Annotated in this window: 52 protein-coding genes (2 of these 52 running past the window's edge); 28 read left to right on the top strand and 24 right to left on the bottom strand. The window is 37.8% G+C overall.

Annotated features, from left to right (window positions below; genetic code table 11):
- Positions 1-1,643: the 3' portion of a TonB-dependent receptor domain-containing protein gene (locus tag H1R81_RS14935; protein WP_181841541.1), read on the top strand. 910 nt of this gene lie to the left of the window's left edge; the window shows 1,643 of its 2,553 coding nt (coding positions 911-2,553); its start codon lies off the left edge, out of view; its stop codon occupies positions 1,641-1,643.
- 75 nt (positions 1,644-1,718) lie between these two features.
- Here H1R81_RS14935 and H1R81_RS14930 read toward each other — a convergent pair whose 3' ends face one another.
- From H1R81_RS14930 to H1R81_RS14920, 3 genes are all read right to left on the bottom strand, one after another.
- Positions 1,719-2,291 carry a hypothetical protein gene (locus tag H1R81_RS14930; RefSeq protein WP_181841540.1) on the bottom strand — a complete coding sequence of 191 codons (573 nt, stop codon included), beginning with the start codon at positions 2,289-2,291 and terminating at the stop codon, positions 1,719-1,721.
- 8 nt (positions 2,292-2,299) lie between these two features.
- Positions 2,300-3,367, bottom strand: a complete 1,068-nt coding sequence (locus H1R81_RS14925) for a mannose-1-phosphate guanylyltransferase (RefSeq protein ID WP_181841539.1) — start codon at positions 3,365-3,367, stop codon at positions 2,300-2,302.
- Positions 3,368-3,589: 222 nt separating this feature from the next.
- Positions 3,590-4,633, bottom strand: a complete 1,044-nt coding sequence (locus tag H1R81_RS14920) for a DUF3089 domain-containing protein (RefSeq protein WP_181841538.1) — start codon at positions 4,631-4,633, stop codon at positions 3,590-3,592.
- Positions 4,634-4,765: 132 nt separating this feature from the next.
- Here H1R81_RS14920 and H1R81_RS14915 point away from each other — a divergent pair, with 132 nt between their 5' ends.
- The 5 genes from H1R81_RS14915 to H1R81_RS14895 all read left to right on the top strand — a co-directional run bounded on the left by H1R81_RS14915 (position 4,766) and on the right by H1R81_RS14895 (position 12,976).
- Positions 4,766-7,978: a carboxypeptidase-like regulatory domain-containing protein gene (locus H1R81_RS14915; RefSeq protein ID WP_181841537.1), complete on the top strand. Its 3,213-nt coding sequence runs from the start codon at positions 4,766-4,768 to the stop codon at positions 7,976-7,978.
- A gap of 161 nt (positions 7,979-8,139) precedes the next feature.
- Positions 8,140-9,369, top strand: coding sequence for an NADP-dependent isocitrate dehydrogenase (locus H1R81_RS14910; RefSeq protein ID WP_181841536.1), 1,230 nt, complete (start codon positions 8,140-8,142; stop codon positions 9,367-9,369).
- Positions 9,370-9,492: 123 nt separating this feature from the next.
- On the top strand, positions 9,493-11,373 hold the full coding sequence (locus H1R81_RS14905) for a T9SS type A sorting domain-containing protein (protein ID WP_181841535.1): 1,881 nt from the start codon (positions 9,493-9,495) through the stop codon (positions 11,371-11,373).
- Positions 11,374-11,469: 96 nt separating this feature from the next.
- The gene (locus tag H1R81_RS14900; RefSeq protein ID WP_181841534.1) at positions 11,470-12,456 is read left to right on the top strand and encodes a Gfo/Idh/MocA family protein; all 987 of its coding nucleotides are present in this window, start codon (positions 11,470-11,472) and stop codon (positions 12,454-12,456) included.
- A gap of 76 nt (positions 12,457-12,532) precedes the next feature.
- A complete protein-coding gene (locus tag H1R81_RS14895) occupies positions 12,533-12,976 on the top strand; it encodes a YHS domain-containing (seleno)protein (RefSeq protein ID WP_229251136.1) in 444 nt (147 codons plus the stop codon).
- Between the two features lie 53 nt (positions 12,977-13,029).
- Here H1R81_RS14895 and H1R81_RS14890 read toward each other — a convergent pair whose 3' ends face one another.
- Both H1R81_RS14890 and H1R81_RS14885 read right to left on the bottom strand, forming a co-directional pair.
- Complete coding sequence (locus H1R81_RS14890) at positions 13,030-13,449, bottom strand: nucleoside-diphosphate kinase (protein WP_181841533.1); 420 nt, start codon at positions 13,447-13,449, stop codon at positions 13,030-13,032.
- A 168-nt stretch (positions 13,450-13,617) separates the two neighbouring features.
- Positions 13,618-14,895 (bottom strand): Glu/Leu/Phe/Val dehydrogenase, encoded by a 1,278-nt coding sequence (locus tag H1R81_RS14885; protein WP_181841532.1) that lies wholly within the window; start codon positions 14,893-14,895, stop codon positions 13,618-13,620.
- 275 nt (positions 14,896-15,170) lie between these two features.
- On the opposite strand from H1R81_RS14885, the gene H1R81_RS14880 reads away from it, so the two are divergent.
- From H1R81_RS14880 to H1R81_RS14870, 3 genes are all read left to right on the top strand, one after another.
- A complete protein-coding gene (locus H1R81_RS14880) occupies positions 15,171-15,596 on the top strand; it encodes a TraR/DksA family transcriptional regulator (RefSeq protein ID WP_409013557.1) in 426 nt (141 codons plus the stop codon).
- Positions 15,597-15,781: 185 nt separating this feature from the next.
- Positions 15,782-18,313 carry a M14 family zinc carboxypeptidase gene (locus H1R81_RS14875; protein ID WP_229251135.1) on the top strand — a complete coding sequence of 844 codons (2,532 nt, stop codon included), beginning with the start codon at positions 15,782-15,784 and terminating at the stop codon, positions 18,311-18,313.
- A gap of 185 nt (positions 18,314-18,498) precedes the next feature.
- Complete coding sequence (locus tag H1R81_RS14870; protein WP_181841530.1) at positions 18,499-19,008, top strand: heme-binding domain-containing protein; 510 nt, start codon at positions 18,499-18,501, stop codon at positions 19,006-19,008.
- 42 nt (positions 19,009-19,050) lie between these two features.
- Here the strand turns inward: H1R81_RS14870 and H1R81_RS14865 are convergent, their stop codons facing one another.
- Positions 19,051-20,094, bottom strand: coding sequence for an LD-carboxypeptidase (locus H1R81_RS14865; RefSeq protein WP_181841529.1), 1,044 nt, complete (start codon positions 20,092-20,094; stop codon positions 19,051-19,053).
- A 109-nt stretch (positions 20,095-20,203) separates the two neighbouring features.
- A complete protein-coding gene (locus H1R81_RS14860) occupies positions 20,204-21,355 on the bottom strand; it encodes a 2-isopropylmalate synthase (RefSeq protein ID WP_181841528.1) in 1,152 nt (383 codons plus the stop codon).
- A gap of 539 nt (positions 21,356-21,894) precedes the next feature.
- Here H1R81_RS14860 and pyk point away from each other — a divergent pair.
- The gene (gene pyk / locus H1R81_RS14855; protein ID WP_181841527.1) at positions 21,895-23,346 is read left to right on the top strand and encodes a pyruvate kinase; all 1,452 of its coding nucleotides are present in this window, start codon (positions 21,895-21,897) and stop codon (positions 23,344-23,346) included.
- A 63-nt stretch (positions 23,347-23,409) separates the two neighbouring features.
- Here the strand turns inward: pyk and dinB are convergent, their stop codons facing one another.
- The gene (dinB, locus tag H1R81_RS14850) at positions 23,410-24,450 is read right to left on the bottom strand and encodes a DNA polymerase IV (protein WP_229251134.1); all 1,041 of its coding nucleotides are present in this window, start codon (positions 24,448-24,450) and stop codon (positions 23,410-23,412) included.
- A 154-nt stretch (positions 24,451-24,604) separates the two neighbouring features.
- Between dinB and H1R81_RS14845 the strand changes: the two genes are divergently transcribed.
- The 4 genes from H1R81_RS14845 to H1R81_RS14830 all read left to right on the top strand — a co-directional run bounded on the left by H1R81_RS14845 (position 24,605) and on the right by H1R81_RS14830 (position 27,149).
- Positions 24,605-25,192: a hypothetical protein gene (locus H1R81_RS14845; RefSeq protein ID WP_181841525.1), complete on the top strand. Its 588-nt coding sequence runs from the start codon at positions 24,605-24,607 to the stop codon at positions 25,190-25,192.
- Positions 25,193-25,198: 6 nt separating this feature from the next.
- Positions 25,199-25,750, top strand: coding sequence for a hypothetical protein (locus H1R81_RS14840; RefSeq protein WP_181841524.1), 552 nt, complete (start codon positions 25,199-25,201; stop codon positions 25,748-25,750).
- 41 nt (positions 25,751-25,791) lie between these two features.
- Entirely contained in the window at positions 25,792-26,235 is a 444-nt protein-coding gene (locus tag H1R81_RS14835) for a hypothetical protein (RefSeq protein ID WP_181841523.1), read from the top strand.
- A 179-nt stretch (positions 26,236-26,414) separates the two neighbouring features.
- Positions 26,415-27,149 carry a glycosyltransferase family 2 protein gene (locus H1R81_RS14830; protein ID WP_181841522.1) on the top strand — a complete coding sequence of 245 codons (735 nt, stop codon included), beginning with the start codon at positions 26,415-26,417 and terminating at the stop codon, positions 27,147-27,149.
- Positions 27,150-27,190: 41 nt separating this feature from the next.
- Here the strand turns inward: H1R81_RS14830 and H1R81_RS14825 are convergent, their stop codons facing one another.
- Entirely contained in the window at positions 27,191-28,807 is a 1,617-nt protein-coding gene (locus H1R81_RS14825) for an amidohydrolase family protein (RefSeq protein WP_181841521.1), read from the bottom strand.
- Between the two features lie 197 nt (positions 28,808-29,004).
- Between H1R81_RS14825 and H1R81_RS14820 the strand changes: the two genes are divergently transcribed.
- Both H1R81_RS14820 and H1R81_RS14815 read left to right on the top strand, forming a co-directional pair.
- A complete protein-coding gene (locus H1R81_RS14820; protein WP_181841520.1) occupies positions 29,005-29,799 on the top strand; it encodes a sulfite exporter TauE/SafE family protein in 795 nt (264 codons plus the stop codon).
- A 5-nt stretch (positions 29,800-29,804) separates the two neighbouring features.
- Positions 29,805-30,185, top strand: coding sequence for a DUF983 domain-containing protein (locus H1R81_RS14815; protein WP_181841519.1), 381 nt, complete (start codon positions 29,805-29,807; stop codon positions 30,183-30,185).
- Positions 30,186-30,195: 10 nt separating this feature from the next.
- Here the strand turns inward: H1R81_RS14815 and H1R81_RS14810 are convergent, their stop codons facing one another.
- The gene (locus H1R81_RS14810; protein WP_181841518.1) at positions 30,196-31,335 is read right to left on the bottom strand and encodes a carbon-nitrogen hydrolase family protein; all 1,140 of its coding nucleotides are present in this window, start codon (positions 31,333-31,335) and stop codon (positions 30,196-30,198) included.
- 151 nt (positions 31,336-31,486) lie between these two features.
- On the opposite strand from H1R81_RS14810, the gene purQ reads away from it, so the two are divergent.
- The 7 genes from purQ (at position 31,487) to H1R81_RS14775 (ending at position 37,140) form a co-directional block, all read left to right on the top strand.
- Positions 31,487-32,173 carry a phosphoribosylformylglycinamidine synthase subunit PurQ gene (purQ, locus tag H1R81_RS14805; RefSeq protein ID WP_181841517.1) on the top strand — a complete coding sequence of 229 codons (687 nt, stop codon included), beginning with the start codon at positions 31,487-31,489 and terminating at the stop codon, positions 32,171-32,173.
- Positions 32,174-32,175: 2 nt separating this feature from the next.
- Entirely contained in the window at positions 32,176-32,787 is a 612-nt protein-coding gene (locus H1R81_RS14800) for a uridine kinase (protein WP_181841516.1), read from the top strand.
- Positions 32,788-32,899: 112 nt separating this feature from the next.
- Entirely contained in the window at positions 32,900-33,712 is an 813-nt protein-coding gene (locus H1R81_RS14795; RefSeq protein ID WP_181841515.1) for a hypothetical protein, read from the top strand.
- Positions 33,713-33,860: 148 nt separating this feature from the next.
- Entirely contained in the window at positions 33,861-35,168 is a 1,308-nt protein-coding gene (locus H1R81_RS14790) for a DASH family cryptochrome (protein ID WP_181841514.1), read from the top strand.
- 101 nt (positions 35,169-35,269) lie between these two features.
- Positions 35,270-35,851: a LemA family protein gene (locus H1R81_RS14785; RefSeq protein WP_181841513.1), complete on the top strand. Its 582-nt coding sequence runs from the start codon at positions 35,270-35,272 to the stop codon at positions 35,849-35,851.
- Positions 35,852-35,938: 87 nt separating this feature from the next.
- A complete protein-coding gene (locus H1R81_RS14780; RefSeq protein WP_181841512.1) occupies positions 35,939-36,373 on the top strand; it encodes a TPM domain-containing protein in 435 nt (144 codons plus the stop codon).
- A gap of 8 nt (positions 36,374-36,381) precedes the next feature.
- A complete protein-coding gene (locus tag H1R81_RS14775) occupies positions 36,382-37,140 on the top strand; it encodes a YgcG family protein (RefSeq protein WP_181841511.1) in 759 nt (252 codons plus the stop codon).
- Between the two features lie 93 nt (positions 37,141-37,233).
- Here the strand turns inward: H1R81_RS14775 and H1R81_RS14770 are convergent, their stop codons facing one another.
- The 3 genes from H1R81_RS14770 to pth all read right to left on the bottom strand — a co-directional run bounded on the left by H1R81_RS14770 (position 37,234) and on the right by pth (position 39,222).
- Positions 37,234-37,770 carry a hypothetical protein gene (locus H1R81_RS14770; protein WP_181841510.1) on the bottom strand — a complete coding sequence of 179 codons (537 nt, stop codon included), beginning with the start codon at positions 37,768-37,770 and terminating at the stop codon, positions 37,234-37,236.
- Between the two features lie 188 nt (positions 37,771-37,958).
- Positions 37,959-38,420, bottom strand: coding sequence for a hypothetical protein (locus tag H1R81_RS14765; protein WP_181841509.1), 462 nt, complete (start codon positions 38,418-38,420; stop codon positions 37,959-37,961).
- A gap of 241 nt (positions 38,421-38,661) precedes the next feature.
- Complete coding sequence (gene pth / locus H1R81_RS14760; RefSeq protein ID WP_181841508.1) at positions 38,662-39,222, bottom strand: aminoacyl-tRNA hydrolase; 561 nt, start codon at positions 39,220-39,222, stop codon at positions 38,662-38,664.
- A 134-nt stretch (positions 39,223-39,356) separates the two neighbouring features.
- On the opposite strand from pth, the gene pyrR reads away from it, so the two are divergent.
- The gene (gene pyrR, locus H1R81_RS14755; protein ID WP_181841507.1) at positions 39,357-39,890 is read left to right on the top strand and encodes a bifunctional pyr operon transcriptional regulator/uracil phosphoribosyltransferase PyrR; all 534 of its coding nucleotides are present in this window, start codon (positions 39,357-39,359) and stop codon (positions 39,888-39,890) included.
- On the opposite strand, the gene H1R81_RS14750 is transcribed toward pyrR, so the two are convergent.
- Together H1R81_RS14750 and H1R81_RS14745 are read right to left on the bottom strand one after the other, a co-directional pair.
- Positions 39,887-40,963, bottom strand: coding sequence for an aminotransferase class I/II-fold pyridoxal phosphate-dependent enzyme (locus H1R81_RS14750; RefSeq protein ID WP_181841506.1), 1,077 nt, complete (start codon positions 40,961-40,963; stop codon positions 39,887-39,889). The genes pyrR and H1R81_RS14750 overlap by 4 nt on opposite strands.
- A gap of 131 nt (positions 40,964-41,094) precedes the next feature.
- Positions 41,095-41,385: a hypothetical protein gene (locus H1R81_RS14745; RefSeq protein ID WP_181841505.1), complete on the bottom strand. Its 291-nt coding sequence runs from the start codon at positions 41,383-41,385 to the stop codon at positions 41,095-41,097.
- 302 nt (positions 41,386-41,687) lie between these two features.
- Here H1R81_RS14745 and H1R81_RS14740 point away from each other — a divergent pair, with 302 nt between their 5' ends.
- The gene (locus H1R81_RS14740; RefSeq protein ID WP_181841504.1) at positions 41,688-42,008 is read left to right on the top strand and encodes a hypothetical protein; all 321 of its coding nucleotides are present in this window, start codon (positions 41,688-41,690) and stop codon (positions 42,006-42,008) included.
- 93 nt (positions 42,009-42,101) lie between these two features.
- On the opposite strand, the gene H1R81_RS14735 is transcribed toward H1R81_RS14740, so the two are convergent.
- Both H1R81_RS14735 and H1R81_RS14730 read right to left on the bottom strand, forming a co-directional pair.
- Positions 42,102-43,397, bottom strand: coding sequence for an NAD(P)/FAD-dependent oxidoreductase (locus H1R81_RS14735; RefSeq protein ID WP_181841503.1), 1,296 nt, complete (start codon positions 43,395-43,397; stop codon positions 42,102-42,104).
- A gap of 28 nt (positions 43,398-43,425) precedes the next feature.
- Positions 43,426-44,271, bottom strand: coding sequence for a GDSL-type esterase/lipase family protein (locus tag H1R81_RS14730; protein WP_181841502.1), 846 nt, complete (start codon positions 44,269-44,271; stop codon positions 43,426-43,428).
- Between the two features lie 155 nt (positions 44,272-44,426).
- Between H1R81_RS14730 and H1R81_RS14725 the strand changes: the two genes are divergently transcribed.
- Together H1R81_RS14725 and H1R81_RS14720 are read left to right on the top strand one after the other, a co-directional pair.
- Positions 44,427-46,382 (top strand): sensor histidine kinase KdpD, encoded by a 1,956-nt coding sequence (locus H1R81_RS14725; RefSeq protein WP_181841501.1) that lies wholly within the window; start codon positions 44,427-44,429, stop codon positions 46,380-46,382.
- A gap of 46 nt (positions 46,383-46,428) precedes the next feature.
- Positions 46,429-47,109 carry a response regulator transcription factor gene (locus H1R81_RS14720; RefSeq protein ID WP_181841500.1) on the top strand — a complete coding sequence of 227 codons (681 nt, stop codon included), beginning with the start codon at positions 46,429-46,431 and terminating at the stop codon, positions 47,107-47,109.
- A gap of 232 nt (positions 47,110-47,341) precedes the next feature.
- Here H1R81_RS14720 and H1R81_RS14715 read toward each other — a convergent pair whose 3' ends face one another.
- From H1R81_RS14715 to H1R81_RS14685, 7 genes are all read right to left on the bottom strand, one after another.
- Positions 47,342-47,827: a hypothetical protein gene (locus H1R81_RS14715; protein ID WP_181841499.1), complete on the bottom strand. Its 486-nt coding sequence runs from the start codon at positions 47,825-47,827 to the stop codon at positions 47,342-47,344.
- A gap of 35 nt (positions 47,828-47,862) precedes the next feature.
- A complete protein-coding gene (locus H1R81_RS14710; RefSeq protein WP_181841498.1) occupies positions 47,863-48,420 on the bottom strand; it encodes an RNA polymerase sigma factor in 558 nt (185 codons plus the stop codon).
- 151 nt (positions 48,421-48,571) lie between these two features.
- Positions 48,572-50,047 carry an RNA polymerase factor sigma-54 gene (gene rpoN / locus H1R81_RS14705; RefSeq protein ID WP_181841497.1) on the bottom strand — a complete coding sequence of 492 codons (1,476 nt, stop codon included), beginning with the start codon at positions 50,045-50,047 and terminating at the stop codon, positions 48,572-48,574.
- A gap of 306 nt (positions 50,048-50,353) precedes the next feature.
- Positions 50,354-53,746, bottom strand: coding sequence for an efflux RND transporter permease subunit (locus H1R81_RS14700; protein WP_229251146.1), 3,393 nt, complete (start codon positions 53,744-53,746; stop codon positions 50,354-50,356).
- Between the two features lie 174 nt (positions 53,747-53,920).
- Positions 53,921-55,093 (bottom strand): efflux RND transporter periplasmic adaptor subunit, encoded by a 1,173-nt coding sequence (locus tag H1R81_RS14695; RefSeq protein ID WP_181841495.1) that lies wholly within the window; start codon positions 55,091-55,093, stop codon positions 53,921-53,923.
- A 55-nt stretch (positions 55,094-55,148) separates the two neighbouring features.
- Complete coding sequence (locus H1R81_RS14690) at positions 55,149-56,477, bottom strand: TolC family protein (RefSeq protein WP_181841494.1); 1,329 nt, start codon at positions 56,475-56,477, stop codon at positions 55,149-55,151.
- A 16-nt stretch (positions 56,478-56,493) separates the two neighbouring features.
- Positions 56,494-57,120, bottom strand: a complete 627-nt coding sequence (locus H1R81_RS14685) for a TetR/AcrR family transcriptional regulator (protein ID WP_181841493.1) — start codon at positions 57,118-57,120, stop codon at positions 56,494-56,496.
- A gap of 426 nt (positions 57,121-57,546) precedes the next feature.
- On the opposite strand from H1R81_RS14685, the gene H1R81_RS14680 reads away from it, so the two are divergent.
- Positions 57,547-57,671 carry the start of a quinone-dependent dihydroorotate dehydrogenase gene (locus tag H1R81_RS14680; protein ID WP_181841492.1) on the top strand. The gene runs 919 nt beyond the window's last position, so only the first 125 of its 1,044 coding nucleotides appear in the window; the start codon lies at positions 57,547-57,549; the stop codon falls past the right edge of the window.

The raw sequence follows: 57,671 nt of genomic DNA, 5'->3' as shown, positions 1-57,671 counted from the left end.
GTGGCGGTGGCCGTGCTTTTTATAATAAAGCAGCTACTTCTTTAAATCAAAGCACATTAGTAAATGGCAATACTGTATTAACCAAACAAACAGCTGACGCTTTTGATAATGGTTTGTTTGGTCGTTACAACTTAGGGTTTGATTACGATATTTCTAAAAATCAGGCATTAACCGCAGGCATTAACTTTGGTACCCGTAATTTTATAAGAAGTCAGGACTATACCACAAATCTTTATACTAACAACGTATTTAATTCGACCTCGTTTAGGAATGTAGATAGCAAAGACTTGTCAAACTCTGTTGATATTAATTTAGATTATATACGTACTTTCAAACCTTCACAAGAATGGTCTGTTTCAACCCAATATAGTAAAAGTAACCTTAAAAATAATTTCCTGGCAGATTTGCTAAATGAATCAGGAATGTTAGCAAGCCGTCAGAAAAATATCAACGGAAATGTGAATCAGGAGGTTACATTACAAACTGATTTCCAGACACCAATTAAAACAAATCAGATGTTTGAAGTAGGTGTGAAGGGTATTTTCCGTCAGGTAAATAGTGATTTCAGTTATTTGGTTGCAGGTGCAACGGGTGATTTTGCCTCTGATGCCAGAAATCCGGCAGGTTTATTAGATTATTCACAAAATATTGCTTCTGGTTATATGTCATATACTTATTCTACAAAGAATAAATATACCATCAAAGCAGGAGCTCGTTATGAATATACCACAATTGATGCACAAGATCAGATAAAAGATATTAATATTCCGGCTTATGGTAACCTTGTACCAAGTGTAAACGTATCGAAGACTTTTGGAAATACAACTTTGAAAGCGGCCTATAACAAACGCATTCAACGCCCGGGTTTACAACAGTTGAATCCGAACTTCAATCTGGCGAATCCACAAAACATTACCATTGGTAATCCAAGTCTACGCCCTGAAATAACTGATAATTTTGAATTAAGTGCCAGTTCAAGCATCAAGAAAGTATATCTGAATGCATCGGTGTTTGGTCGTCAGACAAATAATTCAATTCTTCGTCTGAGTTCTCCTTCTGATACTTTGGTAGGTGCTATTATCACCACATTCCAGAATATCGGTACACAAAAAGTATTTGGTTCTAATGTATTTGGTAATTTCACTATCACACCAAAATGGTCAGTAAACGGAGGTATTGATGTATATTATAACTATCTGGAAGGACAAGTACGGGGTGCTGACGGGCAATCTTTCTTGACAAGCAATACAGGAGTAGTAATTGGTGGACGCCTTCAGTCACAGATACAACTTAAAAACGGTTGGGGTATCCAGGCTTTTAGTTTCTTCAGAGGCAGACAAGTGCAATTGCAAGGAACACAAGGTAGTTTCTATATGTACTCGGTTGGTTTCAGAAAAGATTTCAAAAATAAGAAAGGAAGTCTTGGGTTAGCTACAGAAAACTTCTTTGGTGGAATAGTAATGAAGTCGACATTGAACACCGCTCAGTTCAGTCAGACCAATATCAACAATATTTACAATCAAAATGTACGCCTTACTTTCAGCTACAAAATTGGCAATATGAGAATGGTTGAGCAGAAGAAAACAAAATCGGTGAAGAATGATGATGTGAAAGCGGGAGAAAGTAATAATATGAACAACTAAGGATTTTCAAAATTAGGTTTTTTATAGTTTTGTTTTAGTTAAAGGAGCTACCACTTACGATTGGTAGCTCTCTTTCTATTTTTCAGACCCGATACTTTTAATAACTTCTGCTTTCTTCAGAACAATACTCCAGATAGCAAAACCAGAATCATCACTAAAACACAATTTCCCAACGCCTTTGTCAACACCAATAGGGGCAGTATAAACAAAAAGTGAATCATCTATACTCTGTATATTGTTGCTTAAAGGCAATTTTTGCATGGCATTATCGGCATAAGCCTCTAATACTTCTTTCTCTTTAAGATATAAACTATTATTACTCCCGATATCTGGTTGACCTAACAAGCGAATCGTGAGTTTATATTTTTTTGATAGAGAATCTATCACCTGCATATTTTTCAAAGCGCAGATTTCCTCAGTACGATTCGGTGAAGCATCCTTCATCTGCTTTTCAAAATCCTTAGTAAGTATAATAGTTATTTTACTACCTAAAACCTCTACTTGTTCCATAATCCGGGCAGGAGAAATCCGCCTGATTTTATGTCCTTCCATTTCTTCTTTTACTTCGGTTGTATCCATACGTTGCACGTTTGAACACCCGAATTGTGTCAGAAACACCCCTATTATCCAGATACTATTTTTTTTCATAATCAAATCTATACAAAATCCTTCCCTTTATTTCCGGCGGCAGCTACAAATTCTTTAACCTTTTGCTCATCTTCTTTTTTACAGATCATCAATACGTTATCGTATTCGGCCACAATGTACCCGTTTAAACCATTAATAACCACGAGTCTTTCATCCGGGGTTTTTATAATACAGTTTTTTGTATCATATAATAGTGTCTGGCCATCAATTACATTCTGATTTTCATCCTTATCAGATACATCATACAATGACTTCCACGTACCTAAGTCAGACCAGCCAATATCAGAAAGCACCACGAACACATTTTCCGCTTTTTCCATCACACCATTATCAATCGAGATATTCTTACATTGCGGATATGCCTTTTTGAGTGCCTCTGCTTCGCGTTCTGAATAAAATTCCTTTTTGATTTCTTCGAAGGCCTCAGCCATTTCAGGCAAAAACATTTCAAAGGTTTTCTTTATGGTTTGTACATTCCAGATAAAAATACCTGCATTCCAGACAAACTCGCCACTCTCGATAAACTTGACAGCCCATTCTAAGTTGGGTTTTTCGGTAAAAGTCCGTACACGTTTAATATCACCCTCCGACTCCGTAAACTGAATGTAACCATAGCCTGTGTCAGGGCGGGTCGGTTTAATACCTAATGTGACTAATACATCATTTTTTTCAGAAAAATGAAGCGCAATGTTGATTCTCTTTCTGAATTCTTCTTCTTTCAGAATAATATGATCGGCAGGCGCCACTACTATATTTGCTTTGGGGTTTTTAGAAGCAATTTTATAGCAGGCATAGCCAATACAAGGCGCTGTATTTCTGCGGCTTGGCTCTAATAGTATCTGATCGTCTGACAGATACGGTAATTGCTGCTTACATAAATCGTAGTATTCTTCGCTTGTAACGATATAGATATTTTCCTGCGGACAAATTCCTTCAAAACGCTCAACAGTTTGCTGAATCATGGTCTTACCTACTCCTAAAACATCATGAAATTGTTTGGGATTGGTAGTACGGCTAAAAGGCCAGAATCTTGTTCCGACGCCTCCTGCCATTATAATCACGTAATTATCTTTCATTAATACTGCTTCAATGTTAAAATGCACTTATCACAGATTGTTAAGCATCTGCGGTTTAAGTACTGTGCGATGAGTCGAAAATTTTAATTAATGTTGAATTATCAGAATTCAGTAAGCAAATTTTAATCCAATGATTTAAAGCTATTTGGTATCCGGATAATTATTGAAAATGTTAATGAATAATAGATTGATATTTGTTATATGAAGTGAATAAATGTTTTTTTATTGTTGATTAAAGTATCTTTCTGTACGTAAAGCTACGTTTTCTCTGATATTCATCCAAAATAAGTTTATATCTGCTCTATGCCATATCTTCGTTCTTAAAAAAGCCCGACCTCTTACATAAGGTTTATTAATCCATAAAATCCCCTCATGTACCTGGGCATCTGCGGCTTCTTTCACAAAGGTAAATTTTAAGCCTACTCCTCCTCTGTTTTCTTTTTTTGAAACAAAATCCTCATTCAGTTTCCATGAAAGAGGGTTAGTGCAAATGGCTTTATCTAAACCATCATTGTAATAAGGCGGAATAAAGTCTCTGGCAAAAGTATTCCATGAAACAAAGCCACCTGTTTCTTCAGCCGACTGGCTGGGTTTAATTTTATCAAAGGTATCGGGCGCTGTAGCAATGCCTATCAGATATGCCTCTACTAATTGCTTTTGTAAAGGCTTGCCATCAAAAAACTCTTTCAACAGCCGTTTGGCTAAAACAGTTCCCTGGCTGTGCGAAGCGATAATGATTGGCCTGCCTTGATTCCAGTGTTGAAGATAATACTCAAATGCTGATTTTACATCAGTATAGGCCAGATCTAATGCCTGTTTCTTATCATCTGCATTTTTTGTCAGAAAACTATAGTAGTGTGCCTGTCGGTATCTTGGAGCATAAACCCTACCTGAGCCATTGAAAGCAGTCGCCTGATTCAGAATCGTCGAATTATCAACCATTGTGTTCAGTTCTTCATCATGTACATCAGCATTCCAGAGATACTGATTTTTGGGAGCGTAAGTATAAATAGTCGGATGCAAGAAAAAAACATCGACTCTGGCGTCTTTCTGGCCATCTTTCAGCTTAGAGTTCAAAGGTATTTTATCCGCGGCATCTTCCTTATCCGGAAGTGCCGCCCAAGTCTCTTTTAGGGCATAATCTGGCACTGGAGGCACATTTGTGGCATCAAAACCGGAGTTAAGAATTATGTACTTCTGGGCATGCACAGAGACCCCCGACAAAGTGAAAAACAAAAATAAATATGAAAAAAAAACTTTTCTCATCTTATATGATTATTTTTTGGTAAAATTGTAAAATTTCTATAAAATCTAACAATAGTATGCTTGCATATTATTGTTTTCTTTTCTATGTTTGACACAAAATTACGTTTTGTTAACCCACTAACCAATACCCTCATGTACAAACTTTCCGCAAAAAAATTGTTGGTCGGAATCTGTTGCTTTTTTATCACTCAAATGGTCTTAGCTCAGACCAAGGTTTCCGGTACAATAACAGACGCCGTTACCAAAGAACCATTGATTGGAGTAAGTGTACAAGTGAAAGGAAAAGTAATCGGAACTATTACCGATACTAAAGGAAATTTCTCTTTCAGCACTTCAACACCCCCTCCTTTCACGCTGTTAATTACGTCGGTGGGTTATGAAAGTCAGGAAGTAAATGTTTCGGGCAATAATGCTGCAATAAACATTTCTCTGAAAGAACAAGCCATCTTAGGTCAGGAAGTAGTAGTAGCCGCCTCACGGGTGGAAGAGACCGTGATGAAATCGCCTGTTGCCGTTGAAAAAATGGATATTCGTGCCATTCGCGAATCAACTTCTCCTTCTTTCTATGATGCGCTTGCTAATATGAAAGGTGTAGACATGACAACCCAGGGCTTATTATTCAAATCAATCAATATGCGTGGATTCGGCGCAACCGGAAACCCCCGTACTGTACAGATGATTGATGGGATGGATAATCAGGCGCCAGGGCTAAATTTCCCTGTTGATAATATAGTAGGCATGCCTGAATTAGACGTTGAAAGCGTAGAGCTATTACCAGGCGCAGCATCTGCCCTATACGGCCCTAATGCCATCAACGGTTTGATATTAATGAACAGTAAAAGTCCATTCTTATATCAGGGCTTAAGTGCTACTGTAAAAACCGGAGTAATGAACGCTTCTAACAGAGAAACAGTTACTACTCCTTTCTACGATTTGTCTTTACGTTATGCTAAAGCATTTAATGATAAATTTGCCTTTAAAGTAAACCTGGCTTATATCGGTGCTAAAGACTGGGAAGCAACCAATTATACTAACCTGAACGTGGGTGGTTTAGAAAATGGTACTCGTGGTGCTGGTGTAGATACAGATTATGATGGGATGAACGTATATGGTGATGAAGTGCAGGCCAATATGACTACTGTTGCAACCGGCTTAATAGGTAAAGGCTTACTTCCTGCAGCAGCTGCCGGGTTGATTCCTGCTAATACGAATATCAGCCGTACTGGCTACCTCGAAAGAGATATGCTTGACTATAATACCAAGAGTTTTAAAACTAATGTAGCATTGCATTACAGAATTAACGAGAAAGTAGAGTTGGTAGGACAGGTAAACTATGGATATGGAACTACCGCCTATACAGGAACAGGCCGCTATTCTTTAAGAAATTTTAACCTGACTCAGGCTAAATTAGAGTTAAGAGGTGATAATTTTACCTTAAGAACCTATACAACTCAGGAGCGTTCGGGTCAATCCTATTTTTCCGGATTAACGGCTGTTAATATGCTTAATGAAATTAAGCCTCATGAAACATGGTTTGGTACGTATGTGGGCGCATTTGTGCAGGCAAGAAGTGCCGGACAAGCCGAGGCTCAGGCACATTTGGCTGCTCGTGCTGCCGCCGATCAGGGTATGCCTCAACCGGGAACTGCTGCTTATGATGCCCTATTGGATAAATATAGGGAAAAAGCCATTGTTGATGGAGGTGGCGCTTTCTTAGATAAAACCAATCTATACCATACTGAAGGCGTTTATAATTTCAAAAATCAGGTTAAATTTATTGACCTTTTGGCCGGAGCCAATTACAGAGTATATCAATTACGCTCGAATGGAACGCTGTTTGCTGATCAAAAAGATGGCAGAAACGGTACCATCAATATCAACGAATATGGTGCTTTTTTACAAGCTGCAAAAAGTTTATTTGGCGATCACTTCAAACTTACTGCCTCAATCAGGTATGATAAAAACCAGAACTTTGATGGTCAATTCACTCCTCGGGTATCTGGGGTAGCTTCTTTTGGTGACCATAACATCCGACTATCATATCAATCAGGCTTTAGAATTCCTACTACTCAAAACCAATATATCGACCTTAAAACCCCTGCAGGTACACTCATTGGTGGTTTACCTGAATTTAATGCAAGATATAACCTTAGCAACGGTATTTCTCTGGCTGTTTTAAATGACTTTCAGGCAAACCCATTAAAATATATTACTGCTGATGTAGTAGCTAAAGCACAGGCTTATGCAACACAGGCGGTTACTGCACAAGCAACACCCGCAATTACGGCAGGTGTAAACGCCGCTATTCTTCAACAAGTAACTGCGGGAGTTACAGCTGCCATTACGCAACAAGTAACTGCGGGAGTTACAGCACAGGTAAATGCGGCAGTTCAGGCAGGACAAATTCCGCCTGAAGCTGCAGCAGCAGCTATTCAGGCAGGCGTGGCACAAACCCTGCCTGGCGCATTGGCGCAAAACCTTCAACCGGGTATTGACGCGCAACTTCCGGGTGCTATTGCTGCAAATTTCCAGGCAGCATTTAATGCTGAGTTACAAAAAGTATTAGTTGCCAATGTGCCTGGTGTTACTCAACAAGTTACTCCAGCATTTGCTTTGGCAACATTACCTAAATATTCGGCAAAAACGCTTCAACCAGAGCGTATTCAATCTGTTGAGATTGGTTATAAAGGCTTAATTGGCAAAAAACTTTTTGTTGATGCTTATTACTACACCAGCACCTATAGAAACTTCATCGGTGGTGTTTCTGTAGTTGTACCTACCGCTGCGGCGGGTCCAGGTTTACCAATTGAGTCTGGCGTATCAAGTGCAACTACCCGTTTAGGCTATTCAAGACCTGCAAATACTTCCGAAAAAATTAAAGTGAATGGCTGGGCTCTTGGCTTGAACTATTCTTTAACTAAAGGCTTCTTTATCAATGCCAATATAGCTAATAATGAACTGAAAAGATTTGTACCAAGTGCCGAGCAACAATACGCAGGCTTCAACACTCCTGATTATCGTTACAATCTTGGTTTTGGTAAGAGAATTGGTAGTGGTGATAAATTCGGTTTTAACATCAATTTCAAACATCAGAATGCTTTCTTGTGGCAGGCCAGCTTTAATCAACCTACCACTACCGGAACAACTTTCTTCTCTAATACTACTGTACCGGCCATCAATAACCTTGATGCACAGGTTAGTATGAAGCTTCCGGCTATGAAGTCTATTATTAAATTAGGAGGAACAAACATTGGTGGTAAACCATATATTCAGGCTTATGGTAGTGCGCTTATAGGCTCAATGTACTATGTAGCATTATCTTTTGATGAGCTTCTGAATAAATAAGATTTTATTAATTTTCATAATTTTCTTTGGTTTAAGTTAAAAAGAGCTTCCGTTTGGGGGCTCTTTTTTTATGCTTTTCAATAGAAAATTCGACCTAATTAATAATTTTTTCACATTCTGTTTATAACTTTACACCGCATTTATTAATTAAACAAATAATCATGAATAAGATTAAAGTAGCAAACCCCGTTGTTGAGTTAGACGGTGATGAGATGACCCGAATCATCTGGCGTTTTATTAAAGATAAATTGATTCTACCTTATGTTGATGTAGATATTAAATATTATGACCTTGGCGTTGAATACCGTGATGAAACCAACGATCAGGTTACCGTCGATGCAGCAAATGCGATCAAAGAATATGGTGTGGGTATTAAATGTGCTACTATTACTCCTGACGAAGCACGTGTAACAGAGTTTAATCTGAAACAAATGTGGAAATCACCTAATGGTACTATCCGTAATATTCTTGACGGTACTGTTTTCCGTGAGCCAATCGTTTGTCAGAATGTGCCTCGTTTAGTTTCTAACTGGACATCCCCAATCATCGTAGGCCGTCATGCTTTCGGTGACCAATACCGTGCAACTGATTTCGTAGTAGATGGCCCGGGTAAATTAACTATGAAATTTGAAGGAGCCGATGGAACTGTAAAAGAATTTGATGTATATAATTTCAAAGGAGGTGGGGTAGCAATGGGTATGTATAACACAGATGAATCAATCCGTGGTTTTGCACACTCTTGCTTCAATGTTGCCCTGAACAAAAAATGGCCTTTATATTTATCTACTAAAAACACCATTCTGAAAAAATATGATGGTCGTTTCAAAGATATTTTTGAAGAAATCTACCAGGCAGATTACAAAGCCAAATTTGAAGAAGCGGGAATCGTTTACGAACACCGACTGATTGACGACATGGTAGCTTCTGCTTTGAAATGGAATGGTTCGTTTGTATGGGCTTGTAAAAACTACGATGGCGACGTACAGTCTGACTCAGTAGCACAAGGTTTCGGTTCATTAGGTTTAATGACTTCTGTATTGGTTACCCCAGATGGCGAAACAATGGAAGCAGAAGCAGCTCACGGAACAGTAACACGCCACTACCGTGACCACCAGGCAGGTAAACCAACGTCTACTAACCCGATTGCTTCTATCTTTGCATGGACTCGTGGCTTGGAATTCCGTGGTAAAAAAGATGGTAATCAGGAGTTAATCGACTTCTGTCAGGCTTTAGAGCAGGTATGCGTTGAAACGGTTGAGTCAGGCAAAATGACGAAAGATTTAGCAGTTTGTATTCATGGCAATAAAGTAAGCCATGGCGAACATTACCTATATACAGAAGAGTTTTTGGAAGCATTAGACCAAAACCTGAAAATCAAATTAGGTAAATAAGACTTTTCTTCTTACGGTGCCCCTTTTATACGCCTTGGCTCTTGTAGTCAGGGCGTTTTGTTTTTGGTGCCTGTATGGTATGATGTTTGCACAAATTAAACATTAACCCATCAGGATTATCAGATGAAACCGAGTTTTATAGGCTTACTCTACTTTTGCTTGTTTTATTCTCCACGAACCATTGCACAAACTGCTCTCCAATGGCAGAAGAGTATGGGAGGAAAAAACAATGAATATGCCTATGCTTCTACCCCTACCTCCGACGGTGGCTATATTATTGTAGGCTCAACTAATAGCAATAACGATGGAGATGTACCTGCGTCTAAAGCATTTAACGGATTAGGCGGTACTGATATCTGGGTAGTGAAAGTGAATACCTGGGGAGAAATACTCTGGTCTAAAACCTTTGGCGGCACAAAAGATGATATTGCTACCGATGTTATTGAGACTAAAGACAAAAATATTCTGGTTTTAGCCACCACCGCTTCTACAGACGGTGAGGCATTAGGAAATGGTTCTCGCGGAGGTTTACTCTTATTGAAATTAAAGACCGATGGCAGTACAATATGGCGGAAAGTATTTGCCGGAGGCTACAATATCGGCGAATTGGCTTTCACAAAAGCTGATGCTTATTCAAAGCCCACCATAAAACCTGCCGCAGATGGTAATTATATTATCGGAGCTAATATCCTCCCTCTTATTAAAACAGACGTATGGTTGGCAAAGATTACCGAAAACGGTGAAACCTTATGGTCAAAAACCTATGGGTCTAACCAGAACGATTGGGTAAATGAGGTAATTGTCTGTGCCGATGGAGGCTATCTGATGATAGGAGGAACAGATGCCGGTAATAATGAAATACCTGGAGCTGGTAAAGGCTTTATTGATATTTATATTGTAAAGGTCGGTGTTAATGGTTTGCTGCAATGGCAAAAAGGCTTAGGCGGCGCAAACTTAGATGAGGCTTTTTCAGGCTTGCAATTAACTGATGGGTCATTTCTGATAGTAGGAGAGAGTAATTCCACAAACGGCGATCTGGAAGAAAATTCAGGCGAAAAAGACGGCTTTATTCTAAAATTATCTGACACTGGAATGTTGCTATGGAAAAAACAGGTGGGTGGCTTATACTCAGACGGACTTTACACCATCCGTCAATCCGTTAACGGCAAAATCTATGCTTTCGGCCAAAGTAATTCTACCTTCGGTAATGTAAAGCCGAAAGGCTCTGTAGGAGACGTCTGGATTACACAAATTGATGAGAATAACGGTAGCCTGAAAGAGAATCTTTTATTAGGTGGAGCAGACATTGAGATTGCGCGCGGCGCTTACCCAACGGCTGACGGTGGCTTTATTGTAGCTGCCAATGCTAATTCTGTCGATGGAGATTTAACACAGAATAATGGCAATACCGATTTCTGGTTAGTTAAAACAGGTACTCCTTTACCTGCAACATTGGGTAGTTTTTCGGCCACACTCACCAATGAGCAATATGTAAAACTTTCCTGGACATCGCTCAATGAAGCAAAAGCCAAAAACTTTGTCATTGAAAGAAGTTTTGATTTGATACGCTTCTCTTCTATTGGACAGGTAACGGCCACCGGAACAACAACAACCGTAAAATCTTACTCATTAATTGATACCAAGCCGGTTTTTGGCAAAAATTATTATCGGTTAAAATTCTATGATGAAGCAAACAAGGAGTTTATCTATAAAACAGTATCTGCTACTGTTTCTTTGTTATCTGCTGAATCAGAATTATCAGATGCTGTAAATGTTTATCCTAATCCTATCATAGGATCTTCTTTTTATATAAAATCAGCCGGACAATTGAATACTACCCCTTATTTACTTGATGCCACAGGTAAACCAATAGCTATTGAATCAGAATATTTGGATATCTCACAAAGCATTGTCTCTATCAAGCAAAACCTTACTGCCGGCATATATTTCCTTATATTGAATAACGGGCAGAATAAAATCATTAAAAAATTGATTGTTCAATAAGACGTTTTATTCCTACATTTAAAGTTTCAACCAATAATCTTACTATTTCGTACATCAGTCAGATACCTGAGTATCTGATTATATATTTTTATAAAAATGGCTAAACCAATCAGATGGGGTATTATAGGGCTGGGTAAAATTGCAGAAAAATTTGCGACTGACTTAGTGAATGTGCCTCATACTCAATTACATGCAGTTGCATCTACTTCAATAGAGCGTGCGCAAGACTTTGCCCGGAAATTCAATGTGTCTAATTACTATGATTCGTATGAAGCCATTTTTAAAACCCCTGATTTAGACGTTGTTTATATTGCAACACCCCATACATCGCATGCCGAAAACGCGATTCTATGCCTGAAAAACAAAATACCTGTACTTTGTGAGAAGCCATTTGCCATGAACATAAAAGAAGTACAGAAAATGATTGATACCGCTCGGGAAAATGATACATTTCTGATGGAAGCCATGTGGACAAGGTTTATTCCGGTAATTCAGAAAACACAAGAACTGATTGCAGAAGACAGAATAGGCAAAATAAAGACAATCCACGCCGATTTTGGCTTTGTAGCACCTTTTACACCCGAAAGAAGAACACTTAACCCAGCTTTGGGAGGAGGAGCCTTATTAGATATTGGTATTTATCCGGCCTATCTGAGCCTTTTATTATTAGATTATCCGACCGACATTCATGCGGTTAGCACATTTGGTCAGACAGGTGTTGATGAAACCACCAGTTTTGTATTCAAATACCCGCAGGCAACTGCTTTAATGAATGCGACGTTTGCCTCCCGTACACGCACAGAAGCCCTGATTTATGGCGAAAAAGGTTACATACATCTACCTGAACGCTTTCATGAAAGCAGAACTCTCACACTATATGAAACAGATAAAGAACCCATAACTTTTACATTTGAGCGAGAAAGCAGAGGGTATAATTTTGAAATTGAAGAAGTAAATAACTGCCTGAGAAACAATAAAAAAGAAAGTGTAAAAATGCCTCTTTCAATGAGTGTTAAATTAATGAGTCTGTTAGACGAAATCCGCCAGAAAGCAGGTATTCACTATGAAGGTATTGATGGCTAATCGCTTTAAACTGTAAGCCAGCCGACAAAATAATTTTTCTGCATATCTCATCTTTGTCAAAAAAAACAAAATGATTATGACAAGGAGATTTTTTATTTCGTGGGCAATGATTCTTATATCTTTGCAGTTGTTTGCCCAAAAAGCCGAAGTATTTAGTAATGCAGAGGGTGCCATCAGGGGCTATGATGCAGTAGCCTATTTTACAGAGAGCAAACCTGTGAAAGGTAAAACAGATTTTTCGTATCAATGGAATAACGCAACCTGGTATTTTTCTTCTGCTGAGAACCTTAATAAGTTTAAGGCCACCCCTGAAAAATATGCACCACAATTTGGTGGTTATTGTGCGTATGGGTTATCTGAAGGGCACAAATCCCCAACACAGCCTGATGCCTGGACAATTGTAGACAACAAGCTTTATCTGAATTATAATGTAAAAGTGAAAGAAAAATGGAGCGAAAATAAAGAAGAACGAATAAAAAAGGCAAATGAAAACTGGGTAGACCTGAAAGACAAAGAATAATAAATAAGCCCGGCTCAATAATTGAGCCGGGCTTATTTATTATAAAAAACCAATTAATATTGCTCTGTTACACCAAAGAAAAACGAACCTTCAATAGCTGCATTTTCATCAGAGTCTGACCCATGAATCGCATTCTCTCCTACTGATTTAGCATATATCTTGCGTATAGTACCATCGGCTGCATTAGCCGGATTTGTTGCACCAATCAATGTACGGAAATCAGTTACAGCGTTTTCTTTTTCTAAAATCATTGGAACGATTGGTCCTGAAGACATCATCTCACACAATTCACCATAAAAACCCCTTTCTTTATGTACTTCATAAAACTTACCTGCCAATGCTGGCGTAAGTTGTGTTTTTTTCATTGCCACGATTCTAAAGCCAGCCGCTTCAATCATAGCTATAATTCCACCAATATGATTATCCGCCACTGCATGAGGTTTAATCATTGTGAAAGTTCTGTTACTTGCCATATCTTTAGTTTTTTTGAAATTTTGGCAAAAATACTCAATTTAGCTTAATCGTATATGCTTTATTAAGAATATGTAAAAAATAAGACCTCATATCAACAAAAAACCATTTGCCGATTATTTGACAAATGGTTTTGAAATATCAATTAAGAATTCTTGATTCAGCCTCTATCAACCATACCCTCCACGGAATTTGTATGTGCTGGCTACTTTATCGATTGCTACAATATACGCTGCCAGACGCATTGAAACTTTGTGTTTTTGCGATGTTTCGAACACCTTGTCAAAAGCATCTTTCATCATACGGTCGCATCGGCGGTTAATTCTGTCTAATGCCCATTTATATCCAATCCGGTTTTGTACCCATTCAAAATAAGAAACCGTTACCCCTCCTGCGTTAGCCAGAATATCGGGTACTACCATGATTCCTTTTTCATTGATAATATCATCCGCACTGGCAGAGGTCGGGCCATTCGCTCCTTCCACAATCAGTTTTGCCTGTATATGAGCTGCATTTTCATGTGTAATCACATCTTCTTTAGCAGCCGGAACCAACACATCAACATTCAAAGCTAATAAATCCTCATTACTTATCAGTTCAGCCTCTCTGAAACCCTCTAAAGTGCCTTTATTGGCATTTCTATAAGCTATGGCTTTTTCAATATCAATACCTTTTGAGTTATAGTAGGCCCCTGATATATCACTGATGCCGCAAATACTGACACCCTTCTCCTGTAATAGCTGTGCTGCATGAGACCCCACGTTTCCAAAGCCCTGTACAGCCGCCGTTGTTCTGTAAGGATTCAACCGCAATTTTTCCATACCCGAAAGGGCTGAAACCATTACGCCACGTCCTGTAGCCTCCGTACGCCCTAAAGAACCACCTAATACCAAAGGTTTTCCGGTTACAACTGCATTTACAGTCATCCCTTTTGCCTTTGAGTATTCGTCCATCAGCCATGCCATTTCCCTTGGGCCCGTACCCATATCCGGTGCCGGAATATCCTTATCAGGGCCAAATATATCCAACATAGCAAGCGTGTATGCACGCATCAAACGTTCCATTTCACCGGCTGACATTTCACGGGGATTACAGGCAATTCCGCCCTTTGCTCCGCCGTAAGGTATATCCACTACCGCACACTTCCAGGTCATCCATGCGGCCAAAGCACGTACTTCATCAATATTTACCGCAGGGTCGAAACGAATCCCTCCTTTGCTCGGCCCTAAAATAGTTGAGTGAATCACTCTATAGCCTTCAAAGACCTTCACTTGCCCGTTATCCATTGTGACGGGTAGCCCAACTGTTACCTGACGTGCCGGAACTTTCAGGATATAGTACATTTCTTCGCTGATGCCTAAAATCTTTACTGCAGCATCAAATCTCGACATCATTGACTCCAAAGGGTTTTCTGTATCCTTAATCGGAGCCGGTTCTATGTAATTCATAACAGAATTTTCTATTGTTGATGATTATTTTTAGGGTGCAAACTTAGAAAAAAGAAAGTATTTCTTAAAATTGTGAAATTTCATAAAAACTTAACATTATCTTCATTTTTTGTGATATACTTATTTCCTGAACTGGAATTTTTACTCTTCACCAAATAATTTACTGTTTTTAAATAGTTGCCTTTAAATAAATTTTTTTGCAAGATTCCCAATATTTTAATCAAGCGGTTGTTTAAGCGGGCTAAAAACCTTATATTTGCGGTGTTTTTTGAAACATGTACCCAATTTTAACAATTTACTGCATTACGATTATGGCCGTAGTTGAAGAAAAAACCCGCTATTCAGAAGAAGAATTAAGGGAATTTGAGGTAATTATTACCAACAAATTGGAAGCCACCAGAAATGAGCTGAACTTTATTAAGGAAACGCTAAGTCGTAAAAATGACAATGGTACTGATTACACATCGAGCAGCACGAAATTATTGGAAGACGGTGCTGATGTAAGTGAAAAAGAACAATTGAGTCAATCGGCGGGACGCTTACAGAAGTTTGCTCAACAATTGGAAGCTGCATTAATCCGGATTAAAAATGGCACTTACGGTGTTTGCAAAGATACAGGTAAGCTGATTCCCAAAGAACGTTTAAGAGCCGTGCCTCATACCCAGCAGACCATTGAAGCCAAATTAAGAGCATCAAATTGATTTTTCGATTATAGTATTACATAGTTTCCTTAAAATATTAATCAAAGAGTGTAAATAGCTCTCTTTGAATCAGATTTTTAAGGTTTGTAGATTCTTTGTCTATACAAAAAGCCTCTGTGTCAGAGGCTTTTTGTATTTTTAGGCAGAAAAGTCTTTTATTGCTAAACAAACTACCCATTGCTCCCATGAAAAAAATACTACTCTTATTCTTCATCTTTGCAAACTCTTATGTTTTCGGACAAGTAACTGATAGCTATTACTTACCCCAGAATGTAACTTATGATTCCAGAATCCCAACCCCTAAACAATTCTTAGGCTATCAGGTAGGCGAGCAACATGTAACCCCCTACGAACAATATGCCTACATGAGAGAATTAGCCCGTTTGTCAGACAGATTCAAAGTAGAGGTTTATGGAAAAACCTTTGAAAATAGAGAGCTTTTATTGCTGACTGTAACATCTCCAAAAAATCATGCACAAATTGAGCAGATAAAAGCAGATCATCAGAAATTAGTGAATCCTTCACAATCTGGCAGTTTAGATATAAAGAAAATGCCGATTGTAGTATGGATGGGCTATTCGGTGCATGGCAATGAGGCCAGTGGTACAAATTCTAACCTGATGTCGGCCTATTATCTGGCGGCGGCACAAGGAGCAAGCGTAGATTCTTTATTGAATGAGGCGATTATCCTGATTGATCCCTGTATTAATGCAGATGGGGGCAATCGTTTTGCAACCTGGGTAAACATAAACCGTAGTACAAATTTAGTAAGCGATATAAACAGCCGTGAATTCGGCGAAACCTGGCCAGGTGGACGTACCAACCATTACTGGTTTGACCTGAACCGTGACTGGCTCTACCAACAAATGCCAGAAAGCAAAGGCCGGCTGGTTAAGTTTTATGAGTGGAGACCCAATATTTTAACCGACCACCACGAAATGGGTAGCGCCTCTACTTTTTTCTTCCAACCCGGTATTCCTGCCCGTACACACCCCCTTACCCCAAAGCGTAATATTGAATTAACTGCTAAAATAGGTAAATTCCATGCAGCGGGTTTAGACAAAATTAATTCGGCTTATTATACACAGGAAAACTACGATGATTTTTATTATGGTAAAGGTTCTACTCTACCAGATGTCAACGGTTCAATTGGTATTCTATTTGAACAAGCCTCATCTCGTGGGCATTTACAGGAAACAGCAAATGGCTTATTGAGCTTCCCCTTCACTATCCGTAATCAAGTGTCGGCTACGATGTCTACGCTGAAAGCCGCCAGAGCCATGCGTGTAGAGTTACTGGAGCATATGCGTAGTTTTTACAAAGAGAGTTCTACTGATGCTGTAAAAGCCTACGTTTTTGGTGGAGGCAAAGATGCCATTAAAACATGGGAAATGGTGAATATGCTGAAAAGAAACCAGATTGATGTGTATAAATTAGGCAAAGATGAAACGATTGAAGGCCAATCATTCGATAAAAATACTTCTTATGCCGTGCCTATGAATCAGCCGCAACACCGCCTTATAAAATCTATGTTTGAGAAACGTACCAAGTTTGAAGATAGCCTTTTCTATGATATTTCGGCGTGGTCTTTACAATATTGTATGAATACCCCAACAGCAGAAGCCAAAGGTGCTGTTTCATTGGGCGAGAAAGTAAGTGTGAATGAATTTCCGAAAGGAAAAGTGATTGGGAATAGCACATATGCCTATTTCTTTGAGTGGAATAGCTACTATGCTCCCCGGGCAGCCTATGAATTACTTAAGAAAGGTTATACTTTAAAAGTTGCCGTTGAGCCTCTTACAGCCCTTATCGGTGGTAAAGAACAGAAGTTTGATTATGGCACCATACAGATAGTTTGCAATGGTAATGACCCAATCGAACTGTTAAAAACCCTTGCAGAGAGAGATGGTGTTGATTTTTATGCTACCCCAACAGGTTTAACACCCAATGGCATTGATTTAGGTAGTGAGAAGTTCCGTCGGTTAAAACAACCTAAAGTATTAATGTTAGCCGGGCCTGGTGTAAATGCCAACGATGCCGGAGAAATATGGCACTTGCTCGACCAGAGAATCAATATTCCGCTTACGGCCGCTGATATTGAAACCGCCAATCGCGTTAATTTAGATAAATATACCCATATTGTATTGGCAGGGGGTAATTATAATAACCTGTCAGACGAAAAAATCAAACGCTTTGTGCAGGGGGGGGGTGTTTTAGTTGCCATGACAGAAGGCGCAGAATGGACTGCTAATAAGAAAATAGTCTCTGTAACTATAAAAGCTAAACCCACCAATGACAGTAATGAAAAAAGGCCTTATTCGCTACAAGAGAAATATAACGGTGCTATGGAAACAGCAGGTACTATTTTTGAAGCAAAAATAGACCCGACTCATCCGATTTGCTTTGGTTATACACAAGATAAACTGGCTTTGTTCAAGGATAACAATATCTTCTTTGAAGATACGAAAAATCCATATAATACCCCGCTGATTTTCACAAATAATCCACTGATAGCCGGATATGTTCATCCTAAAAATGAAGCCTTAATCAAAAATTCTCCTGCGGTTATTACCCAGAATCTGGGTACAGGGAGAATAATATTAATGTCTGAAAATCCTAATTTCAGGGCATTCTGGTATGGTACAAATAAGCTCTTCCTGAATAGTCTTTTCTTTGGCCATATCATTGGCGGCGGAAGATTTGGTGGAGAAGAGTAATTGAAATTAAAAACACTTCATAAAACCTTTCAAGGTCTTCTTGAAAGGTTTTTTTATTTTATTACATAATGTTTTCAGAAAAAGATGTGATTTTGAAGCATACTCTTTTCCCATCTATTATATTTATCAGAATATTATTGGCTGTATTATTATCAAATTAATTTAACACTAATCTATATAATGCAATGCTAAAGAAAATTCTTTTAGGGCTTGGGGTCATTCTGATACTGATTCAGTTTATTCGACCTGAAAAAAATGAGTCTAACGACAAAACGCATGATATTTCTACTAAGTATATGATTCCTACTGAGGTGAATCATTTATTGGAAGTAGCTTGTAACGACTGCCATAGCAATAAGACTTTATACCCTTGGTATTCACAGATACAACCCATTGCCTGGTGGATGAATCATCATGTTGAAGATGGCAAACGTCATCTTAATTTTTCAACATTTACATCTCTCCCAGTTGCTGTTCAAAACCACAAGTTTGAAGAAACCATAGAAATGATTGATGAAAAAGAAATGCCTTTAGAATCCTATACATTTTTAGGATTACACAAAGAAGCCAATCTGAGTGATGCTGACAGAAAAGCTATCATTGACTGGGCTAAAGCGCAAATGGACACACTGAAAGCTAATTATCCGGCAGACAGTCTCAAACTTAAAAGGAGAACGCCACCACCTGCAAATTAATGCTGGGTTTAAAGTATTTTTTAAAACAGCTCAAGCGGCTGTTTATTTATTAACTGCCGCTTCACTAAGTGTTATACTACCCTTTTCCGCATCAATAGTTGCTTCCAGACCAACCGGAATGGTAAATTTATCTTTAATATGTCCTATCATCGCACCCGAAAAGGCTGGGATTTTTAGCGGTTTGATATGATCTTCAAAAATATCTTCCATGGTCAATGAGCCATAGCCACCTTTTGAAGGTGGGCAATCAGTACATTTACCAAATACAAAACCTGAAAGTTGATTCAGTATCCCTGCAATTTTCAATTGCGTAATCATCCGGTCAACACGGTATAGGTCTTCACCGACATCCTCCAAAAATAAAATACTATCTTTAAAGTCAGGCACATAAGGTGAGCCTAAGATATGACTTAGTACAGTCAGGTTACCGCCAATTAACGCACCCGTAGCTTTGCCTTTATTGATTGTATAAATTCTATCTTCAACCTGTACTAAATTATCTCCTTTCTTCACCGGATTGGCCATTTGCATGGCTTTACCCTCTATCAGCATATTCCTGAAGTTTTCGACAGAGAAATTATTCCATGATGATGAGCCTACTGGCCCATGAAAGGTAACGAGACCGGTTTTGGCATTAATTCCTAATAAAAGGGCGGTTATATCACTATAACCAATAAAAACTTTCGGGTTCCGCTGAATGGTTCTGTAATCAAGAAGCGGCAATATTCTGGCGCAGCCCCATCCACCATGCATAGCCATAATCCCACTCACGCTCTTATCCGCAAACATTTTGTTAATATCTGCCGCACGGTCTTCGTCAGAACCTGCCAGATACCCATAGCGGTCAAATATATGCTCTCCTTTTTTTACTTTAAACCCAAGTACTTCTAAGCTCTCAATGGCTATCTGTACATCTTCTTTAACAAAGGCCGAATAGGCAGGACAAACCAGTCCAATAGTATCGCCCGCTTTTAACGCAGGTGGTTTTATGGTTTTAGCTTTCGTGTCAGAAAAGGAGAAATTCATATTAGCCAGACCCAAACCTGCTAATAAAGTAGTATTCAAAAAATGTCGACGGTCAGACATAGGCTTCAATGAAGTGGGTTTGATTAAACGTTTATCTATGCAAAGTAAATAAAAAAGGCGTTGATGATTGATTCAAAAACGCCCTTTTCAAGATTTTGCCGTACTATCTTTATACAAAAACAGTTTCTTTCATTAATACTACTAAGTCTTTATCATTTACTTCTTTAATTCTGTCTGCTAATTCAAGGAAACGATTATAAATATAATCCAATTCAGGTTTCTCTAATTTATAGCCTAACATTTCAAGGCGGTGCTTTAAAGCATGGCGGCCACTTCTGGCTGTTAATACTATCAATGACTTATCGACCCCTACTTCCTGCGGATTAATAATTTCATAGTTTTCGGTATGTTTTAAGAATCCATCCTGATGAATACCAGAAGAGTGAGCAAAAGCATTCCGGCCTACTATCGCTTTATTGGCTTGTACAGGCATTCTCATGGTTTGAGAAACCAGATTACTCAAAGGAGACAAAAGCGTACTTTCAATATTGGTATGATACCCCAGTTTATGTACTTTCAGAATCATGGCCACTTCTTCTAAAGAGGTGTTCCCGGCGCGCTCACCAATTCCGTTAATGGTAACTTCTACCTGTCTTGCACCAGCCTGAATACCAGCAATAGTATTGGCAGTAGCCAATCCTAAATCATTATGATTGTGCATCGATATAATAGCTTTATCAATATTCGGTACATTATTCATAATGTATGAAATACGCTCAAACATCTCATTAGGCAATACATACCCGGTTGTATCAGGTAGGTTTACTACTGTTGCACCTGCTTTAATAACCTCATCAGTCAGCTTTGCCAGAAATTCTAAATTCGCACGACCTGAGTCTTCTGCATAAAATTCAACATCTTCTACAAACTTTTTGGCATGTTTTACAGCAGAAACAGCCTGTTCAATAATCTGTTCTCGGGTACTATTAAATTTATGTTTGATGTGGATATCTGACGCACCAATCCCGGTATGAATACGTGGACGTTTGGCAAATTTCAGCGCTTCTGCAGCGGCTTCAATATCGCCTTTTACAGCTCTTGACAGGGCACAAACGGTTGGCTCTGTTACGGCTTTTGATACTTCCACAACTGATTTGAAATCACCCGGGCTTGAAATAGGGAATCCTGCTTCAATAATATCGACACCCAGTTTTTCGAGTTGTTTGGCAATCATTACCTTTTCATCGGTTGTTAACTGGCAACCGGGAACTTGTTCTCCATCTCGCAAGGTGGTGTCGAAAACATAAATCTTTTGGCTCATTGCTCAATGAGGTGTTTAGTTATTTTTACTACTTCTTTTACTCGCAAAAAAGCCCTTTCTCACCAAGTGTAAGAAAGGGCTTTTGATTTATACAAAGTCTCCGTTTCTCACACTGTAAAGCTGAGCAGAAGGAGAAGTGAAATTGCGAATGCGGTTTGTTTCAATTGTTTTTGAATTTTCCAAGGACACAAATTTAGTAGAATATTTTTTTCTGGCAAAGAATCTCTACATTTTTTTGCAAACGCAGATTCTTACTAAAATCCTATTGCTGTTATGAAAATGCTCAGTCGTTTTTTTTCATTTATTAATACGAATCATGATGCACTAAAGACTATTTTTATGATTTAATAACCACTATAGCCTTTCTTTATTATAATTAAATAAAGCCATAACTTGCTGACTATTAGCCACTTATCTATTGTGTTTTTTATTTTTTCAAAAGCCTGATTATAGATTTCAAAATACTTTATTCGGTAATTCTCATAAATAGTTATTATTTTTGCGAGATTCTCAAGGCGAAGAAATATTTTATTTTAAATATGCACAGAAAAACCAAAATTGTAGCTACCGTAGGACCTGCTTCTGAAAGTGAAGAAATGTTATTAGCATTAGCTAAGACTGGTGTAAATGTTTTCCGTTTAAATTTTTCACATGGAACCCACGAAGACCATCAGATACGTATTGACCGCATTCGCAAAATCAATGCCGAACATGGTTTTAAATGTGCCATCTTACAGGATTTACAAGGACCGAAAATCAGAATTGGTTTAATGGAGAAAGGAAATGATGGAGTTGAAATTTTTGCAGGCGATAAATTAGTTTTTACAAACGAAGATATAGTAGGAAATGCACACCGTGTAAGCACACCTTATAAGGGTATGTATAGAGATGTGCAATTGGGAGAAAGAATTTTAATGGACGACGGTAAGCTGGAAGTAAAAGTAGTAGGTGTTGAAGGCATGGATGTAATTACTGAAGTAGTTTACGGAGGCCTGTTGAAACAAAAGAAAGGAGTAAACTTACCTAATACAAATATCTCTCAGCCATCGGTTACAGAAAAAGACTGGGAAGATTTAAAGTTTGGTTTGAAAAATGACGTAGACTGGATAGCGTTGTCATTTGTAAGAACTGCCGAAGAAATAAAAGAAATTCAGCAATATATTAAGGAACAGGGCAGAGAGGCAAAGGTAGTAGCTAAAATCGAAAAACCCGAAGCAGTCACTAATATGGATTCGATTATTGAAGCAACTGATGGAATTATGGTGGCACGTGGTGACCTCGGGGTTGAGGTTCCATCAGAAGACGTACCCATGATTCAGAAACATCTGGTAGAAAAATCGAATCTGGCAGCTAAACCTGTGATTGTAGCTACCCAAATGCTTGAAAGCATGATTGACAGCCCTCGCCCGACACGAGCAGAGGTGGGTGATGTAGCCAATGCCGTTTTAGATGGTGCCGATGCAGTAATGTTAAGTGCTGAAAGTGCTTCGGGTAAATATCCGCTATTAGCCGTGCAGACTATGGTTAATACAATTCTGAAAGTAGAAGCAGAGGCTGATGAGAAAAAATTGTATTATCGCCACCATACACGTGTAACTGAGCCCGATTATATTTCTGACGAAAAAGAAAATGATAACGTTGTAATGACCGGATGCAGATTGGCCCGTGATTTACATGTGAAAGCCATTATTGGTATTACTTCTTCAGGTTATACTGCAGTTCGTCTCTCACATCACAGACCTAAAGCCAATACCTTTATTTTTACAGGCAACGAAAAACTCTTAACACAACTGAGTCTTTATTCCTGTATCAATGCTTTTAGATACAATCATCTGAAAGACCGAACTGTAGAACAAGTAGTAGGTAATATTCGTGATTTTTTAGTCGAGAAAGGTGAGTTAGAAACAGGAGACTTATTTATAAATACCTTAAGTATGCCTTTGCAGGAGAACAACCGTACAAATACAATAAAGTTAAGCAAAGTAGAGTAATACTAATCTGAATCATAAATAAGAGGCTCATCTGTAAAGATGGGCTTTTTTATTACTCAAAGTTCAGAAACTCAAGGTCAATTGTCTGCCAAGCATCTCATCTTCAAATTCAAGATTAGATAAATAGATACCCAACAAACGCACACCTTTAGGCATGGGTAGCAAAGCATGAAGCATTTCATAAGAGATTTTTGCGAGTAGTTTCTCTTCAAGAATAGGCAATTGAGAAGTTCGGCTACGGGTAATGCTTTCAAAATCTGCAAATTTTATCTTTAATGTAATGGTTTTCCCATAGGCTTTTATCCTCGCCATTCGCCGCCAGATTTGTTCAAGAATATCGTCTATCTCCCTGTAGAGGTCGTCAGGTTCGGTAAAATCTCTGTCAAAAGTATTCTCTACCCCTATCGATTTCCTGATTCTATCCGGGCTTACCTGTCGGTTATCCAACCCTTGGGCTATTTCAAAATAATATCTTCCTACTTTACCAAACTGATTCGTCAGAAAATCTACACTTTTGGTTTTGAGGTCTTTACCTGTAAAAATGCCCATTTTGTGCATTTTCTCCGCCGTTACTCTGCCAATGCCATGAAATTTTTCGATTTCCAGCTCTTCCACAAATTTTTCAGCTTGTGCTGGTTTTATCACAAACAAACCATCAGGTTTCTTATAATCTGAGGCTATTTTGGCTAAAAACTTATTGACTGAAACGCCTGCCGATGCCGTTAAGCCTGTCTTTTCTTTGATACGCTCTTTTATTTCCTGCGCAATCTGGGTAGCGGTTTCAATGCCTTTCAGGTTTTCGGTTACATCTAAATAAGCCTCGTCTAAAGAAAGTGGCTCGACTAAAGGGGTATATTCCAGAAATATTTCTCTGATTTCGTTGGATACCTGTTTATATACTTCAAACCGTGGTCTCACAAAAATCAATTGCGGGCATTTCTGCTTGGCAATACGGGAAGACATGGCAGAACGAACACCAAATTTCCGGGCTTCATAACTGGCAGCAGCCACTACACCACGTTCACTGCTTCCCCCTACCGCAATAGGCTTCCCTCGCAAATCGGCAAAATCTCTTTGCTCTACCGAGGCGTAGAAAGCATCCATATCAATATGTATGATTTTGCGGAGCAATTGAGGAGATTGTGGGTCTAAGAATCAAAGTAAAATAATTTAAAGATATAATACATTGTATAACTAAATGATATTTATAAGTTTACAATTGACTGTGATTCAAATAATTCTTATTTATTTCTTTAACATGAAGTTTATCCTTTTTTGTCTATTTCTTCAATTATTTTTTGTGTCTTTTACATTTGCTCAAGACGTTATCGAATGGTCTCCTGATTACAAAGTATCCATTTCTGATTTTCAATCTAAATCAACACAAATTGGCCATGTAAATCAGTATAGCATTTTACTTGCCGCCCATATGGACTTTTCTTTTCATATGAGTACATATGAATTTATGTTGACTAAAAATTTTAATTCAAAGGTTGCTACTACATTTACAAGAAGTGCCTCTGTACTTATTGCTCCAGACAGTAATTTCGCTCAAAAGCTTGTAAAATATGCTCAATTGAGTTTTGATTTAACTGAACTATATGCAAGAAAATTCAGAAAAAATTTATACGAAAGCAAAGGTTTTTTATCAGAGGTAAACTTTTTTCAGGAAGCATATAAACCAATAGAAATAGAGTATAATGCAAGAATTGCTGAGATAGGGAAATTAACAGGCTTAGGGCAATCAGAAGTACGTATAGAAGAAGCACACCAACAAGTCTTAAAAGAGATAGAAGAATTGCCTGATTTCTGTAAAACTTGTAAACCTAAAAAGAAGAAAAAGTAGGATAAAATGGACAATATACTTTTCCAATCTAACGATTTTTTCGAGGTAATGGGTTTTTCTTTATCCCATAAAGTATTATTAATAAGGAGTACTACAGTAGTAGAAGAAAATGGAGAATATGTTTCACATGAGAATATTGACTTACTTTTTGGTGGTACTCATTTTATACAAATGCCAACCTGGTTTAAGGGAGAAATATTGATAAAAAAAGTGGACAAGGATAAAATTATTAATGCACAAATAGTATTAAAAGCTGGACAGTACTTCGAAATTATCAATAATCATAACACCTATTATATACAAGCAGGCTTATTTGAGATTTTAAAAAATAAACTTAATACTGCCTTTAGCAGTATATATGCGAAAAAATACAGACCGCCTAGTGAATTTGTTATGAAAGAAAATATTGAGCAATATCCTTATTTATTAGATGGTCTTAAAAGCTATATAGAGACCTTTAAACAATCGTCTACTTGGAAAACATGGGATATAGATCAAAAAAATACGCAATTCTGGCTTTTATCCCACCCGGTTTTCGTATCAATGAAGAATCCATAATGGAAATTATTGCTTGATTTAGTTTTAAACGTTTTTAAGATATGCCCATTCCTAAGAAAATACCTATAGCCAGAGAAGAAGATTATCATACTCATTACATTGGAAGATATGACAATGGTAACCAATTTTTTGGATACGAAACTTTTGTATTCAATGCACCTTACCCTCCTAATGAAGATTGGCAAAAGTATAGAAAAGAGTATGTAGTTTTATACATTTTTGACCCTAAAGGCAATTTCATTGATTTTAAATACTGGTATGCCGGCACAACATCTGAAAATAAAGATACAAATGCTGCTTTAGAGTTGATGATTGAAAGCGTAGGACAATATGAGTTTTGTGATATTATTGTTAAACCCTTCGAAGTAGAAATTGATGGTGAAATCTTTGGTTTAATACCAAATGAAGAAGATGAGTCTATTGAATTAATGCCCAGCAGTACTATTGCTTTTTTTTCTCCATGGGATGGTTCTTATGATACATAGTTAATAAAATCGCACTTAAATAAATTTATTGCCATTCTCTCTACCCCATTTCTCAACCTCATTTTGATTTTATCCTTAGTTTTCAGACCTTTGCGTTTTATTGTACTAATAATTGAACCATACTTCAAGGCATTTACCTGTTAGAGACCTTGTCCCATTTTATATCCGAAGAAAAAATAATGAAACTAAGCGTTGTTATTCCTGCTTATAACGAACAAGAAAGTATCCCTGAAACACTTCGCTCTTTATATGCTACGCTGAAAAAATACGATATTCCACACGAAATCTGGGTTACGAATGATAATTCAAAAGACCAGACGCTGAATGTATTGTACGAACTTTCAAGAGAGATTCCAACCTTAGTTTTTGAAACCAATAAAGGGCCAAATGGCTTTGGATACGCCGTTCGCTACGGCTTAGAACGTTTTTCGGGTGATTGCGTAGCAGTTTTCATGGCTGATATGTCAGACGACCCCGAAGACTTAGTGAAATACTATCAAACCATGCTGCGTGAGAATGTAGATGCCGTGTATGGTAGCCGTTGGATAAAAGGAGGCAAAGTGATTGATTACCCACCCTTAAAGAAATTCATTAACCGCATTGCCAATTTCATTATTAAAAACATGATGGGTATCAAGTATAACGATACTACTAATGCTTTTAAATTATATAAAAGAGAAACGATTGAGGGCATCAAGCCTTTTTTGTCTCCTCACTTCAATTTAACAGTTGAGCTTCCGCTAAAAGCGATTGTGAGAGGCTATACTTATGCTGTAGTACCCAACAGCTGGACAAACCGTAAATACGGAGAATCTAAATTAAAGATTAAAGAAATGGGTAGCAGGTACTTTTTTATCCTGATGTACTGCTGGATTGAGAAGCATTTCTCTCGTGGAGATTATATGAAGAAATAACAAAAAGGGCTTTCAGCGAAATCTGAAAGCCCTTTTTGATTTTATTGGTTTTTATCTGACCCCTGTATTTTAGAAGCTCCTTTTTGAGGAATACCGGGTTGAGTAATTTCAAAGTTTTCTTTAGCTTTGGCATCTGCTACAATTTTGCGTACATCGGCCAGTAGTTTTTTGGCATCATATACCACCCCATCTTTCACGGTATATTTTACGCCCCCTACTCTCACAACCTCATTTTTATCATTAACTCTTATAGCCCCAGTCCCATACAAGGTTTTCAGGTTAGCTAATGGGTTCTCTTCTGTAATGACAAAATCCGCAAATTTACCTACTTCTACCGAACCAATCTGATCGGCCATACCCAAAGCCTCTGCGCCTTTCAAAGTAGCCGCTCTGATTACCTCTAATGGATGAAACCCTGCTTCACGTAGCAATTCCAACTCTCTGATATACGCAAACCCATATAACTGATAAATAAAGCCTGAATCTGAACCTGTTGTTACACGACCACCTTTGTTTTTATATTCATTTACAAAGCGCATCCAGATGCGGTAATTTTCTTTCCAGGCTACTTCCTGCTCTGTTCCCCAGTTTAGCCAATACGAGCCATGAGAAAGGCGGCTTGGCCCATAAAAACGCCATACCGAAGGCAGAGTATATTCATCATGCCATTCCGCCCTACGTGCCAGCATTAATTCACGATTAGCCTCATATATATTAAAGGTTGGATCAAGGGTAAAATCTAATTTTATTAACTCATCCATTACCTGATACCATTTGGCTGAACCAGGTTCTGCTGCTTGCTTCCAGAGTTTTCCGGCTTCCTCAAAGCGGTTCTGCTCATTGTTGTAATTATAATCGGCCGGATAATTCTGTAAGGTTCTTTCATCAAACAGAGCTTCCGGTAAACCATACCAGTGCTCCATACTTGTTAAGCCCGCCTTGGCTGTAGCTAACACATTCATGCGGCCTACTTCTAATTGGGCATGATGACAAGCGGAACGCAAACCTATTTTTTTGTTTTCCTCCAACGCCGCTCTGAATACGTCAGGTGATGCTCCAAAAAACTTGATGCCGTCTGCTCCCTTCGCCGCATTATCCCTTACCCATTGGCGAGCCTCTTCGGGTGTATTAATAGGTTTATCACTTCCCATACCAAAAGCAGTATAGGCTTTAATGCGGGGGGCTGTTATTTCATTCTTTTCACTTTTCTTTTTCTGGTCAAGCGTCCATTCCAAACCATTCCCTGCCGATGGGTCACGGATAGTGGTAATTCCATGCGCTAACCACAGCTTAAAGACATATTCAGCTGGAGTGCCTTGCGATTTCCCCCCGATATGGCCATGCATATCTACAAAGCCGGGCATCAGATACATACCCGTACAATCTAATTCTTTATCGCCTGCATTCAGTTTCGGCCGACGGCCTTCTTCAATGGGTACTCCCGGATAACCTACCTGACGAATCTGGGCAATCTTGTTTTTTTCTACAACAATATCAACCGGGCCAACAGGCGGTGCACCAGTACTATTAATTAAAGTGACGCCTCTGATAATTAAACGATTGGCATACTCACCCTCGGCTCTTGGAGGAGCCTTTTCAATCTGGGCGACTACGATAGTAGTAACAAAGCTGAGAAGAAGTGTAATTTTTTTATACATTGCCTGTTTAGGTTTTTAACAAAAATAATCAGGTTTCAGGATTATTCTAAGTTAATCTGAAAAATAATACTCTTAAAACTGGTGTATATTCGAAAAATACAATCTTATTTCGGCAATTTCATTCCATTTCCTTAAATTGCACCATTTTTTCACAAGATGAATCTTCGAAAAAGACAAAGGTTCTCTCATTCAAATCTATGGAAATAATAGGCTTTGGCTTGGCTTTTTTGATTGGTATCACCCTTGGGTTGATTGGTGCAGGAGGCTCTATTCTTACAGTAACGGTGCTGGTTTATATCATTGGTATTAGCCCTACTTTAGCTACCACCTACTCGCTTTTTATTGTCGGAATCAGCTCGTTAGTCGGTTCTATTGATTACTTAAGGAAAGGATTAGTAGATATTCGCAAAGGGCTTTACTTTTCCTTTCCTGCTTTTATTATGGTTTTTGTGATGCGAAAGTTTGTGATGCATCGCATACCTGATACAATTTATCAATCGGAGAGTTTTATCTTTACCAAGAACCTGATGGTAATGTTACTTTTTGGTTTATTGATGATTGGCGCATCCTATTCTGTCATTAAAAGTCGCAAAGAAGCCAAAGAGTTAATTAAAACACATGTTAGTTATTGGATTATATTCCTGGAAGGTCTTATCGTAGGAACATTGACTGGATTTGTGGGTGCAGGAGGTGGTTTCATGATTATTCCTGCTTTAGTTATTTTTGCGCAATTGCCTATGAAAGAAGCGGTTGGAACCTCATTGCTGATTATTACTATTAATTCCTTGTTCGGAGCAATCGGTGATTTTTCTGCCGGAGTGGTATTAGACTGGAGTTTTCTTTTAAAATTTATCTTTTGTACAATCAGTGGCGTCTTAGTTGGAGGCTACTTATCAAAAAGAGTAGATGGGGAGAAACTAAAACCGGCTTTTGGTTGGTTTATCCTGGTAATGGGCTGTTGGATTATTATTAAAGAAACGTTTTTAAAATAAATAGAATGAACAAGTTTGAAGCTACCCTACGAATGAAATGCCCTCGGTGTCATGAGGGAGAGGTTTTTGAAACCAAAAATCCATATAACCTGAGCAAAATGACGGCCATGCACAAACATTGCCCAAACTGCGGCTTGAAATATGAAAGAGAAATAGGCTTTTTCTATGGTGCAATGTATGTAAGTTATATGTTCAACATTGCATTGTTTGTGATTGCCACGGTCGCCTACTATTTGTTTTTCGAGGGACGGGTGTATTGGTTGTGGTATATCATAGGGTATGTAGTCCTTACTTTTCTATTGTTTCCATTTCTCTACCGTTTATCACGTTCTATCTGGTTGCAGGCTTTTATTAAATATGAACCTAATAAAACAGGTGCAAAATGATTTTCGCACATTATAACCAAAGATTAATCAAAGCTGATTTACCGATATGGGGTGTAATACGTGCCGAATCGCTCAATACAATGGTTGAGCCATCGGCACCTAAGTCCCATAAGTTGCCTTGTAGAAAAACATTCATGCCTTTGTTGACACCAGCTTCGGTTTTGGCGCGTGTGCCCATGGCATATTTTATCCACGCCTCTCCTAAAGTGATTTTACCTATATCTGCCTTTGCTTCTTTGGGTGTTTCCGCGCCTGAATAGCCACTCCAGGGTTTGTTCCAGTAACCAACTCCATTAGAATAAGACGGTGTTATCACAAAATCAACATCTTTTGTTTTCAGGGTTTTGTAGGCATCCGAAAACCAGGCATCGGCACAAATCAACACACCCATCCGGCCAATAGATGTCTGGAATACAGGTATTGATTTAGCATCAACCGGACAAATAAAGCTTGATTCGTCTGCTGTTGGGAATGCTTTCTTTATCAACTTTGAATTAATCTGCCCATCAAATTCAAAAACAACTGACGTATTATATAATTGCCCTTTTCCGGTTTTTAATACTCCATACTCAACCCCTGGCTCCGGTAATAGAACAGAGCCTCCTACAATGGTTATTTGATATTCTTTGGCTAAAGCAGAGAAGACTTCCTGATAGACCTTTGCAATTGTAGGTGCTTTCATCGCAAAGACACTGTATTTCACCTTATCCTTTACTGAATCCGGGCTACTGATATAGGTTCGTAAGAATTTACCGATATTTCTCACTACTATTTTTTGTAATCCCTCTTCAATTTTTGGGGTATGATAGATACTTTCTTTTTCATCTAAAGCTACCAGCCATGTGCCAAAATATTCAGGAAATACAACAATCGTTTTAGCAGGAATCAACCAGTTCTTCTTTTTGGCTTCATCTAAGTAAAATTTTATTTTTTTACTGAAATTTTCTTCCGACGCATAGTCAATCGGCTCCATAAATGCCTGTATCCCAACTATATTCCCTCTATTGCTTGAATCTCCATAGGCTTCTGCCACATCTATTTTCAGGGTCTGTGGTGCTTTTGAACCAATACCCTTATTAGCCCATAAAACATAAGTAATAATTATTAAAAATATACCTGTTACTATTCTGAGAGTTATTTTTTTAACCATTTTCATTAAGTAGTATTGCTGAGGACTGAAACCGATAGCAATTTCTGAAAAATGTTAGGCTAAATCCTATAGATTTTTCGTAATTTTGCGTAAAATTTCTTTATCATTCAAATTCAAATTAATCCTGCAGCTTCTTCGGGATTCGTAGCTTATGAAATTCGGCGTAGTAGTATTTCCTGGTTCTAATTGTGAAGACGATACCGTTTTTGCATTCCGTCATAACCTCGGACAAGAAATAGTAAAACTTTGGCACAAAGACCATGACCTGCAAGGTTGTGATTTTATCATATTACCAGGTGGGTTCTCTTACGGAGACTACCTCCGTTCGGGTGCTATTGCCCGCTTTTCTCCCATTATGAATGAAGTGATTGCTCATGCTAATAAAGGGGGTTATGTAATGGGCATCTGCAATGGTTTTCAGATTTTAGCTGAAGCCGGATTAGTACCAGGTGCTTTGTTAAGAAATATTGAGCGAAAATATATATGTAGCAATATTTACCTGAAACCCCAAAGTCATTCAGCCATGCTTACAGCAGGACTGGAAGACAGGGCATACAAAATACCAATCGCTCATGGTGATGGCCGTTATTATGCCGATGAAGATACTTTGAAGCAAATTAATGATAATGATCAGGTATTGTTCCGTTATTGCGACCAATATGGCAATATTGTTCCTGAAGCCAATCATAATGGTAGTATTGAAAACATTGCCGGTGTGTGTAATGCCGGAAAAAATGTATTTGGTATGATGCCACACCCTGAACGTGCCTCTGACGAAGCCTTAGGCAATATCGACGGACGATTTATCCTCGAACAAGTTATACAAGTATTAGCGTAAGTATGAAACCATATATTGTTGGTATTACGGGCGGAAGTGCGTCAGGAAAAACATACTTTTTGAATCAGTTATTAAGTTCTTTTTCCCCTGACGAAACCTGCCTGATTTCTCAGGATAATTATTACCGTCCGAAGGTACTAGTACCTAAAGATGCCAATAATATTGAGAATTATGACTTGCCTGAGGCAATAGATTTTGAATTATATGCCCGGCATGTAGAAGAGCTGAAAAACGGAAAAGTAGTTCAGCAAAAAGAATATACGTTTAATAATCCGGCTATTGTTCCTAATATCCTTACATTTAAGCCTGCTCCTATTATTGTAGTAGAAGGCATCTTTGTTTTTCATTCACCAGAAGTATCCCGTCTGCTCGATTTAAAGGTATTTATTGATGCCCGTGAACACGTAAAAATCAAGCGCCGGATCATCAGAGATGGTGATGAGAGAGGATATGATCTCAGAGATGTGCTTTATAGATGGGAAAACCATGTTGCACCTACCTATGAGAAATTTATTGAGCCTACCAAATATGATGCCGACATTATCATAAACAACAACACTCACTTCGAAAAAGGTCTGGCTATCTTAACAGCCTTCTTAAAGACCAAATTATAAGCCATTTAGCCCTCTTTTCCGGGGGCTTTTTTTATGACATTCCACTTCAAAACAGGCACGTTTTTTGCTTGATTTTACAATGCTATTGAAAGAATCTTTATTATAACATTGTATGAAACGTTTTGCCATTATTCTGGCTGTAGCCCTTGTTGGGCTTATAGCCTCCTGTACCCGTGTCGAAGACGGCGATATTGATCCCGATGTTTTATCGAAATTAACAAAATGTCCGCTCCGAAGTGTTAATTCCGGAACAGGTGCACCTGTATATTCTTTTGAATATACTCTGGGGCGCATCAAACGAATTGTTACCCGCGAAAATGGTGAAGTATCTTCTGTTTTTACCTACAACGTCAAAAACAAAATAGAAAAAATGGTCATTGAAACCGATAAAACGTCGGATGAATATACCGTTGTTTTTGAATATGATGCCGCCGGAAAAATAAGCAGGTCTAAAACTTCTATCAAAGAATATCAGTTTATGACCAATGAGTTTACCTACGACGGCGACTTTATTGTAGGGGTCAATACTGAATTTGATATTTTTGGAAGCACTGTAAAAGGTAAAACAAGAGTCGAATATTCAGGAGACAACATCTCGAAAGTTTATACACAGATAGATGGTTATCCTGAATTGCTAACTTTTGAAGGTGTAAGTTATGACGACAAACCACAATATATGCCAAGCGGGTATCGTACTATGGCTATGGGCTTTATAGGCCTGGCAAACAATTTCTTTGCTTCGTTAGGAAAAAATAATCCTACGATGGTAAAGATTTACGACGATAACGGTAAACTGAACGAAACTACCCAAACCAGTTACCAATACGATAAAAGTGGTATCGTAACAAACGCAGACCAAACCATGATTAATGCTGATAATGTAAAAACTGCCCGTAAAATTGCGTTTGAGTTTGTTTGTCTGTAAGCCATCTTCTTTATTTCTGCTGATTAAGGTTTGAAAAGTGTCAGTACCGACGGATATTTGCACCGCAAATATTTGTCAGAAACTTTGTTGTGTGCTCAATAACAGACATACAGCATTCAACACACTATCATTTATCTTAATTACAGGTATGCAAAATATAATTTTCTGGTTTAGAAACGATTTAAGATTACGGGATAATGAGGCTTTTTTAGAAGCTTCAAAAGCAGGTAATGTGGTTCCGGTTTATGTATTTGATACACGTTACTTTGAAAAGAACTTCCTTGGATTTAAAAGAACCGGAATTTTCAGAACTAAATTTTTAATTGAGGCCGTTGAGGATTTAAGGAAAAATCTGAGAGAGAAAGGTTCTGATTTAATTGTAAGAGTAGGCCATGCCGAGGATATAATTGCTCAGATAGCTACCGATTTAGATGCTTCTGCGGTGTTTGCCAGTAAAGAAGTAACGCAAGACGAAACTACTATTGAGGCGCTTCTTTCCAAACAGCTAAAACCCCTTAATATTGATATTGACCTTATCTGGTCTGCTACACTATACCACGCCCGCGATTTGCCATTTCAGATTAATTTTCTTCCTAAGATTTTTACAGATTTTAAAAAGAAAATAGAACAGTCAACCAGAGTCAGAAAAACATTTGATGTTCCGGCACAGTTATCCGAAGTTCAAGGTATTGACCCGGGCAATATCCCCACTTATCAGGATTTAGGCTTTGAGTCGACACCTGTAACTGATACACGTGCTGTATTTGACTTTACGGGTGGTGAAACCGAAGGCTTAAAACGGCTTCATGAATATCTTTGGAAAAAAGATTTACTCAAAAACTATAAAGAGACCAGAAATGGATTGATTGGAGCCGACTATTCTTCTAAATTATCTCCCTGGCTGAGTTTGGGCTGCCTCTCGCCAAGAACAATATATGAAGAAGTAAAAAAATACGAAGCAGAGAGAATAGCGAATGAGTCGACTTATTGGTTGATTTTCGAATTGCTCTGGCGTGATTATTTCTATTTTGTAGCTTTAAAAAGTGGTACACGTATGTTCAAGGCCAGTGGTATCAAAAACGACCTGATGAAACAGTGGAGCCGCAATAAACCTGCTTTTGAGACCTGGGTAAAAGGCGAAACAGGCGTGCCGTTTATTGATGCCAATATGCGCGAAATTCAATTAACAGGCTATATGTCAAATCGGGGCCGACAAAATGTGGCCAGTTATTTAGCTAAAGATTTAGGCATTGACTGGACCTGGGGAGCTGCCTATTTTGAAAGTACCCTGATTGATTATGATGTTTGTATTAACTGGGGTAACTGGAACTACATAGCAGGTGTGGGTAACGACCCGCAAGAAGGTAGAAAATTTGATATAGAACAACAAGCAGGCTTCTATGACCCCAAACAGGAGTATGTGAAATTATGGCTGGGCGAAAATGTCCATTCATAGCGGTTTTCACCCACTTATACTTATGTATTTCTTGGATATTATTTCCAAATTATTACATTTGAGCAAAAATTATCAGTTAAAACACAAACCCCTTTTGAAAAATGAAAAGAAGCACCTTAATTATAATTGGCGTTGTATTGATTTTCTGTGTATATGGTTGTTCGTCTTATAACGGTCTGGTTGGTAAAGACCAGGACGTGAAAGGGAAATGGGCTAATGTACAAACGCAATATCAACGTCGTTCTGACTTGATTCCTAACTTAGTAAATACAGTAAAAGGTGCGGCTGACTTTGAAAAAAGTACCTTAACGCAGGTAATTGAAGCGCGTGCCAAAGCGACATCGATGCAAATCAGCCCGGATAACTTGACTCCTGAAAATATTCAGAAATTTCAGGCTGCACAAGACCAGTTAAGTGGAGCTTTGAGCCGCTTATTGGTTTCTGTAGAGCAATATCCTCAGCTAAAGGCTAATCAGAACTTTCTCGAGTTACAGTCGCAGTTAGAGGGCACAGAAAACCGGATTGGCGTAGCCCGGAACGATTTCAATGCTTCGGTTCAAACCTATAATGCCTCTGCGCTGAGTTTCCCGACGGTTATTTTTGCCAAGATATTCGGATTCAACGAGAAAGGCTTCTTCCAGGCATCTGATGCTGCCCAGTCGGCTCCAACGGTTAAGTTCTAATCTCTCAGGCATATTATATGCACTTACAGGGTATAAATATTCTGTAAGTGCTATTTATTTTTTCAGAAAATCTTATCTCATACAGCCATGTTTCTGACAGAGACCGCCAAAGAAAGGATTGTGAAAGCAATCAAAGATGCAGAGTTGAACACTTCAGGAGAAGTGAAGGTTCATATAGAAGAAACTTGCCCGACAGAAGACCCTATAGAGCGTGCTAAGCAGGTATTTCAATACCTTTTGCTTGATAGAACTGCTCAAAGAAACGGTGTTTTATTTTATCTGGCGTATGGTAGCCATAAGTTTGCGATATTAGGTGATGAAGGAATTGATAAAGTAGTTCCTGTTAATTTCTGGGAGGGTATCAGAGACAGTATGAGACAATATTTTTTGCAAGAAGACTTTGCAGGAGGCCTACAAACAGGTATTCGAGAGGCCGGTAATCAGTTAAAGAAATTTTTTCCATATCATCAGGACGACATCAACGAAATCTCTGATGATATTTCAACAGACCCTATACCTTAGCCAATATAATGTTCAAAAAACTTTTCATATTTTTATTGCTACTGCAAAGTATTGCTTTCGCACAGGATATTCCGCCAAAAACGAACCCTCCGCGATTTGTCAATGATTTTGTAGGAGGTCTGTTAAGCCAGAGTGAGATTAATCAGTTAGAATCAAAACTAAAGGCTTATTATGATACTACCTCAACTCAGATTGCTATTGTAATTGTTAAGACCGTTCAGCCCTACGACATAAGCGAATATGCCTTTAAATTAGGTAGAACCTGGGGAGTAGGCGAAAAAGGCAAAAACAATGGTATTATTATTCTTTGGGCCCCAGGCGACAGAAAGGTATTCATTGCTACAGGATACGGCATGGAAGGCTCAATTACAGACGCTTACAGTAAACGTATCATTCAGCAGGATATAATACCTAATTTCAAAGAATTGAAGTATTATGAAGGACTTGATGCGGCTGTAGATAAGATTATCAGCTATGCCAAAGGCGAATTTAAAGCCGACCCCGATGATGAAGACGGCGGAGGAGCTTTTATAGGCATCCTTATCTTTATTATTATTCTGATTATCGTTTTTTACATCATCGGTAAAAACAATAAAGGGGGTGGTAATAACAGAAACCGTGGAGGCGGTGGCTGGATTCCATATACAACTTATACTGGTTGGGGAAGTTCTTCAGGTGGCTGGTCTGGTGGAGGAAGCAGCGGCGGTGGTGGCTTCGACTTTGGGGGCGGAAGTTTTGGTGGCGGTGGCGCCGGGGGAGATTATTAGAATTAATACTTTTAAGTAAAATAAAGAGCATAAAAAATAATCCCGGCCAAGGTTCTGGCCGGGATTATTTTTATATCCATGATTCTTCAACCCTTACTCTTTTATTTTCCCTTCTACACTAAAGCCCTTCTTACTTCCAACAAATAACTCCTGATAACCCTCAATTTTATAGGTTTTCAATTGATTATTCACCAAATCTGCCGTCAGTTTCTTATCTGACTCATACAGATAGTTATTTGTATGCATCGTGCTTTCTATATGTTTCGGCAGGTTTTTCTCATCAAATTCTATTATGAGCGAAGTAACAGGCAATTTTTCACCTTCTTTTAATTGATAGCTTATTCTTTTATCCTTTATATCAACAATATAGCCAGATTGATACGATTGCTTATTCAAATCGGCTTGCAGAAACAACTCCAGTTCTTTGTTCCAGTCAATATCTTTAGTTTCTATGCGCTCCTGCTTATCGGCCAATAGAACTGTTTTTTCAATCAACGGCTTCTTAGCTGATAAATCGCTGATTTGTTGATTTATTAATCCGACAAGATCATAATAGGTTTTTGACTGGATTTTGTTTTCGCTTTGGGTGCAGGAAACCAGAAAAAGAAACAGGAGTAATACGATACGCATTGGGCAGAGAAAGATAAGTTTTTGATTATAACACAAATAAAGGGTTCAGATGTTCCAAGAGATCAACACAACCCCCATAAAAAAACTTAACCCCACCGCCAGAAGCAGTGGGGTAAGCGTCCATCTATTCAACCCTAACCTATTAAACTATGAAAAACTTAATATTTTATTCTTTGCTAAGTTGAGCTTTAGCGACCTAACATTTCAGTCACAACCGGACTTACTGCGTTTTCCTGATCAACTGGCTCAACGTTTGATTGGTAATTCCACAACACATTCAAAATTTTTGTTGTTGCTACTACTTTGTTTCTCCAGGCTTTAGCCTCATCACCTCTTAGTTTTGCAACTTTTGTTTCTATGTTGTTTGCCGCTTCGTTAAATTCTGCTTTTTGTGATGAACTCATTGCCATAAATCTGGCTGGTGAGTTATTATATAATTTCACAACATTTACAAATATAACCCAATCTTCGGTCTTTACAAATTTTTTCGCTTTTTTCGACATGAAGTTCGCGAAATTTACTTCAGCTCCTTTTACCAACATTACTTCACTCTTAGCTGAATCACGGTCATTTGCATTTACAATATTTGCAGAAATCAAGAATGACCCAAGTGTAACTGCAAATATAACGGATTTAAATGAATTTTTCATTGTTTTGTTCTATTTTTCTTTCGTGGATGATGATGCAAAACTACAACGAAAATTAATATAATCCAAATGCGTATCAGACCCAAACACCGAATATTGTTCTAATTTTATTTGTTATACGAAACAAAAAAAAGAATTTTACCACTATTTTTTACAAATAAATAGAATATTATTTGTCTTAGAAAAGTGCAACTTATATAATATTCCAAAGTTGGTCAACACAAAAATTCTTTAAAAAGTACAATCATTCGTTGAAAAAATTCATTGTTCGCTCTACCCCAATGCTACAAAAACTGGTAATTATGTCGTCTGCCCGGTCTAATCTTGCGACCAACTGGCTCATTTCATCTTCGCTGAATGGCTCCAAAACGTAATTTACCTGCCTTCCGGCATGGAAATTATTGCCTATCCCAAAGCGTAAGCGATTATAATTTTGTGTACCTAATTTTTCCTCAATATTTCTTAACCCGTTCTGCCCACCGTGCGAACCCTTGGTTTTCAGACGTAGTTTACCAAAAGGCAATGCAATGTCATCACAGATCACCAGAAGATTTTCAACAGGTATCTTTAACGCCTGCAACCAGTAGTTCACGGCATTGCCGCTCAGGTTCATATAAGTAGTGGGTTTAATGCAATGTATCTGCTTACCTTTGTATTTAAATTCGGCAGTATAAGCAAGTCTTTCCATTTTAAAAGAGAAGTCATTTTGTGCTGCAAGGCGGTCGAGTACCATAAAACCTACATTGTGGCGAGTAAAAGCATATTCAGGACCAATGTTTCCGAGCCCGGCAATGAGATATTTCATTTTTTTTAATCTATGAATTAGTGAATAAGAGAATGAGTCAATAAATTTGTCGGCAAAGTTCCGAAAATTTAACGAGAATCTTTAGCTACAACAGCCATCACACCAGTTGAGTTACATTATTTATCATTTTTTGTATGAAACGACTTATTTTAGCTAATCCGCTTCTTGACATTACACTTAACCGTTTATGTCAGCAACTGATTGAAAACCATAAAGATTTCTCAAACTCTGTTATTTTAGGCTTACAACCTCGTGGTATTTTTTTAGCAGATCGCATTGCTCAGAAATTACAACATGAAACAGGGTTTTCTATTAAATTAGGATACTTAGACGCCACATTCTACCGTGATGATTTTCGCAGAAGAGATACCCCATTGAAACCCAATGAAACCAAAGTTCCTTTTGTAATTGAAAACAAAAAGGTAATTCTGATAGATGATGTATTAGCCACAGGCCGTATGGTACGTGCAGCCATTGATGCCATGCAGGCTTTCGGACGACCCGAGAAGATAGAATTGCTTTGCCTGATTAATCGTCGTTATGTGCGAGACCTGCCTATTCAGCCTGACTATACCGGTATGAAAGTAAACACCCTTGATAGCCAGCGTGTTTTGGTAGAATGGAAAGAACAAGGCCACAACGAAGATAAAATCTGGTTGATTGGTTAAATATATTTCTCAGCAAACTCATTACACTTCGCTGCCAGTAAATCTATCTGCTCAATATCATGCCAGGCACTTATCACAATTCTTGTATTAGGCTTACCGGTTTTGATAGGATAAGCAAAGCTATAAATGAAAATCTCTTCCTTAAACAGATAATCATATAGCGAATCCTGTGGTGTATAAAAAACAGGATAGGCTGGTTGAGAATTAAATACGTCTTTTACAGATTGTAATTGTTTAGAAAACCGCTCAACATTAGATAACAGACGTTCGAAATTCCTTTGATATATCTCATCTCCTTTTACATAAGCATATAAATAAGCCGGAGCTATTGGTGAGCAAGAGGCAAAAAAAGCAGTATGTCTTAATGCTTCAATAATAATTTCATCGCCCAAAACCACCCCGCCCGGAATACCCATTGCTTTATGCAAAGAAGAAACTACTACAAATCGTATATTAGGCTTGACAAAAACAGACTGAAAAATCCCTGCACCATTTTGCCCTGTTATGCCTAAACCATGAGAATCATCTATAATTAAAGTAATAGCCCGGTCTTCGGGTAAATCATTTATCCAGTCAAATTCATAAGCAGTGGCTCGCAGTCCATCGGTTGAGTTACATACAATTACCGAATGTTGCGCATTGGCTTCTTTGATTTGCCCTGCTATCTGTTTTGCCCACTCCTGAAAACGCATGGCAGGCAATTGCACAATAGGTTCATGGAAGTTCGCCGAATGGCTCTGTGGAGCATAAAAAAATGTTGCTTGCTGTGTTTTAAAGTATTGAGCCACTAATTGCCCTGCTAGCATACCCGAAGACACCGTGAGAGCCTTTTCTGCCCCTACCCATGCTGCCATCTTATTTTCGGCAGTTTCATAAATAGCTAATTGCAGATTCCCGTTTCGGGAACTTCCGAACGACATCCCGTATTCATACAGGCCCTCTATTAATAGTTGTTTAAACTCTTGGTCCTGATTCATCCCAAGATAAGAGGTACCACTAAAAAAATGATACTCTTTCTCTTCTAACCTGATTTTATTGGATGGTTGTTGATGAATAATAAAATCTTTGTGCATAAACGCTGTGTAATTTCAATACGCTACTATCTGATGGTGGCTACTCAAAATTAGTAGTTTCATTTTCTATGTTAGCTATTTTGAGATAACTCAAAATGACGCATTTACAGAAAAACTATGCAATTGTTTATCTACTTCATTGTCATTAAATCATTTGTAATTGCTTGCTCATCATAAATAGTTAACTCCCCATTTCTCTTAAAGGAGTAATATTTACGCCCAGCTTCTAATGCTTTTGCTTTGTCTTCAGATTTAAGCGCAGCTTCATAAGATTCTTTTAAGGTTTTAAGTGCATTATCATAAGACTCTTGTAACGCTTTGAGTTTTTCATTCCTTTTTTTGGTTTGATAAATAAAATAATCACGAAAACCCCAAATCATAATAATTATAAGAATTAGAATAAGTAAAGATTTTGGAATCATTGTTTTAGTTTTTATAGTTTATCAATACAAAATAATTATATAATATAGGTTTAGCACATATATCTTAAATTCGTTTAGTAATTTTAATATTGATTTTTACTCTCTACGAATTATACTGTTAAATTTAAAGCCCAAAGTAATATTTTGCAAAAGAGATGACAAACTCTATTCGTATTAATAAATAGAATTTATTATTTAAATCTCAATTTTTAAATCATATAAAAGAAACTAATCGCAATTAATATTTGTCTAAAACAATAATTTTTAGGCGTACTGATTTTTAATTCAAATCCCCAGAAATTATGAACGAAACATACTTTATTAGTAAATGTGATAAAATTATATCAACAATATTAACAGATAATGGCAATTTAAGGCAACGCCTAAAAAAACATTATGGCGCAATTCATCGAATAATTTTAATTCCTAAATTAGAAAATACTCAAGAAGCGCAATATAGAATAATGAACATTTTAACTTCTGAAAATGCAATCTTTAGAGACGGTAAGCAGGTGAGAAGTGGTTTTGATATTCTATATGAAAAAATTGATTTTAAAACAGCTAAAAAGATGGTTGAGGATTTATATTTTGTTTTAAAAGAAATCATGGCGGTTAAAAACTAAACGAGAAAAACTCGTTAATTGATAAACTTTTCTCGTCCTATTCTCCTTACTTTACTTATTACGACAATTTCTTTCCTTACAATTTTTCACTATTTATTTTGCCCTCTTCATTTCTTTTTCTATACTACTCTTGTACCCAAAGAAATCTACCTCTAAAGTATGCCGGGGTGATTCATCAAATTGTTTGCGTAGCTTTTTAGCATCTTCTTCTATCGAACATATCATTGCTTCTTTTGTTGGCAATTTACAATCTCCATTTATTATTTTAGCTATCCATTTGGTTTGTAGTTCAGCAAGCGGCATAATTGCGCCTAAAGGCTGTAAAAGTCCGATAAAGAAAATGCCCGGAAAATCAGGATGAATGACCCTTTTATAAAGCTGGATATTGTTGTTTTTTTCTATATCAAATTCTATATAGTGTTTCAGGAAGGGGAATGATATTTTATATCCTGTGGCATAAATCACCATATCAAAATCCTGCTGGCTACCATCTTCGAAAAACACTGTCCTTTCCTGAAACTTCCTGATATTAGGTTTAAACTTGATTGCACCCCTACCCGACAAATGCAATAAATCTTGTGAGACAGTCGGGTGTTCGCTTAGTAAAGCCCGCTTGGGCTTAGGCACACCAAAGTCTTCCTGTTTACCTCGTGCCAGCCACAAGACCAGTTTCAGAGTAAGCCTTTGCACTGGTAAAGGTAATTTTGACGTGAACGGATTGGCCAGCATATCAAACGGCATGCTAAAAAGCCAGCTTGGCGTAATATGTGCTCCACTCCGGGTCGAAATCACTACTTTACCTGTGTGCAATCTTGCTGCTTCAGCGGCTATATCTACAGCAGAATTGCCGATACCTACAATCAGTACATCTTTATCCTTTACTTGCTCTGATTCTTTATAATAGTGAGAATGTATGATTTCTCCGGTAAAGGCACCTTCAAATCCAGGATCTGGCATACGGGGTTTCCAATGATGACCATTAGCAACGATTATATATTTATAATTCCTTGTTTCTCTGTTATCAAGTGTAACTACATAAGTACCATCAGGGCTTTGACTTACCTCAGTAACTGTGGTATTGAATGTAATAGATTCACGAATGCCAAAATGCTCAACGTAACTCTCAAAATATTTAATAATATGGCTATGGTGCGGATACATGGGATAATCATCAGGCATTGGAAAACCGGTGTAAGCCATTGCTATCCGGTTAGTGTTGATGTGCAAGGAACGATACGCAGATGAAACACCGTTATCGTTATTAAAACGCCAGTTTCCGCCAATATCCGAGCCTTTTTCAAAACAATCGAAACTAATACCATTCTCTTTCATGGTTTTAGCAGCAGCAATTCCGGAAGAACCTGCGCCAATAATACAAACCTGCTTCATAAATTATAGGGTGATAGACTTTTAAAAACTATTGGGTTACTGATATAAATTCTTTTACCAAATCCCGAATTATTCCTCCTGAAACCGAATTGAGATGAATATTATCCGGTGTAAGCTGATACCCATGTTTCCTGCTCGTATAATCCCAATCTTTGCCAAGTATATAATGATTAATAATTGAGAATATCAGCAGTTTGAGGGTTTCGTCAAATGTATGTTTCAATGGCTGAGGGTTGGCCTGCAGATAATCTTTCAGTTTTTCTCGCAAAGGCAGATAACTCAAATGTTGTGTCTGCGCCATTGCTTTAATATATTCGCTATAGATATCTGCTTTTATATTTGCCTCGTGGGTCAGGTCTTCGCTTATCAAGGGCAGAGACATCACCGCAATTTTTGCGTGAGTCTCTTTTTTTAGTCTATCAATAATTTCCTGATAATTACTTTTGAACGACCCATAATCAGGCATCATCTCTTGTGGGATACGGTTTATTTGTTTAAAACTATTTGCTAATTCCTGGCTTATAGTTGCACTCACATCATTTGTTCCGACAAGGATCGTAATAAAATCAGGCTGACAGGCTATTACATCGTCTATTCGTTGTAACAACGAATACGTCAGGTCTGAATTAACTCCTGCATTTAGCACCTGCAAATTCTGAAAAGCCGTTTCAATATCACTTACCCAATTATAACTAACATTGCCATGAGTATTACTATCTCCAAAACAAACCAATATCTTCTTTGAAGAGTTTAATTTTTGTCGGTTCTGTAGTGTGGGGTAGTTCCGGGGTTTATCTCTGGTAATTTTTTGCCACAGCCAGATATATAGAATTACCAGTATTATCAGGAAGCCAGTTACTAAAGGCCAGAACATTTAAGGTAGGAATATGAGTTAAAAATGTAAACCTAAATATAATATTTGATGTTAAAAAGTGTTAAATAAGACAAATTTTTGTTTGATTGGCGTTAATTTCGTGGAATAACTTTGTTTTAGAATAAAGTGATTGTTCAGGTAAAGAAAATCAGAAGATGAATTTCAGGAATATTATCATATTTATGCTTATTGCCATGATAGGTTTAATCACCTTTCAATGGTATTGGATTGAAAATGCTATTTCTGTCAGACAAGAGCAGTTTGACCGGAATGTGAATGATGCTTTACAGGAGACGGTTAAGAAGATCGAAAAACAGGAGATCATTTTTCTTGCCAACCAGAAAATGAAAATAGAAGAGCAGAAAAAGCTACTGGCTATTACACAAAAGAAACAGGAGAAGAAAAAACTACCCAAACCGCCGAAAGCTGAACAGCTGGAAGACTTTGGTGCGGCATTTACTCCTGAAGCTCCTTTAAGCCCAGTTTTCCCGCAAGAATTTAATAGCTATAAAGGCTATAATACCTATTATGCTCCGCAGGGTTCGGAGCCTCTGGCAAAAGTGAGACAAAGAGCCGGCAGAGGCAGCAACACAGTAGCTGTAACTGATGTATTTGGCACTACCCGCCTGCTTGAGATTCCTGTTCGCCAGATGGATTTAATCAAAGAAATGTTAGAAGAGCAAAACATGGCACTGGAAGATTTAAATCAACCTCTGCGAAATAACGTGATGCGCCAGAAGACTGCCGATGATTTGATTAAAGAATTTAACCGTCAGGTCTTGATTCTGAATAAAAATTCCAACGAAAATCACCAGATTTTAAGTATCGGGGGTATTGAAGACCAAAGTAGTGGATTCAGTTTTGGCTATACTATTTCTACTCCGGTAATTGATAGCTCACATACCGTTTATGTAAAACCTAAAAAACACAAGGTTGTAGAAAAGCCAAAAATAAAAACAGAAGAACCCACTGTTACTGTTGCTCAGGAGGATATTGAGCGTACTAAAAACAAAGCAGAATTAGTAAAAGATGTTTTAACAGATGTGATTCATGGTTCTCGTGATATACACGAACGCCTTGACCGCATTTCTTTAGATACTCTTTTGAAAAAAGAACTAAAAAGCCGGGGAATTACAATTCCTTATCAATATATTGTAAAGAACAGTTCAAATTTAATATTCGCATCTTTTGCTGAAAATACGATACCGAATTTTATCAGAGACTCGTATAGAGCACAGCTTTTCCCAAGCGATTTGCAACCACAGAATCATTTCTTATATGTACACTTCCCCGATACTCAGGGATTTATCTTGCGTAATATGTGGACAGTCTTCGCCAGTTCTGTCTTCTTGATTCTGATGATTGGTGGTATTTTCTATACATCGGTTAATACAATGTTGAAACAGAAAAAACTGGCTACTATCAAGAATGATTTCATCAATAATATGACTCACGAGTTTAAAACACCTATCTCTACAATCTCTTTGGCTGTGGAAGTAATGAAAGACAACGACGTGAAGAAAGATAATAACAAGATGAATCGCTATCTGAATATTATTCAGGACGAAAACCGCCGATTAGGTACACAAGTTGAAAAGGTATTGCAAATGGCTTTACTGGATAAGGGCGATGTAAAACTGAAATTAGAGCCGGTAAATATTCATGAAACTATTGAGCAGGTTTTGCATAACCTGAGTGTACAGATTGAACAAAAAAATGGTACAGTAAATTTAGAGTTGGATGCCGAAAACCCTGAAATTGAAGCAGACGATGTGCACGTAACCAATATTATCTATAACTTGCTCGACAATGCCAATAAATATTCGCCCGAAACTCCTGAAATTACCATTAAAACCGAGAACGAGGAGGGCTTCCTGAAAATTACGATTGCCGATAAAGGCATTGGTATGACCAAAGAGCAACTGAACAGGATATTTGAAAGGTTTTATAGAGTACCAACCGGAAACCTGCATGATGTAAAAGGCTTTGGCTTAGGCCTAAGCTACGTAAGAAAAATGGTAGAGTCGCATCAGGGTGTAATACAGGTTGAAAGTAAAATAGGAGAAGGTAGCAGATTTGAAGTATATCTGCCTTTGAATAGACGAGTGTAGTGTGTTGTACTTATAAACACTTTTAAACTCCCCTTAGGGCTACAATATGAAAGTTTTATTGACAGAAGATGACCCAAACTTAGGTATGCTTTTGCAGGAATACCTGAATGCCAAAGGATTTGAAACTGATTTAGCGAAGAACGGCGAAGAGGGCATCAGGATGTTTATTGAGAAAGGCAATTACGATATGTGTATCTGTGATGTGATGATGCCGAAAAAAGACGGGTTTTCGCTGGCGAAAGAAATTCGTATGAAAGATAAAGAAGTGCCTATTATTTTTCTGACAGCCAAATCAATGAAGGAAGATACCATTCAAGGCTTTAAAGTAGGGGCTGACGACTATATTACGAAGCCTTTCAGTATGGAAGAGCTATTAATGCGTATGAAAGCCATTTTTCGTCGTATTCATAAACAGGAAGCGGATACCCCGATCAATACCTATCAGATTGGTGAATATTCATTTGATGCGCAGACTAATACTTTAGCATACAATGGTAGCCAGAATAAGCTGACTACTAAAGAATCTGAACTATTAAAACTCCTTTGTCAGAATAAAAACCAGTCTGTTAGCAGAAGTTTTGCCTTGAAACTAATCTGGGGAGATGACAGCTACTTCAATGCCCGTAGTATGGATGTGTATATTACCAAACTCCGCAAACACCTGAAAGAAGACCCGGCAATTCAGATTATGAATATGCATGGAGAGGGTTTTAAGTTAATTGTTTAACTTTTTTTGGTAGGAGTACAATACCAGGCAATGGTGTATATTACCCCCTATCAATATGAGATAGATTAATCTGTTAATCAAGATATTGGTTATAGAAAGTGACTGCCTGTCAATCTCTATAAAAAGAATGATAGCTACTGTGATAGCCAAACTGAAAATTATCCCGTCCAATACAGATGCTGGTTTTAAAAAATGCCTCTTCTGATAACCCCCGGTCATCATATTTTTAAGTTTATTTTATCTTTTCCAGGTGTCTGAGATTTTCCATTATCAGATATAGCCCCAGAATAGCTACAATCTTAAAACCTATTATAACCAATACTATATTCCAGAACCGTAGTTTAATGCTAATAATTATTTCCTTCGTCTGTTTTTCATACGCTATATGTATGATTGACAATAAATTCATAGCACCTGCTATTATTGGGAACAATAAAAATACAATGGGATTAAGCCACCACGCATAAGAGGTATGGTCAATCTTCGCAATAGTTTCTAAAAAAGCATCTATTATATGAATATACTGCCCGCTTGTAAAGATACTCCTGACAAAAACTGACACTAAGAAAAAAAGCGGGATAGCCACCAGCCACCAGCCCAATGTTGCCGATTTGCGGGCATTCAATAGAGGCAACTTAATGTATTCTTGATGTGAGGTTTGTGAAATTTCAGGTTTTTTCAGGCGCTGAAGTTTATTTACAAAATCTTCATTTTCCATAGTTATATTCTTATTAAAAATCTATACTCTTACTTTTATACCAACTTATCTCTTAGCTTTTCAACGCCTCTCGAAAGTAGTGACTTAATAGTTCCCTCGGGTTTGCCCAAAATTTCACTTATTTCTTTTATGGCTTTATCCTCAAAAAATCTCAAAGCTATTACTTCCTGATATTTCAGCTCTAATTTTTTTAGCTGCTCCTGAATCTGGCGAAATTCATCATATTCTTGTTGCTGTCTCTCCAATTCGGCTTTTTCTTTCTCAAAAATGCTATGTAATACTTCATCATCTATCAAGTCTGTTGAAAACCGACTGAATAAATCTGGAGAATAGCGTAAACTACGAAAAAACAAATTCATCTCATTAGTAGCAATTTTATAGAGCCATGAAGCAATGTTATCTCCTTCGAAACCATATTTTCTGATATTCATAAATGCCTTCAGGAAAGTCTCAGCAGTAATATCTCTGGCTATATCATAATCACCTATCCGGCGATATACATAACCAAATATCTTTGAGTAGAAATAATCGTAAATTTCTCCAAACGCTTCAGGTTTATCCTTATTAAAATTTACAGATACTTCTTTTTTCATTAGAAATCCGATTATGCCCTTTTTATGATTATTTACTACTTATAGAATACAAGAAGGCTTTAAAGGTTGCAGAAATCAATAAAAAAAGTCAGCACTTTTCAAGTTGCTGACTTTTATCTTGTAAGGTTTTTTGAGAGACTCTGTAAGAAAATTATAATTGCTTACGCAAACGAGCAACCGGAATATTCAATTGCTCGCGATATTTAGCAACAGTACGGCGGGCAATATTATAGCCGCGCTTATTAAGCATTTTCTCTAATTTATCGTCAGAAAGTGGCGAGTTTTTAGGCTCGTTTTCTATTAGTTCTTTCAGAATATTTTTTACCTCGCGGCTTGAGGCATCTTCACCCGAATCAGTGGCAATGCCCTCAGAGAAGAAGTACTTCAGCGGATAAATACCAAAATCAGTTTGTACAGCCTTACTATTTGCTACACGTGAAACCGTTGAGATATCCATTTCGATACGATTAGCAATATCTTTCAGAATCATCGGTCTAAGTTTCGACTCATCACCATCAAGGAAAAAATCTCTTTGATATTCAACAATCGCTTTCATAGTTTTTAAAAGCGTTTGCTGACGTTGTTTGATGGCATCAATAAACCACTTAGCTGCATCTAATTTCTGTTTAACAAAGGTTACTGTTTCTTTAATGCTTTTATGCTGTGCCGAACCGTTTTTATCTGTTTTATCGTAGGTATCAAGCATTTCAGCAAACGAGCGGCTTACACGAAGTTCCGGTGCATTTTTAGAGTTCAGAATAACATCTAACTTGCCATTGTTATTCGTTACAATAAAATCTGCCATCAGATACGCCGCTGTACTATCTCCATTACCGGTATTACCTGGTTTCGGATTCAGACGTGTAATAATTTTGATAGCCTCTTTCATGGTATCATCATTAATATCAAGCCGTCTTTGAATCTTCTCGTAATGTTTTTTGGTAAATTCGTCAAAATAATCAGTAATAATCCTGATAGCTACTTCAACAGCTACCTCATCCTGATCTTTCCTGTCTAATTGTAATAAAAGACATTCTCTTAAATCTCTTGCACCAATACCTGCAGGTTCAAAAGATTGTATTTTTTTTAGTGTAGTAGTAAGTTCGTCTTCTGTAGTATAAATATTTTGTGTAAATGCCAGATCATTGCAGATAGAACGTAACGGGCGACGGATATAACCATCTTCCTCAATACTCCCTATCAATTGCATACCTATAGATTCTTGTCTTGCATCAAGGCGCAGGTAGCCTAATTGCTGTACTAACGACTCCGCCAATGTACTGGTGGCAACTACCGGCATTACGTCTCTGTCATCATCTCCCCAACCATCTCCGTACATTTTATATCCTGCGTAATCATCCTGATCTAAGTATTGTTTTACATCAAGCCCCTCGTAGCGTTCATACTCGCCATATTCATCGTAATCATCGCCATAGTCGTCTTCCTCATACTCATCTTTCACTCGCTCGTCCATGTCCATGCCTTCTTCCAGGGCAGGATTGACTTCAAGCTCTTCTTCTATTCGTTGTTCGAGTTCAGCCGTGGGGATTTGCAACAGCTTAATAAACTGAATCTGTTGAGGAGACAGCCGCTGTTGAAGAGATTGGTTGAGACTTAGTTTCTGCATGTGAGACGTAGAGTTTTTTCATTTATAATAGGGCCTTTTACAGACCCTCTCCACATTTTTCGTGCCAAAAGAATGTGAGACAATGATTAAAGGAATAGATTTTTTTATTAACGAACAAATTTTTTGCCGAAAAAATTGTATTTTCAAACAAAAAAATATTTAACACATTCATTATCAATCAATTACACGGACAGCATATTTCCTAAAAAAAACACTTCTGTTTTATAAAAAAGTCTCATTAAAAAAAAATAAACCCCACAGGATAAGTATATCTTGTGGGGTTTAATAGCCTGTGGAAAAGCTATTTTAAGCAACAACTTCTTTGGTTTCAGTTAGTGTTGTTTTCTTGTTTTTTCTAAAATATTTATCCCTTACTCTTTCATTAATATAATACATACAAGGTACAATAACCAGAGTAAGCACTGTTGAGAACGACAAACCGAAAATAATCGTCCAGGCAAGGATTCCCCAGAATACCGCGCTATCTCCACCAATGAAAATATGAGGATTCAATTCCGTAAATAAAGTAAAGAAGTCTAAACTTAAACCCAATGCTAAAGGCACAAGACCCAATACCGCCGCAGAAGCCGTTAACAATACCGGAGTCAGACGCACTCCTCCTGCTTCAATAATGGCTTGTTTTAATGGATAACCCCTTTCTCTCAACTCATCAGTAAACTCTATTAGAAGAATACCATTTTTTACTACAATACCTGCCAAAGCAATAATACCTACACCTGACATAATTATTGAGAATGTCATGCCAAATATCATGAATCCTAAGAATACACCAATAAACGATAGTAAGATCGTAACAAATATGATAATCGGCTTAACAACAGAATTAAATTGGGTAGCCAGAATCAGATAGATTAATAGTACCGCAGCACCCAACGCACCCATAAGGAACATCATTGACTCCATTTGCTCTTCCTGTTCTCCTCCCATCTTTACAGAATATCCGCTCGGAACCTCCATTCTGTCAATCACCTTACTTTGAATCTCTGCCACTATTTCGTTGGCATTGTATCCATTCAACACTTCTGAACCTAAAGTAATGATTCTGGATTGGTCTTTACGGTTGATCTGGCTGAAAGTAGTTGAATAAGATATATTAGCTATTGAGTTCAAAGGAACCTGACGCAACACCCCTCCCATATTCATATCACGGTAAGTGATATTCATGCTCAGAAGTTTCTCAACCTGATTGCGGTCATCTGCTTTCAAGCGTAACTGAATCGGGTATTCATCTTTATCATCTCTGAATTTTGATATTTCAGCACCAAACAACGCCGTACGGATAGCCATTGCCACCTGAGAGGTACTAATTCCCTCACGCTGTGCTTTTACCTTATCTACATCAACAATGATTTCAGGCTTATTGGTAATCAAATCAGACTTTAACTCTTCAATACCTTTGATATTCTCTTTCTGAATCTCATTACGAACCTGTTTTTCAAGTTTAATTAGGGTATTGAAATCATCTCCCATAATCTCAATCGAAATCGGTTTACCCGTTGGAGGTCCGTTATTTTCCCGTTGTACTGATATTTCAGTTCCCGGAATACCCTTAATCTCATTTCTCATTTCATCCAGAAGCTTCTGTGAAGATATATCTCCACGCTCTTCTTTTTTCACGAAGGCAACCGTTACTTTCGATTTATGCGGCGTTGCCGAGCGATCAGGATTGAATGGATCTCCCGCATTTTTACCAACGTTTGAGATGACCGAGTTAATAGCCGGTTCTGCCTTATTCTTTTTAATAACTCCAAAAACTTTCTTTTCAATCACTTTAGTTACGGAGTCTGTTACGCGTGCATCAGTACCTACCGGCATTACATTATAAACATAGATATAGTCAGGGTCGCCACTTGGAAAGAAAATCACCTTAGGTTGTACGACGCCTAACATTATAAAGGTGAAAATCAACAATCCGAACATACCAATTACCGCGAATACCGGACGGTAGCCTGTGATAATCCATGCAATCAATTTTCTATATCCATTTTTAAAACGTGGAAGTGCGCTATCCTGAAAAGGAATAATCACTTTTGGTGTCAATACAAAATGATTGAATACATACAGTATCGCAAACAATACGATAAGGTTACCGATACCTACATTAATAAGATAAGCCGGTACAGCTACAATAGCCATAATAATAAGCGGACGACGGATACCTTTAAAGCTGGTGTCTTCGTGTTGCTCGTCCTCATGGCGTCTCATGAATGAGATAGCAAATACAGGGTTTATCACATATGCTACAATCAATGAAGCAAATAATGTATAAATCAAGGTTATCGGCAGGAACTTCATAAACTCACCAACAATACCCGGCCAGAATAAAAGCGGGAAGAATGGCGCAATAGTAGTTAAAGTACCCGATAATACAGGCAGAAACACCTCCGATGCTGCAAGGCTCACGGCTTCTTTAATGCTCAGGTTCTTAAATCTGTTGAATAGTCGGTGAGCATTTTCGATAACCACAATGGCGTCGTCAACCACGATACCCAGCCCTAACAGAAAGGCAAAGAGAACGATGGTATTCAAAGTAAAACCTGAGAACCAAAGCGGAATAAAGGCAATCAATGCAGATAACGGTACTGAAAGACCTACAAAAATCGCATCTCTCACGCCCATAAAGAACATCAATACAATTACCACGAATATGAACCCTAAAACCACCGTATTAATAAGGTCGGCAATTTCACTTTTCACGCGCTCTGAGGTATCGGCTGTAACTCTGGCTTCCAGTCCTCTTGGGAAACGTTCTTTACGATATTTTTCCAGTAATACTTCAATACGTTCAGATACATCTATTACACTTGCGCCGGCTCTTTTGATTACGTTCAGCGTTACTACACGATTATTATCCAGACGGGCAAAATCCTGTTGCTCTTCGCTGCTGTCTACTACCTCTGCTACATCTCCCAATCTAACTGTTGCACCAGTTGAGCTGCGGATTTGTACATCCTGAATCTGATATACATCTTTAAACTCTCCTTTTACTCTGATAGTACGACGTACATTATCTACATTTAATTCACCACCCGAGATATTAATGTTTTCTCCTTGAATAGCCGATTGAATATCGTAGAAAGTCAATCCGGTTGATTGCATCTTGTATAAATCCAGATTAATCTGGATCTCTCTTTTCAATGTACCAACAATATCTACTTTGGTAATTTCAGGATACGATTCTATATCATCTTGTAGTTCTTCTGCATAATCTTTCAATTTTTCTAATGGAAAATTACCCGCCAGGTTGATGTTCATGATCGGAAACTCCGAAAAGTTTACATCCTGTGCCGTTGGGCCGCTATCAACTTTTGTAGGCAAATCTCTTCTGGCTTTATCTATGGCATCGCGTACACGCTGCAAGGCAGCTTCAATCTGTACATCCGGGTTAAATTCAACCAGTATAACCGATACATCCTGCAAAGCATTTGATTTGATACGTTTTACCCCCGTGATAGTCTTTAATTGCTTCTCAATAGGCTTATTGATTACGTTCTCAATATCAGCAGGTGTGGTACCAAAGTAAATAGTCTGTACATAAATCTGTGGCACCTTGATATCAGGAAACTGTTCTTTCGGAAGATTGAAGTATATTCCTAAACCCGCCAGAAATATCATGGTCGTAAAAATATAGACCGTAGTTTGGTTATTACCTAACCAACGAACCATATTGTAGATCATCCCGCTACCATGTGGAAGATCCTGTTCTTGTAATTCTTGAAATTTGTCTTTTTCCATAATCTAAAACCTCTGAAAGGCTTTTATGATTGTTTAAATATTTTGATATGAAGACACAGAAAAGTATGGATTGCCTGAATAGTACTGTCGATTCAATACCATACTTCTCGTTTCTGATTAGAAACTTACTGCCTGGCCATCTACTAAATCCTGATAGCCCTGAGTAATCAACAAATCTCCCGATTGTAATCCTGATGTGATTTCAATATCGCCACCGTAAGTAAGGCCTGTCGTAATTTTACGGCTTCGAGCAACTTTCTTGCCACCTTCAGTCACAGCCACATACACAATATTACCAGATTCGTCCTGTTGAATCAGGTTTCTGTTGATGATAATGGCATCTTTTTTCGACTGGTCGTTTACATTCATTACGGCAGTCATATTTGGTTTTAACTGAGGATCAATTTTAGGAATAGATGCTTCAATCGTAAATGTACGCGAAGCCTGATTCACTGTCTGGCTAACAAAAGATAATTTTGCGGTAGTTTCTTTACCTAAATCAGGAAACTTAATGGTTACCATATCACCTTGCTTCACCGTTCCGGCATACGTATCAGCTGCTTGCGCAACTACTTTCAGGTTATCTGAATTAACGAGTCTTACAATTCCCAGGCCCGGAGCAGCTAATTCACCTGAGCGTTGACGGATTTCATCTATGAAACCATTCATCGGAGCGGTTACTTTGGTCATACTCAATTGGGTTTGTAAAGTAGCCAGGCGTTTTTCTAAGGCTTCTACATTACTTTTCGCCTGAATGTATTGTACTTCTGTACCAATTTTCTGATCCCAAAGATTCTTTTGTTTGTTATAGAAAATCTTTGCTGTTTCTAACTGTACTTCAATCTCCTGTTGAGATTGTTTCATTACCGAGTTATCGATAGTGGCAATTATTTGCCCTTGTTTTACGTAGTCTCCTTCTTTTACATAAAGATTAGTAATAGCCCCACCTACCTGTGGAGAAACAAGAATATTATTTTTAGCATCTAATCTGCCCTGAAACTCAACAAAGTGCTTGAAATTCTGAGAAACAATTGCTGTAGTTGTTACATTGATAATTTTCTCTTCTTCCTTGTTTGGGTCAAGAATATTAAGTTCTGTTTGTAGCTTCTGAATTTTTTCTGAAAGCGTTTTTTCTTCCGCTTGTAGTTTGGCTAACTCCGCTTTCTTTCCCTCTATAGTATTACCGCCACCTTTTGAGCAAGAAGCAACCAATACTATAAATGTTAAGGCAAAAGCTATACTTGAAAATTTTGATTTAGCCCCGTAATAAATAAGAGATATATTTTTCATACGAAATGTGTTTTATTTAATGCTTATAATCGTGAATTGTTGTGATTTGATAGAATTACTCAGGCAATAATTTTCCCATTGCCTTATCTAAATCTACTTTTGCGATAAGCAAATCATATAAAGCTGCGAAATAATTGGTTTGTGCTTCTTTTAGAGCCGACTCGGCATTGACTACCTCAATATTTGAACCCTGTCCTGCCTGATATTTAATTTTAGTAACTCTCACTACTTCTTTTGCCAGATCCAGATTTCTCTGTTGTATGTCCAGGCTTTCCAAACCATTTTTAATATTGATACTGGCAGTTTTTGCCTGTAAATCGAATGATTCTCTTAACAGTATGGCACTTTGGTCAAGTTTAGTCAGAGCTAATCTTTGTTGTTGTAACTGGATTTTTCTCAAACCGCTATCATAAATCGGAATCTGTACACCCAAGGTCAAAGCCGACGAACCAAACCAACGTTCAAACGGATTGAATCTTGTATTACTATGCCCTGCACCTAAAGAGCCACTAAAAGATACTTTAGGAATTACGCCTTTTTGCGTACGCTCCATATCTAAAACAGAGAGTTGTCTCTGCACCATCAGGGTAGAATATTCTATTCGGCCCGCATAATCAACTGCCGGATATTCCAGCATAGCAAAAGGTCTGATGTCAACATCTGATAACTTATCAGCCAATACAATTGGCTCGTCAATTTTCATACCCATCTGAAACTTCAGAAGGCTTTGGCTTAATACGATAAGATTCTTTACCTTTTGTGTTTCAGTAATCAGGTTATTGCGTTGTACTTCCAGACGGTCAAGGTCTATTTTTTCAATAAACCCTTGTTGATTCATTACTTTCATTTCTCTGATTAATGAATCGATGCGTGCAATGTTTAAATCCAGAATTTTGCTTCTTTCTTCTGCTACTAAAACTGAATAATACGCTTTGGCTACATTTTCAGCCACTACAATTTTATTGTTGGTTACACCTTTTCGTGCCAACTCACGATACACCGGCGCAGCTTTGAGACCTACCAGCCAGGTAGCATCAAATATTAACTGGTTCAAACCAATACCCGTCTGACCTGCCCAGGGCACACCAAATTTAAATTTGGTTACGGCACCGTCAGGTGCATTCGGGTCAAAGTTTTTAGCGTCAATAAGCTGTGTCGGAATAATTGCGTTGTAGGTATATGAGAAATTACCGTTGATCTGAGGCAATCCTGAAGCTTTGATTTGTTTGATTGTCAGCTCGGCCCCCACAATATCTAACTCGGCATTTTTTACGGATAGGTGGTTTTTAATTCCGTACTGTACTGCCTGTTGCAAGGTAAATGCCTGCTGGGCCTGTACGGAAATACCACTAATTAGGAAAAAAATCAGGTACTTTATTTTCATATAGTTGATTGTTTAATTAAAGATTAATATGCTCAGGCTCATTGTCCTGTTTGCATTTTTCATAAAACTCCACTCCCTTGGGGCTCATAATACCTCTTAGAAAATGGTCTATAAATGTGGTATGTACGTCTGTCTGATTAAACTTTTCAGGAGGAAAAACATCGCGGTTGAAAGCAAACTCCACCTCTTCCATCCGTAGTCGGGCCAATATATCAACGTTGATGTCAGCCCTGTAAAAACCCTGAGCAACCCCCTCTCTTAAATTATTCTTCACAATCTCCAGAAAATTAACCTTGTTGTATTCCTGAAACAATTGCCAGGTTTTAGGATGATACTTCTTTAAATCATAAAATACAGCAGGATTAATTGTTGATGCCTGTTTGCGCAGCAGTGACGCTTCTTTAAAGACCTGCTCAATCGGATTAGCGGACTCTTTATGGATGCGTTCTGACTCTTCCATATCGCACATCATATTCAGTCGGGCAATCTCATGAACAATAGCATCTTTGTCTTCAAAATTCTGATAAATCGTCTTCTTTGAAATCCCTAATTCGGATGCTATATCATCCATTGTAACACTCCTGATACCAAACTTCCGGAAGAGCGTTTCAGCGGTCTGTAAAATTCTGTCTTTGATTTCCATTTACATTGTTTAAATCTTTATGCTATCATATAGTAAGGTTATCTAAAGACAGAAACTATGGAAACTTTTAAAAGGTTCAAAGTTTTTATGATTTTTTTTAGAACCGCTTTCGGTAAGACAAAATTGAATCAGGAGCAGATAAATCCCTACAAAATTATGATGAACCGCAAAAATTTGGGGATGAGCTTGGTTTATATTATCGTAGAACAGTTTTACGGAAGAAATGATTGCATTCATATTAGTTATATATCAACAAAAAATTGTACTTTTTTAATTCAACTTTTTTAAAGCAAATCTAATAGTTAAAAAACTACCGGAATTTGAACGGTAAATCGTAATTTTGCATACTATTCTTATTCTTCTTCCTGATAGTATTTAACAATTTGTTTACGTACAACAATGCCCGCATAAGGCACCTTATTTTTAATGAGTTTTTATAAGAAAGTTATCTTCCCCTATCTGACTCGCCACGATGCCGAGAAGATTCACTATGCAGTAATGGATGTACTGAAGTTTGTGTGTAAAATTCCATTCATCCCTGCTATTTTAAG

Origin of the sequence: Emticicia sp. BO119 (assembly GCF_013912375.1) — a bacterium.
Classification (GTDB): domain Bacteria; phylum Bacteroidota; class Bacteroidia; order Cytophagales; family Spirosomataceae; genus Emticicia.
Note: the sequence above shows the minus strand (reverse complement) of the source record. Positions and strands in the feature narration are given on the sequence as shown.

Excerpts from the sequence above, each read along its gene's own strand:
- purQ (WP_181841517.1), top strand. The coding sequence starts at position 31,487 with ATGAAATTCGGCGTAGTAGTATTTCCTGGTTCTAATTGTGAAGACGAT.
- H1R81_RS14820 (WP_181841520.1), top strand. The coding sequence starts at position 29,005 with ATGGAAATAATAGGCTTTGGCTTGGCTTTTTTGATTGGTATCACCCTT.
- H1R81_RS14885 (WP_181841532.1), bottom strand. The coding sequence starts at position 14,895 with ATGAATTACATAGAACCGGCTCCGATTAAGGATACAGAAAACCCTTTG.
- dinB (WP_229251134.1), bottom strand. The coding sequence starts at position 24,450 with ATGGATGCTTTCTACGCCTCGGTAGAGCAAAGAGATTTTGCCGATTTG.
- H1R81_RS14735 (WP_181841503.1), bottom strand. The coding sequence starts at position 43,397 with ATGAAGCAGGTTTGTATTATTGGCGCAGGTTCTTCCGGAATTGCTGCT.
- H1R81_RS14790 (WP_181841514.1), top strand. The coding sequence starts at position 33,861 with ATGCAAAATATAATTTTCTGGTTTAGAAACGATTTAAGATTACGGGAT.
- H1R81_RS14695 (WP_181841495.1), bottom strand. The coding sequence starts at position 55,093 with ATGAAAAATATATCTCTTATTTATTACGGGGCTAAATCAAAATTTTCA.
- H1R81_RS14775 (WP_181841511.1), top strand. The coding sequence starts at position 36,382 with ATGTTCAAAAAACTTTTCATATTTTTATTGCTACTGCAAAGTATTGCT.
- H1R81_RS14730 (WP_181841502.1), bottom strand. The coding sequence starts at position 44,271 with ATGTTCTGGCCTTTAGTAACTGGCTTCCTGATAATACTGGTAATTCTA.
- H1R81_RS14700 (WP_229251146.1), bottom strand. The coding sequence starts at position 53,746 with ATGATCTACAATATGGTTCGTTGGTTAGGTAATAACCAAACTACGGTC.
- H1R81_RS14825 (WP_181841521.1), bottom strand. The coding sequence starts at position 28,807 with ATGTATAAAAAAATTACACTTCTTCTCAGCTTTGTTACTACTATCGTA.
- H1R81_RS14840 (WP_181841524.1), top strand. The coding sequence starts at position 25,199 with ATGGACAATATACTTTTCCAATCTAACGATTTTTTCGAGGTAATGGGT.
- pyrR (WP_181841507.1), top strand. The coding sequence starts at position 39,357 with ATGAAACGACTTATTTTAGCTAATCCGCTTCTTGACATTACACTTAAC.
- rpoN (WP_181841497.1), bottom strand. The coding sequence starts at position 50,047 with ATGCAGAAACTAAGTCTCAACCAATCTCTTCAACAGCGGCTGTCTCCT.
- pyk (WP_181841527.1), top strand. The coding sequence starts at position 21,895 with ATGCACAGAAAAACCAAAATTGTAGCTACCGTAGGACCTGCTTCTGAA.
- H1R81_RS14835 (WP_181841523.1), top strand. The coding sequence starts at position 25,792 with ATGCCCATTCCTAAGAAAATACCTATAGCCAGAGAAGAAGATTATCAT.
- H1R81_RS14685 (WP_181841493.1), bottom strand. The coding sequence starts at position 57,120 with ATGGAAATCAAAGACAGAATTTTACAGACCGCTGAAACGCTCTTCCGG.
- H1R81_RS14720 (WP_181841500.1), top strand. The coding sequence starts at position 46,429 with ATGAAAGTTTTATTGACAGAAGATGACCCAAACTTAGGTATGCTTTTG.
- H1R81_RS14750 (WP_181841506.1), bottom strand. The coding sequence starts at position 40,963 with ATGCACAAAGATTTTATTATTCATCAACAACCATCCAATAAAATCAGG.
- pth (WP_181841508.1), bottom strand. The coding sequence starts at position 39,222 with ATGAAATATCTCATTGCCGGGCTCGGAAACATTGGTCCTGAATATGCT.
- H1R81_RS14715 (WP_181841499.1), bottom strand. The coding sequence starts at position 47,827 with ATGGAAAATGAAGATTTTGTAAATAAACTTCAGCGCCTGAAAAAACCT.
- H1R81_RS14690 (WP_181841494.1), bottom strand. The coding sequence starts at position 56,477 with ATGAAAATAAAGTACCTGATTTTTTTCCTAATTAGTGGTATTTCCGTA.
- H1R81_RS14905 (WP_181841535.1), top strand. The coding sequence starts at position 9,493 with ATGAAACCGAGTTTTATAGGCTTACTCTACTTTTGCTTGTTTTATTCT.
- H1R81_RS14920 (WP_181841538.1), bottom strand. The coding sequence starts at position 4,633 with ATGAGAAAAGTTTTTTTTTCATATTTATTTTTGTTTTTCACTTTGTCG.
- H1R81_RS14800 (WP_181841516.1), top strand. The coding sequence starts at position 32,176 with ATGAAACCATATATTGTTGGTATTACGGGCGGAAGTGCGTCAGGAAAA.
- H1R81_RS14925 (WP_181841539.1), bottom strand. The coding sequence starts at position 3,367 with ATGAAAGATAATTACGTGATTATAATGGCAGGAGGCGTCGGAACAAGA.
- H1R81_RS14830 (WP_181841522.1), top strand. The coding sequence starts at position 26,415 with ATGAAACTAAGCGTTGTTATTCCTGCTTATAACGAACAAGAAAGTATC.
- H1R81_RS14745 (WP_181841505.1), bottom strand. The coding sequence starts at position 41,385 with ATGATTCCAAAATCTTTACTTATTCTAATTCTTATAATTATTATGATT.
- H1R81_RS14895 (WP_229251136.1), top strand. The coding sequence starts at position 12,533 with ATGACAAGGAGATTTTTTATTTCGTGGGCAATGATTCTTATATCTTTG.
- H1R81_RS14875 (WP_229251135.1), top strand. The coding sequence starts at position 15,782 with ATGAAAAAAATACTACTCTTATTCTTCATCTTTGCAAACTCTTATGTT.
- H1R81_RS14810 (WP_181841518.1), bottom strand. The coding sequence starts at position 31,335 with ATGGTTAAAAAAATAACTCTCAGAATAGTAACAGGTATATTTTTAATA.
- H1R81_RS14815 (WP_181841519.1), top strand. The coding sequence starts at position 29,805 with ATGAACAAGTTTGAAGCTACCCTACGAATGAAATGCCCTCGGTGTCAT.
- H1R81_RS14785 (WP_181841513.1), top strand. The coding sequence starts at position 35,270 with ATGAAAAGAAGCACCTTAATTATAATTGGCGTTGTATTGATTTTCTGT.
- H1R81_RS14710 (WP_181841498.1), bottom strand. The coding sequence starts at position 48,420 with ATGAAAAAAGAAGTATCTGTAAATTTTAATAAGGATAAACCTGAAGCG.
- H1R81_RS14860 (WP_181841528.1), bottom strand. The coding sequence starts at position 21,355 with ATGAGCCAAAAGATTTATGTTTTCGACACCACCTTGCGAGATGGAGAA.
- H1R81_RS14870 (WP_181841530.1), top strand. The coding sequence starts at position 18,499 with ATGCTAAAGAAAATTCTTTTAGGGCTTGGGGTCATTCTGATACTGATT.
- H1R81_RS14865 (WP_181841529.1), bottom strand. The coding sequence starts at position 20,094 with ATGTCTGACCGTCGACATTTTTTGAATACTACTTTATTAGCAGGTTTG.
- H1R81_RS14780 (WP_181841512.1), top strand. The coding sequence starts at position 35,939 with ATGTTTCTGACAGAGACCGCCAAAGAAAGGATTGTGAAAGCAATCAAA.
- H1R81_RS14900 (WP_181841534.1), top strand. The coding sequence starts at position 11,470 with ATGGCTAAACCAATCAGATGGGGTATTATAGGGCTGGGTAAAATTGCA.
- H1R81_RS14770 (WP_181841510.1), bottom strand. The coding sequence starts at position 37,770 with ATGCGTATCGTATTACTCCTGTTTCTTTTTCTGGTTTCCTGCACCCAA.
- H1R81_RS14845 (WP_181841525.1), top strand. The coding sequence starts at position 24,605 with ATGAAGTTTATCCTTTTTTGTCTATTTCTTCAATTATTTTTTGTGTCT.
- H1R81_RS14795 (WP_181841515.1), top strand. The coding sequence starts at position 32,900 with ATGAAACGTTTTGCCATTATTCTGGCTGTAGCCCTTGTTGGGCTTATA.
- H1R81_RS14910 (WP_181841536.1), top strand. The coding sequence starts at position 8,140 with ATGAATAAGATTAAAGTAGCAAACCCCGTTGTTGAGTTAGACGGTGAT.
- H1R81_RS14765 (WP_181841509.1), bottom strand. The coding sequence starts at position 38,420 with ATGAAAAATTCATTTAAATCCGTTATATTTGCAGTTACACTTGGGTCA.
- H1R81_RS14915 (WP_181841537.1), top strand. The coding sequence starts at position 4,766 with ATGTACAAACTTTCCGCAAAAAAATTGTTGGTCGGAATCTGTTGCTTT.
- H1R81_RS14740 (WP_181841504.1), top strand. The coding sequence starts at position 41,688 with ATGAACGAAACATACTTTATTAGTAAATGTGATAAAATTATATCAACA.
- H1R81_RS14890 (WP_181841533.1), bottom strand. The coding sequence starts at position 13,449 with ATGGCAAGTAACAGAACTTTCACAATGATTAAACCTCATGCAGTGGCG.
- H1R81_RS14880 (WP_409013557.1), top strand. The coding sequence starts at position 15,171 with ATGTACCCAATTTTAACAATTTACTGCATTACGATTATGGCCGTAGTT.
- H1R81_RS14930 (WP_181841540.1), bottom strand. The coding sequence starts at position 2,291 with ATGAAAAAAAATAGTATCTGGATAATAGGGGTGTTTCTGACACAATTC.
- H1R81_RS14725 (WP_181841501.1), top strand. The coding sequence starts at position 44,427 with ATGAATTTCAGGAATATTATCATATTTATGCTTATTGCCATGATAGGT.